The 54838-nt window shown below is 73.1% G+C and carries 54 protein-coding genes (2 of these 54 only partly in view); 31 read left to right on the top strand and 23 right to left on the bottom strand.

Translation table 11 applies throughout. From position 1 onward, the window contains the following. The 3 genes from pyrE to ACFYU9_RS21730 all read left to right on the top strand — a co-directional run. Positions 1–493: the 3' portion of an orotate phosphoribosyltransferase gene (gene pyrE, locus ACFYU9_RS21740; protein ID WP_389211107.1), read on the top strand. 56 nt of this gene lie to the left of the window's left edge; only the last 493 of its 549 coding nucleotides appear in the window; its start codon lies beyond the left edge, outside the window; the stop codon is at positions 491–493. A gap of 222 nt (positions 494–715) precedes the next feature. Beyond that, a complete protein-coding gene (fbaA, locus tag ACFYU9_RS21735; protein WP_389211109.1) occupies positions 716–1738 on the top strand; it encodes a class II fructose-bisphosphate aldolase in 1023 nt (340 codons plus the stop codon). Between the two features lie 108 nt (positions 1739–1846). Then, positions 1847–3340, top strand: coding sequence for an MFS transporter (locus ACFYU9_RS21730; protein ID WP_389211111.1), 1494 nt, complete (start codon positions 1847–1849; stop codon positions 3338–3340). Between the two features lie 188 nt (positions 3341–3528). On the opposite strand, the gene ACFYU9_RS21725 is transcribed toward ACFYU9_RS21730, so the two are convergent. Further along, positions 3529–3954 carry a DUF3151 domain-containing protein gene (locus tag ACFYU9_RS21725; RefSeq protein WP_389211112.1) on the bottom strand — a complete coding sequence of 142 codons (426 nt, stop codon included), beginning with the start codon at positions 3952–3954 and terminating at the stop codon, positions 3529–3531. 167 nt (positions 3955–4121) lie between these two features. Between ACFYU9_RS21725 and ACFYU9_RS21720 the strand changes: the two genes are divergently transcribed. The 7 genes from ACFYU9_RS21720 (at position 4122) to ACFYU9_RS21690 (ending at position 11612) form a co-directional block, all read left to right on the top strand. Continuing rightward, the gene (locus tag ACFYU9_RS21720) at positions 4122–4988 is read left to right on the top strand and encodes a DUF3152 domain-containing protein (RefSeq protein ID WP_389345743.1); all 867 of its coding nucleotides are present in this window, start codon (positions 4122–4124) and stop codon (positions 4986–4988) included. 118 nt (positions 4989–5106) lie between these two features. Continuing rightward, positions 5107–5970: a tryptophan 2,3-dioxygenase family protein gene (locus ACFYU9_RS21715; RefSeq protein WP_389211116.1), complete on the top strand. Its 864-nt coding sequence runs from the start codon at positions 5107–5109 to the stop codon at positions 5968–5970. Continuing rightward, positions 5963–7177 carry a kynureninase gene (gene kynU, locus ACFYU9_RS21710; RefSeq protein ID WP_389211118.1) on the top strand — a complete coding sequence of 405 codons (1215 nt, stop codon included), beginning with the start codon at positions 5963–5965 and terminating at the stop codon, positions 7175–7177. The genes ACFYU9_RS21715 and kynU overlap by 8 nt, the downstream gene beginning before the upstream one ends. A 94-nt stretch (positions 7178–7271) precedes the next feature. Further along, positions 7272–8123, top strand: coding sequence for an alpha/beta hydrolase family protein (locus ACFYU9_RS21705; protein ID WP_389345742.1), 852 nt, complete (start codon positions 7272–7274; stop codon positions 8121–8123). A gap of 188 nt (positions 8124–8311) precedes the next feature. Further along, positions 8312–9628: a sensor histidine kinase gene (locus ACFYU9_RS21700; protein ID WP_389345740.1), complete on the top strand. Its 1317-nt coding sequence runs from the start codon at positions 8312–8314 to the stop codon at positions 9626–9628. Further along, positions 9625–10287, top strand: a complete 663-nt coding sequence (locus tag ACFYU9_RS21695) for a response regulator (protein WP_389211123.1) — start codon at positions 9625–9627, stop codon at positions 10285–10287. Before ACFYU9_RS21700 ends, ACFYU9_RS21695 begins: the two co-directional genes overlap by 4 nt. Positions 10288–10379: 92 nt before the next feature. Further along, on the top strand, positions 10380–11612 hold the full coding sequence (locus tag ACFYU9_RS21690) for a cytochrome P450 (RefSeq protein WP_389345739.1): 1233 nt from the start codon (positions 10380–10382) through the stop codon (positions 11610–11612). A 22-nt stretch (positions 11613–11634) separates the two neighbouring features. Here ACFYU9_RS21690 and ACFYU9_RS21685 read toward each other — a convergent pair whose 3' ends face one another. Then, on the bottom strand, positions 11635–13209 hold the full coding sequence (locus tag ACFYU9_RS21685; protein ID WP_389211127.1) for an ABC transporter permease: 1575 nt from the start codon (positions 13207–13209) through the stop codon (positions 11635–11637). After that, positions 13206–14105 carry an ATP-binding cassette domain-containing protein gene (locus ACFYU9_RS21680; protein ID WP_389211129.1) on the bottom strand — a complete coding sequence of 300 codons (900 nt, stop codon included), beginning with the start codon at positions 14103–14105 and terminating at the stop codon, positions 13206–13208. The genes ACFYU9_RS21685 and ACFYU9_RS21680 overlap by 4 nt, the downstream gene beginning before the upstream one ends. Positions 14106–14180: 75 nt before the next feature. On the opposite strand from ACFYU9_RS21680, the gene ACFYU9_RS21675 reads away from it, so the two are divergent. Next, on the top strand, positions 14181–14774 hold the full coding sequence (locus ACFYU9_RS21675) for a GbsR/MarR family transcriptional regulator (RefSeq protein ID WP_389345738.1): 594 nt from the start codon (positions 14181–14183) through the stop codon (positions 14772–14774). Here the strand turns inward: ACFYU9_RS21675 and ACFYU9_RS21670 are convergent. Then, positions 14758–16506, bottom strand: coding sequence for a hypothetical protein (locus ACFYU9_RS21670; protein ID WP_389345737.1), 1749 nt, complete (start codon positions 16504–16506; stop codon positions 14758–14760). The genes ACFYU9_RS21675 and ACFYU9_RS21670 overlap by 17 nt on opposite strands. Positions 16507–16545: 39 nt before the next feature. Then, complete coding sequence (locus ACFYU9_RS21665) at positions 16546–17361, bottom strand: diacylglycerol kinase (RefSeq protein ID WP_389211133.1); 816 nt, start codon at positions 17359–17361, stop codon at positions 16546–16548. Between the two features lie 143 nt (positions 17362–17504). Here ACFYU9_RS21665 and ACFYU9_RS21660 point away from each other — a divergent pair, with 143 nt between their 5' ends. Beyond that, on the top strand, positions 17505–18788 hold the full coding sequence (locus ACFYU9_RS21660) for an adenylosuccinate synthase (protein ID WP_389211135.1): 1284 nt from the start codon (positions 17505–17507) through the stop codon (positions 18786–18788). Positions 18789–18958: 170 nt separating this feature from the next. On the opposite strand, the gene ACFYU9_RS21655 is transcribed toward ACFYU9_RS21660, so the two are convergent. Beyond that, a complete protein-coding gene (locus tag ACFYU9_RS21655; RefSeq protein ID WP_389211138.1) occupies positions 18959–19792 on the bottom strand; it encodes an oxidoreductase in 834 nt (277 codons plus the stop codon). An 87-nt stretch (positions 19793–19879) separates the two neighbouring features. Between ACFYU9_RS21655 and ACFYU9_RS21650 the strand changes: the two genes are divergently transcribed. After that, positions 19880–20782, top strand: coding sequence for a LysR family transcriptional regulator (locus tag ACFYU9_RS21650; protein ID WP_389211140.1), 903 nt, complete (start codon positions 19880–19882; stop codon positions 20780–20782). A gap of 95 nt (positions 20783–20877) precedes the next feature. On the opposite strand, the gene ACFYU9_RS21645 is transcribed toward ACFYU9_RS21650, so the two are convergent. Together ACFYU9_RS21645 and ACFYU9_RS21640 are read right to left on the bottom strand one after the other, a co-directional pair. Further along, positions 20878–22704 carry a serine/threonine-protein kinase gene (locus tag ACFYU9_RS21645; protein ID WP_389345736.1) on the bottom strand — a complete coding sequence of 609 codons (1827 nt, stop codon included), beginning with the start codon at positions 22702–22704 and terminating at the stop codon, positions 20878–20880. Positions 22705–22764: 60 nt separating this feature from the next. Beyond that, on the bottom strand, positions 22765–24246 hold the full coding sequence (locus ACFYU9_RS21640) for a substrate-binding domain-containing protein (protein ID WP_389345735.1): 1482 nt from the start codon (positions 24244–24246) through the stop codon (positions 22765–22767). A gap of 177 nt (positions 24247–24423) precedes the next feature. Between ACFYU9_RS21640 and ACFYU9_RS21635 the strand changes: the two genes are divergently transcribed. After that, a complete protein-coding gene (locus tag ACFYU9_RS21635; RefSeq protein ID WP_389345734.1) occupies positions 24424–25377 on the top strand; it encodes an NADP-dependent oxidoreductase in 954 nt (317 codons plus the stop codon). A gap of 165 nt (positions 25378–25542) precedes the next feature. Here the strand turns inward: ACFYU9_RS21635 and ACFYU9_RS21630 are convergent, their stop codons facing one another. Beyond that, a complete protein-coding gene (locus tag ACFYU9_RS21630) occupies positions 25543–26013 on the bottom strand; it encodes a MarR family transcriptional regulator (RefSeq protein WP_389211148.1) in 471 nt (156 codons plus the stop codon). Positions 26014–26109: 96 nt separating this feature from the next. Here ACFYU9_RS21630 and ACFYU9_RS21625 point away from each other — a divergent pair, with 96 nt between their 5' ends. Further along, a complete protein-coding gene (locus tag ACFYU9_RS21625) occupies positions 26110–26574 on the top strand; it encodes a MarR family winged helix-turn-helix transcriptional regulator (RefSeq protein ID WP_389211150.1) in 465 nt (154 codons plus the stop codon). Positions 26575–26577: 3 nt separating this feature from the next. Here ACFYU9_RS21625 and ACFYU9_RS21620 read toward each other — a convergent pair whose 3' ends face one another. The 3 genes from ACFYU9_RS21620 to ACFYU9_RS21610 are packed head-to-tail and all read right to left on the bottom strand — an operon-like array spanning position 26578 to position 28126. Continuing rightward, positions 26578–27021, bottom strand: coding sequence for a DUF3592 domain-containing protein (locus tag ACFYU9_RS21620; protein ID WP_389345733.1), 444 nt, complete (start codon positions 27019–27021; stop codon positions 26578–26580). After that, positions 27021–27281 carry a DUF397 domain-containing protein gene (locus tag ACFYU9_RS21615; protein ID WP_389345732.1) on the bottom strand — a complete coding sequence of 87 codons (261 nt, stop codon included), beginning with the start codon at positions 27279–27281 and terminating at the stop codon, positions 27021–27023. Before ACFYU9_RS21615 ends, ACFYU9_RS21620 begins: the two co-directional genes overlap by 1 nt. After that, positions 27281–28126 carry a helix-turn-helix domain-containing protein gene (locus tag ACFYU9_RS21610; RefSeq protein WP_389345731.1) on the bottom strand — a complete coding sequence of 282 codons (846 nt, stop codon included), beginning with the start codon at positions 28124–28126 and terminating at the stop codon, positions 27281–27283. Before ACFYU9_RS21610 ends, ACFYU9_RS21615 begins: the two co-directional genes overlap by 1 nt. A gap of 224 nt (positions 28127–28350) precedes the next feature. Between ACFYU9_RS21610 and ACFYU9_RS21605 the strand changes: the two genes are divergently transcribed. The 4 genes from ACFYU9_RS21605 (at position 28351) to ACFYU9_RS21590 (ending at position 31826) form a co-directional block, all read left to right on the top strand. Further along, positions 28351–28686, top strand: a complete 336-nt coding sequence (locus tag ACFYU9_RS21605) for a hypothetical protein (RefSeq protein WP_389211158.1) — start codon at positions 28351–28353, stop codon at positions 28684–28686. A gap of 99 nt (positions 28687–28785) precedes the next feature. Then, positions 28786–30147, top strand: a complete 1362-nt coding sequence (locus tag ACFYU9_RS21600; protein WP_389211160.1) for an aspartate aminotransferase family protein — start codon at positions 28786–28788, stop codon at positions 30145–30147. A gap of 208 nt (positions 30148–30355) precedes the next feature. Beyond that, positions 30356–31063: a GntR family transcriptional regulator gene (locus ACFYU9_RS21595; RefSeq protein WP_389211162.1), complete on the top strand. Its 708-nt coding sequence runs from the start codon at positions 30356–30358 to the stop codon at positions 31061–31063. A gap of 109 nt (positions 31064–31172) precedes the next feature. Continuing rightward, entirely contained in the window at positions 31173–31826 is a 654-nt protein-coding gene (locus ACFYU9_RS21590) for a hypothetical protein (protein ID WP_389211164.1), read from the top strand. A gap of 127 nt (positions 31827–31953) precedes the next feature. Here the strand turns inward: ACFYU9_RS21590 and ACFYU9_RS21585 are convergent, their stop codons facing one another. Further along, positions 31954–32760 (bottom strand): SLATT domain-containing protein, encoded by an 807-nt coding sequence (locus tag ACFYU9_RS21585; protein WP_389345905.1) that lies wholly within the window; start codon positions 32758–32760, stop codon positions 31954–31956. A gap of 261 nt (positions 32761–33021) precedes the next feature. Between ACFYU9_RS21585 and ACFYU9_RS21580 the strand changes: the two genes are divergently transcribed. From ACFYU9_RS21580 to ACFYU9_RS21570, 3 genes are all read left to right on the top strand, one after another. After that, a complete protein-coding gene (locus ACFYU9_RS21580) occupies positions 33022–33363 on the top strand; it encodes a YbaB/EbfC family nucleoid-associated protein (RefSeq protein ID WP_389211166.1) in 342 nt (113 codons plus the stop codon). Positions 33364–33492: 129 nt separating this feature from the next. After that, positions 33493–34092: a recombination mediator RecR gene (gene recR, locus ACFYU9_RS21575; protein ID WP_389211168.1), complete on the top strand. Its 600-nt coding sequence runs from the start codon at positions 33493–33495 to the stop codon at positions 34090–34092. A 50-nt stretch (positions 34093–34142) separates the two neighbouring features. Beyond that, entirely contained in the window at positions 34143–34808 is a 666-nt protein-coding gene (locus tag ACFYU9_RS21570; protein WP_389211170.1) for a DUF5063 domain-containing protein, read from the top strand. A 138-nt stretch (positions 34809–34946) separates the two neighbouring features. Here ACFYU9_RS21570 and ACFYU9_RS21565 read toward each other — a convergent pair whose 3' ends face one another. The 3 genes from ACFYU9_RS21565 to ACFYU9_RS21555 all read right to left on the bottom strand — a co-directional run bounded on the left by ACFYU9_RS21565 (position 34947) and on the right by ACFYU9_RS21555 (position 37596). Beyond that, on the bottom strand, positions 34947–35714 hold the full coding sequence (locus tag ACFYU9_RS21565; protein WP_389345730.1) for an amino acid ABC transporter ATP-binding protein: 768 nt from the start codon (positions 35712–35714) through the stop codon (positions 34947–34949). After that, entirely contained in the window at positions 35711–36556 is an 846-nt protein-coding gene (locus ACFYU9_RS21560; RefSeq protein WP_389211509.1) for an amino acid ABC transporter permease, read from the bottom strand. The genes ACFYU9_RS21565 and ACFYU9_RS21560 overlap by 4 nt, the downstream gene beginning before the upstream one ends. Positions 36557–36708: 152 nt before the next feature. Further along, positions 36709–37596 (bottom strand): ABC transporter substrate-binding protein, encoded by an 888-nt coding sequence (locus ACFYU9_RS21555; protein ID WP_389211175.1) that lies wholly within the window; start codon positions 37594–37596, stop codon positions 36709–36711. Positions 37597–37866: 270 nt separating this feature from the next. Here ACFYU9_RS21555 and ACFYU9_RS21550 point away from each other — a divergent pair, with 270 nt between their 5' ends. The 4 genes from ACFYU9_RS21550 (at position 37867) to ACFYU9_RS21535 (ending at position 42391) form a co-directional block, all read left to right on the top strand. Beyond that, entirely contained in the window at positions 37867–39138 is a 1272-nt protein-coding gene (locus ACFYU9_RS21550) for an aspartate kinase (RefSeq protein WP_389211177.1), read from the top strand. Positions 39139–39154: 16 nt separating this feature from the next. Next, the gene (locus tag ACFYU9_RS21545) at positions 39155–40213 is read left to right on the top strand and encodes an aspartate-semialdehyde dehydrogenase (protein ID WP_389345729.1); all 1059 of its coding nucleotides are present in this window, start codon (positions 39155–39157) and stop codon (positions 40211–40213) included. 262 nt (positions 40214–40475) lie between these two features. Further along, a complete protein-coding gene (locus tag ACFYU9_RS21540) occupies positions 40476–41186 on the top strand; it encodes a SigE family RNA polymerase sigma factor (protein ID WP_389211181.1) in 711 nt (236 codons plus the stop codon). Between the two features lie 68 nt (positions 41187–41254). After that, a complete protein-coding gene (locus tag ACFYU9_RS21535) occupies positions 41255–42391 on the top strand; it encodes a hypothetical protein (protein ID WP_389345728.1) in 1137 nt (378 codons plus the stop codon). A gap of 131 nt (positions 42392–42522) precedes the next feature. Here ACFYU9_RS21535 and ACFYU9_RS21530 read toward each other — a convergent pair whose 3' ends face one another. Beyond that, positions 42523–43269 carry an SURF1 family protein gene (locus ACFYU9_RS21530; protein WP_389345727.1) on the bottom strand — a complete coding sequence of 249 codons (747 nt, stop codon included), beginning with the start codon at positions 43267–43269 and terminating at the stop codon, positions 42523–42525. A gap of 23 nt (positions 43270–43292) precedes the next feature. After that, on the bottom strand, positions 43293–45239 hold the full coding sequence (locus ACFYU9_RS21525; protein ID WP_389345726.1) for a prolyl oligopeptidase family serine peptidase: 1947 nt from the start codon (positions 45237–45239) through the stop codon (positions 43293–43295). Positions 45240–45309: 70 nt separating this feature from the next. Here ACFYU9_RS21525 and ACFYU9_RS21520 point away from each other — a divergent pair, with 70 nt between their 5' ends. Beyond that, positions 45310–46143 carry a class I SAM-dependent methyltransferase gene (locus ACFYU9_RS21520; protein WP_389211189.1) on the top strand — a complete coding sequence of 278 codons (834 nt, stop codon included), beginning with the start codon at positions 45310–45312 and terminating at the stop codon, positions 46141–46143. Here ACFYU9_RS21520 and ACFYU9_RS21515 read toward each other — a convergent pair. After that, the gene (locus tag ACFYU9_RS21515) at positions 46126–46428 is read right to left on the bottom strand and encodes a DUF6191 domain-containing protein (protein WP_389211191.1); all 303 of its coding nucleotides are present in this window, start codon (positions 46426–46428) and stop codon (positions 46126–46128) included. The two genes, ACFYU9_RS21520 and ACFYU9_RS21515, sit on opposite strands and share 18 nt — an antisense overlap. 77 nt (positions 46429–46505) lie before the next feature. Between ACFYU9_RS21515 and ACFYU9_RS21510 the strand changes: the two genes are divergently transcribed. After that, positions 46506–47525 (top strand): YdcF family protein, encoded by a 1020-nt coding sequence (locus ACFYU9_RS21510; RefSeq protein WP_389211193.1) that lies wholly within the window; start codon positions 46506–46508, stop codon positions 47523–47525. Positions 47526–47662: 137 nt separating this feature from the next. Here ACFYU9_RS21510 and ACFYU9_RS21505 read toward each other — a convergent pair whose 3' ends face one another. Next, positions 47663–49489, bottom strand: coding sequence for an alkyl/aryl-sulfatase (locus ACFYU9_RS21505; protein WP_389211195.1), 1827 nt, complete (start codon positions 49487–49489; stop codon positions 47663–47665). Positions 49490–49679: 190 nt separating this feature from the next. Between ACFYU9_RS21505 and ACFYU9_RS21500 the strand changes: the two genes are divergently transcribed. Continuing rightward, positions 49680–49961, top strand: coding sequence for a hypothetical protein (locus ACFYU9_RS21500; RefSeq protein WP_389211196.1), 282 nt, complete (start codon positions 49680–49682; stop codon positions 49959–49961). Positions 49962–50114: 153 nt separating this feature from the next. Here the strand turns inward: ACFYU9_RS21500 and ACFYU9_RS21495 are convergent, their stop codons facing one another. Both ACFYU9_RS21495 and ACFYU9_RS21490 read right to left on the bottom strand, forming a co-directional pair. Continuing rightward, positions 50115–51248: a protein kinase gene (locus ACFYU9_RS21495; protein ID WP_389345725.1), complete on the bottom strand. Its 1134-nt coding sequence runs from the start codon at positions 51246–51248 to the stop codon at positions 50115–50117. 181 nt (positions 51249–51429) lie between these two features. After that, the gene (locus ACFYU9_RS21490) at positions 51430–52527 is read right to left on the bottom strand and encodes an MFS transporter (protein ID WP_389345723.1); all 1098 of its coding nucleotides are present in this window, start codon (positions 52525–52527) and stop codon (positions 51430–51432) included. On the opposite strand from ACFYU9_RS21490, the gene ACFYU9_RS21485 reads away from it, so the two are divergent. Beyond that, entirely contained in the window at positions 52526–52735 is a 210-nt protein-coding gene (locus tag ACFYU9_RS21485; RefSeq protein ID WP_389345722.1) for a hypothetical protein, read from the top strand. The genes ACFYU9_RS21490 and ACFYU9_RS21485 overlap by 2 nt on opposite strands. A 49-nt stretch (positions 52736–52784) precedes the next feature. Here the strand turns inward: ACFYU9_RS21485 and ACFYU9_RS21480 are convergent, their stop codons facing one another. Further along, on the bottom strand, positions 52785–53303 hold the full coding sequence (locus ACFYU9_RS21480) for a class I SAM-dependent methyltransferase (protein ID WP_389211204.1): 519 nt from the start codon (positions 53301–53303) through the stop codon (positions 52785–52787). A 326-nt stretch (positions 53304–53629) separates the two neighbouring features. Between ACFYU9_RS21480 and ACFYU9_RS21475 the strand changes: the two genes are divergently transcribed. Next, a protein-coding gene (locus ACFYU9_RS21475; protein WP_389345721.1) for an alkaline phosphatase crosses the window boundary here: on the top strand, positions 53630–54838 show its 5' portion. Its footprint extends 309 nt past the window's final position; only the first 1209 of its 1518 coding nucleotides appear in the window; the start codon lies at positions 53630–53632; its stop codon lies off the right edge, out of view.

Here is a 54838-nt window from a genome sequence, read left to right as displayed (position 1 = left end):
CGGCAAGGTGACCCTCTCCTCGGGTCTTGAGGCCGACTACTACGTGGACCTTCGCCGGATCACGCTCGACGGCGCGGCCTCCCCGCTCGTCGGCCAGGTCATGCTCGAACTGACCAAGGAGCTGGAGTTCGACGCGGTCGGCGGTCTGACCCTGGGCGCCGACCCGGTCGCCACCGCGATGCTGCACGCCTCCGCCGCGCGCGGCGCCCGCCTGGACGCCTTCGTGGTCCGCAAGGCCGCCAAGGCGCACGGCATGCAGCGCCAGGTGGAGGGCCCGGACATCAAGGGCCGCCGCGTCCTGATCGTCGAGGACACCTCGACCACCGGCGGCTCGCCGCTGACCGCCGTCGAGGCGGCCCGCGCGGCCGGCGCCGAGGTCGTGGCCGTCGCCACGATCGTGGACCGGGCGACGGGCGCGGGCGAGAAGATCGCCGAGACCGCGGGCGTGCCGTACCTGTACGCGTACGCGCTGGACGAGCTGGGCCTGGCGTAACCGCCGCGAAGTCGTGACGTAGCTTCCGGGCCGGTCGCGCATCGGCTCTGACCTGCGGTTTTGCGAGAAGGCGGGGTGTTTCACGTGAAACACCCCGCCTTATCCATGCCGTGCCCGTGGGACCCCGGACCGGAGTCTGGAAGGATGGGGGGCGACGATGACGTCGCCCCCCAGGTCAGGGACAAGCAACGCACCTACCCGCACATCACAAGGAGCGGACGAATGCCCATCGCAACCCCCGAGGTCTACAACGAGATGCTCGACCGGGCGAAGGCAGGCAAGTTCGCCTACCCGGCCATCAACGTCACCTCGTCCCAGACCCTCCACGCCGCCCTGCGCGGCTTCGCGGAGGCCGAGAGCGACGGCATCATCCAGATCTCGACCGGTGGCGCCGAGTTCCTGGGCGGCCAGTACAACAAGGACATGGTCACGGGCGCCGTCGCCCTGGCCGAGTTCGCGCACATCGTCGCGGCGAAGTACGACATCACGGTCGCGCTGCACACGGACCACTGCCCGAAGGACAAGCTGGACGGCTACGTCCGCCCGCTGCTCGACATCTCCGCCGAGCGCGTGGCCCGTGGCGAGAACCCGCTGTTCCAGTCGCACATGTGGGACGGCTCCGCCGAGACCCTGGCCGACAACCTGGCCATCGGCCAGGAGCTGCTCGCCAAGGCCGCCGCCGCCAAGATCATCCTTGAGGTCGAGATCACCCCGACCGGTGGCGAGGAGGACGGCGTCACCCACGAGATCAACGACGAGCTGTACACCTCCGTCGACGACGCCATCCGCACCGCCGAGGCCCTGGGCCTGGGCGAGAAGGGCCGCTACCTGCTGGCCGCGTCCTTCGGCAACGTCCACGGCGTCTACAAGCCGGGCAACGTCGTGCTCCGCCCCGAGCTGCTCAAGGACCTCCAGGCGGGTGTCGCCGAGAAGTTCGGCAAGGTCTCCCCGTTCGACTTCGTCTTCCACGGCGGCTCCGGCTCGACCGCCGAGGAGATCGCCACCGCGCTCGACAACGGCGTGGTGAAGATGAACCTCGACACCGACACCCAGTACGCCTTCACGCGTCCGGTGGCGGACCACATGTTCAAGAACTACGACGGTGTCCTGAAGGTCGACGGCGAGGTCGGCAAGAAGTCCACCTACGACCCGCGCACCTGGGGCAAGCTCGCCGAGGCGGGCATGGCCAAGCGCGTCACCGAGGCGTGCGCGGCGCTGCGCTCGACCGGTACGAAGCTGAAGTAAGCGCCACAGGCGCTGTTCGTCGGGCCCGGCACCACGAGAGTGGTGCCGGGCCCGACGGCGTTTGCCGTCCCGGCTGCGCGGCCGGGCGGATCGCGGGACGATGCAGGCATGGTCAACGCGGAAGGAGCCGCCGCGGCGCCGGGCGCCGGGATCCGGCTCGCCTCCGGGACCGGGCGGTGGGTCGTCTTCACCACCGTGCTCGGCTCGGCGATGGCACTGCTCGACTCCACCGTCGTCAACGTCGCCCTGCCGCACATCGGCGAGGATCTCGGCGCCGACATCGGTGCCCTGCAGTGGACCGTCAACGCCTACATGGTCACGCTCGCCGGGCTGATCCTGCTCGGCGGCTCGCTCGGCGACCGGTACGGGCGGCGGCGGATCTTCGTCATCGGCGTGGTGTGGTTCGCGGCGGCCTCGCTGCTGTGCGGGCTCGCCCCGAGCGCGGGCATCCTCGTCGCCTCCCGAGCCCTCCAGGGTGTCGGCGGCGCCCTGCTCACGCCCGGTTCGCTCGCGCTGATCCAGGCCAGCTTCCACGCCGACGACCGGGCGAAGGCGGTCGGGCTGTGGTCCGGTTTCGGGGGCGTCGGCGCGGCGATCGGGCCGTTCGTGGGCGGCTGGCTGGTCGACGGGCCCGGCTGGCGGTGGGTGTTCCTGCTGAACGTGCCGCTCGCGCTCGTCTGCGTGCCGGTGGCCCTGCGGCACGTCCCCGAGTCCCGCGACACCGCCGCGCACGGCCGCTTCGACGTGCTCGGCGCGGCGCTCGGCGCGCTGGCGCTGGCCCTCGTCACCTACGCGCTGATCGCGCGGGTGTGGTGGGCCGGTGCGGCGGGCCTCGCGACCGGCGCGGGCTTCGTGTGGGTGGAGCGGCACCGCGGCGAGCGGGCCATGGTGCCGCCGTCGATCTTCCGCTCGCGGATGTTCACCTCGGTCAACCTGGTCACCCTGTGCGTGTACGCGGCGTTCAGCGGCTTCTTCTTCCTGGCCGCGCTCCAGCTCCAGGTGGTCTCCGGCTACTCGGCGCTCGCCGCCGGAACGGCCATGCTGCCCACGACCGTGCTGATGCTGCTGCTCTCGGCGAAGTCCGGCGAGCTCGGCGAGAAGACCGGGCCGCGGCTGCCGCTGACGGTCGGGCCGCTGCTGTGCGCCGCCGGGATGCTGCTGATGCTGCGGGTCGGCGAGGCCCCCTCGTACGTCGCGGACGTGCTGCCCGCGATGGTCGTCCTCGGCCTCGGCATGACCACGCTGGTCGCGCCGCTCACGGCCACCGTGCTCGCCTCCGTCGACGTCTCCCGGGCCGGGCTCGCCAGCGGCATCAACAACGCGGCCGCGCGCGCGGCGGGCCTCGTCGCGGTCGCCGCACTGCCGCTGCTCGTGGACATGGGCCCGGAGGCGTACCGCTCGGCGACGGAGTTCGACGCCGCCTTCGACCGGGCGATGCCGATCCTCGCGGGCGTCCTGGTCGCGGGCGCGGTCCTGGCCTGGCTCACCCTGCGCACCCCGGCCGAGGTGCGCCCCGCCGGCTGCCACCCCGAGTGCAAGGTCCACTGCGGGGTGGGCGCGCCACCGCTGGACCCGGGGGCGAAGCGGGGCGAGCGCGCCTGAGCCCTACGCGGGCCGCGCGCGCGGGCGCTCGCCGCCGGCGGCCGTGCCGTCGTGGGCGGTGGCCCGGCCTCGGGCCGGGCCGGGTACCCGCCCGCACCGCTGAACGAACAGGGGTGCGGGCGTCCCCGTGCCGGCCGCTCGCCGCGGCCTGCCGCTAGCCGCTGCCGGCCGCGGGCCGGTGCCAGGTCCTAGCGGTGCAGCTCCGTGTACGCCTCTTCGCTGCTGTCGCGCAGGAACTGCCAGCAGCGCTCCTGCTCGTCCTTCTCCTCGATGTCGCCCGCGGCGCGGGCCAGGGCGGCCAGGCAGCGGAGGAAGCCGCGGTTGGGGCGGTGGGACCACGGGACGGGGCCGTGGCCCTTCCAGCCGGCGCGGCGCAGCGCGTCGAGGCCGCGGTGGTAGCCGGTGCGGGCGTAGGCGTAGGACTCGACGACGCGGCCGGACTCGTAGGCGTCGTCGGCGAGCATGGCCCAGGCGAGGGAGAAGGTGGGGTGCTTGCGGGCGACCTCGACGGGGGCGAGGGACTCCTCGGCGAGAAGACGGTAGGCGTCCTCGTTCTCCGGGAGGAGCGTCGGGCCGGGGCCGCCGAGCAGGTTCTGGTGGGTGTGCGTCGTCATGAGGGCAGTCTGCCACCGGCCTGTCGGATCGCCGTCAGATCCGGCCCCGCCGCCGCTCCGGGCGCGCGGCCGCGCGCGAGGATCTCGGAACCCCCGTCTCCGTTCCGCCGTCCTGAGGGTGGGGACACCTGTTCGAAGGTGTACGTGGGTGGGGCGAGGGGGCTCTGGTGGGGCGACGGCGAGCGGTGCGGCGGCGCGGGTGGCCGTTGCTGTGTCTGGTCCTGGCGGTGCTCGGGTGCGTGGCCGCGGCCGCCCACTACCAGGGCCGGGACACCGCGGCCGCACCCGCCGCCCCGGGCCCGGGGCGCACGACGGCGCCACCGGCCGGCACCACCGCGCCACCGGCCGGGACGACGGCGCCACCGGCCGGGGCGACGGCGCCGACCACGCCGCCGGCGCGGGCCGCGACGCCCGGATCCACGCGCGGGCCCGCTCCGGAGAAGGCGCACGACAAGAAGCCCCGCGTCCCGCGGTCCGGCCCCGGCACCTTCACCACCGCCCGGGCCACCGGCGCCCCCGTCGGCTCCGGCGGCACCCTGCGCCGCTACCGCGTCCAGGTCGAGGACGGCGTCGACGTCTCCGCCCGCGAGGCCGCCGAGGAGATCCAGCGGATCCTGGCGCATCCGCGGGGCTGGGCCGCGCACGGCCGGGGCCGCTTCCAGCTGGTCACCGACCACGCCGACTTCGTCATCCGGATCGCGACCCCGGACACCGCCGACCGGCTCTGCGCGGCCAACGGCATGAACACGCACGGCGAGCTGAACTGCGAGACGTCCGCCGGTGTCGTGGTCAACCTGAAGCGGTGGATGCTGGGCTCGCCGACCTTCGCCGGACCGCCCGCCGAGTACCGGAACCTGATCATCAACCACGAGGTCGGACACGAGCTCGGCATCCGCCGGCACCTCGGCTGCGCGGGGCCCGGGCGGGCCGCGCCGGTGATGATGCAGCAGATCAAGGGCCTGGACGGCTGTCATTCGAACGCGTATCCGTATGACGAAGAGGGGATCTACATCACCGGTCCGGTCGTGTCATGATGCGCTTGGGAGGGCGTGCGACGAAGCGCGCCTCCCGAGGGGACCGGGGCTCCCGTGCCGGATGGGCCGGAGGAGAGGAGCGGACCGCTACCCGGTGTTACGTATCGAGGAGACAGAAATGTCCACCTTCCCCGATGCCCCCGGAGCCGGTGCGGTCGCCGACGCAGTCGCCGACACGCCGAACCTCGACTTCGCGGGCACGACACCGTACGAGGACTACGTCCAGGCGGACGTCCTCACCCACCTCCAGCACCTGCGCTCCGACGATCCGGGCGAGATGGTCTTCCTGGTCACCACCCAGGTCATGGAGCTGTGGTTCACCGTGATCGTCCACGAGTGGGAGACCGCGAGCCACGCCCTGCGCCGGGACGACGTGCCCGTCGCGATGGACGCGCTCAAGCGCTCCGTGCGCGAGCTCGAAGCCCTCAACCACTCGTGGCGGCCGCTCGCCCAGCTCACCCCCGCCCAGTTCAACGCCTACCGCGGCGCGCTCGGCGAGGGCTCCGGCTTCCAGTCGGCGATGTACCGGCGGATGGAGTTCCTGCTCGGCGAGAAGTCGGCGTCCATGCTGGTGCCGCACCGCGGCGCGCCCCGCGTCCACGCCGAGCTGGAGAAGGCGCTCCAGGAGCCCAGCCTGTACGACGAGACGCTGCGGCTGCTCGCCCGGCGCGGGCTGCCCGTGCCGGCCGCGGTCCTCGACCGCGATCCGGCGCTGCGCTACGAGCCCTCCGCGGAGGTCGAGCGGATCTGGGCCGGGATCTACGCCGACGCCGACCAGAACGCCGAACTCGTCCGCCTCGGCGAGGCGCTCAGCGACGTCGCCGAACTGGTCTGGCGATGGCGCAACGACCACCTGGTCGCCACCCGGCGCGCGATGGGCGCGAAGACCGGCACCGGCGGCTCGGCGGGCGTGGCCTGGCTGGAGAAGCGGGCGCAGAAGAACGTGTTCCCCGAGCTGTGGACGGCGCGCAGCCATGTCTGAGATCTCCCGCACCCACGCCGAGCGCGCCCAGGCGCTCGACGCCGCCGACGAGCTGGCCAAGCACCGCGAGAAGTTCGCCCTCGACGACGACGTCGTCTACCTCGACGGCAACTCGCTCGGCGCGCTGCCCGCGCACGTGCCGGCCCGCATGGCCGATGTCATCACCCGCGAGTGGGGCGAGCTGCGCATCCGCTCCTGGGACGAGTCCGGCTGGTGGACCGCGCCCGAGCGGATCGGCGACCGGATCGCCCCGATCGTCGGTGCCGCCGCCGGGCAGATCGTGGTCGGCGACTCGACCAGCGTGAACGTCTTCAAGGCGGTCGTCGCGGGCACGCGGCTGGCCGGCGACGGACGCGACGAGATCCTCGTCGACGCGACGACCTTTCCCACGGACGGGTACATCGCCGAGTCCGCCGCGCGCCTCACGGGTCACCGGATCGTGCCCCTCGACCCGGCCGACATGGCGGGCGCGGTGACCGACCGGACGGCCCTCGCGCTGGTCAACCACGTCGACTACCGCAGCGGCCGGCTCCGGGACCTGCCCGGTCTCACCGCCGCCCTCCACGAGGCGGGCGCGCTCGCCGTCTGGGACCTGTGCCACAGCGCGGGCGCGCTGCCCGTCGGCCTCGACGCGCACGGCGTGGACCTGGCGGTCGGCTGCACGTACAAGTACCTCAACGGCGGCCCCGGCGCGCCCGCGTACCTGTACGTCGCCGAGCGCCACCAGGGTCGCTTCGACTCGCCGCTGCCCGGCTGGAACTCGCACGCCGACCCCTTCGGCATGACCCCGGGCTACCGGGCCGCCGAAGGCGCGCTGCGCGGCCGGGTCGGCACGCCCGACATCCTGTCGATGCTGGCCCTGGAGGCCGCCCTCGACGTGTGGGACGGCGTCGCGGTCGAGGCCGTGCGCGCCAAGTCGCTGGCCCTGACGGACTTCTTCCTGGAGTGCGTGCGGGCCTACGTCCCGGCGGGCCGGGTCGAGTCCGTGACGCCCGCGGCGCACGCGGAGCGGGGCAGTCAGGTCGCGCTGCGCTGCGCCGGGGCGCCGGACGTGATGGCGGAGCTGATCCGCCGCGGAGTGGTCGGCGACCTGCGTCGTCCGGACATCCTGCGGTTCGGTTTCACGCCGCTGTACGTCGGCTTCGCGGACGCCGAGCGGGCGGCGCGGGTGCTCGCCGACGTCCTCTCCTCCGACGACGGCCGATGATCGGTTGATCACCTGATCTGCGGGGGCCGTACTCCTGATACGGTCCCCGCAGGTCAGGCCAATCGGCCTGGTTCCAGGAGAGGTTGGAAGCAGCATGCCGGACCCCGCCGCGCGCGACGCCGCCGAAGAAGCATCGGCCTTCTCGCACCCGGCCGTCGCCCCGGACGCCTCCGCCGCGTACGGCGCGCACCCCGATCAGGTCGTCGACTTCTACGCGCCGCGCGACGGGCGCACGGGCGTGCCGCTCGTCGTCGCCCTGCACGGCGGCGCCTGGCGGGCGGCGTACGACCGGCGGCATCTGACCCCGTTCGTGGACTTCCTCGCCCGGCGCGGCTTCGCCGTGGCCAGCGTCGAGTACCGGCGCGGCGGCGACGGCGAGGGCGTCGCCGGGCGCTGGCCCGACACCTTCGACGACGTGGCCGCGGCGCTCGACGCGGTCGCCGGCCTGGCCGCCGAGCACCTTCCGCAGGCCGATCCGCGCCGTCTCGTCCTCACCGGCCACTCCGCCGGCGGCCACCTCGCCCTGTGGGCCGCCGCCCGGCACGTCCTGCCCGCCGGCTCCCCGTGGCGCCTGCCGGCCCCGCCGGCCCTGCGCGGTGTCGTCGCGCTCGCGCCGATCGCGCACTTCGAGCGGGCGGCCGAGCTGGACGTCTGCGGCGGTGCGACGACCCAACTCCTCGGCGGGGAAGCGGACTTCAAGGCCCGGGCGGCCTTCGCCGACCCGGCCGTGCTGCTCCCCACCGGCATCGCCACGACCGTCGTCCAGGGCCGCGCCGACATCGTCGTCCCGCCGGCCGTGGCGGAGGCGTACGTGGACGCGGCGGCCAGGGCGGGCGAGACCGTCGGCTTCACGCTCCTGGAGGACGTCGGCCACTTCCCGCTGATCGACCCCGTGGCGGACGCGTGCGCGGTGGTGGCGGAGGAGATCGCCCAGCTGGCCTGGTGACGGTGACCGGTGACGCGTGACCGGTGGCGGGTGCCCTGGTGACGAGTGCCGGTGACGGGTGCCCGGTGAAGGGTGGCCTGGTGCCTGGTGCCTGGTGACGGGTGGCCGCGGGTAGTACTCAAGGCGGACCCCGAAGGATCCGCATCCAGCCGGACGACCCGCGCCCGGCCCGCCCGTACGGTGGTCCGGTGACCTCGACGACCCGGACCACCGAAACGAGCCGCAGCCCCGAGCTCCGCCTGACGCTGAAGGCGCTCGGCGGTCTGCGCGCGGACCTCATCACGGACGCCTTCGCCTACCGGCCGCTGCCCCGCATGGACACCGACCGGGGGCTCGTCCGCTTCCTGCCGGAGCGGATACGGAAGCACGCGACCCTGCTTCCGCACGTGGTCGTCGTGTTCATCGCGTTCTGCGTGTTCCTGGTCGGCTACCAGGACTCCTGGGACCTGCTCGCCCCGTTCGCGTTCCTGTACGCGCTCCTGCCGGCCGCGATCGTGCTCCTGACGCTCGTCCGTCCGGTCCTCGCGTTCTGGGTGTCGCTCGTCACCGCGCCCTTCGTCGCCTACCTGGGTCCGTACGACGACGGCTGGCCCTGGGCGCCGAATTCCGTCCTCGCGCACCTCGCCGTCCTCGTCGTCGTCGCCCTGCGCACCCGCCCGCGCACCGCCGCCTGGATGTGGGTGGTCACCGCCGTGTACGCCGTGCTCGCCTCCGGGGTTCGGGGTGCCGCGTACGACAACGACGGGCCGCAGGTCGTCTTCGTCGCCGCGCTGCTCCTGCTCGCCGTCTCGGTCGGCCAGGTCCGCCGCGAGGCGGCCCGCGAGGTCACCGCCCAGCAGTCGGTCACGGCGGTCGAGCGGTCGAAGCGGACCCTGCTCGAAGAGCGCACGACGATCGCCCGCGAGCTGCACGACGTCGTCGCGCACCACATGTCGGTGGTCGCGATCCAGGCCGAGGCCGCCCCGTACCGCGTGGAGAACCCGCCGCCGGAGCTGGAGCAGGCGTTCGTGACGATCCGGGAGAACGCGGTGGCCGCGCTGACCGAGCTGCGCCGCATCCTCGGCGTCGTCCGGGCGGAGGACTACGAGGCGCCCGACGCCCCGCAGCCCACCCTCGCCGATCTGGACGGCCTCGTCGCCAACGTCCGGGAGGCCGGGCTCGACGTGGAGCGGACGGTGACCGGCGCGGTGCGCGAGCTGCCGCAGGGCGTGGAGCTGTCGGCGTACCGGATCGTCCAGGAGGCCCTGTCGAACGTGCTGCGGCACGCACCCGGCGCGCCCGCGAAGGTGGAGGTCTCGTACGTGCTCGGCGGCCTCGGCCTGCGGGTCGCGAACGAACCGGCGCGCGGGCTCGTGAAGCCCTCGCCCGGCGCGGGCCACGGCATCACCGGCATGCGGGAGCGGGTGACGATGCTGAACGGCGAGATGACCGCCGAGCCGACGGACGACGGAGGCTACGAGGTCGCCGTGTACATCCCCGTGCCCCGTGAGGAGCTTCAGCCGTGATCCGCGTCCTGATCGTCGACGACCAGATCATGGTCCGCGAGGGCTTCTCCGTCCTCCTGAACGCCATGCCGGACATCGAGGTCGTCGGCGAGGCCGTCAACGGCCGCGAGGCCGTCGCCCAGGTCGCCGCCCTCCGCCCCGACGTGGTCCTGATGGACATCCGGATGCCGGAGCTGAACGGCATCGACGCCACCCGCGAGATCGTCGCCGCCGACGCCGCGGCGAAGGTGCTCGTCCTGACCACCTTCGACCTGGACGAGTACGTGTACCAGGCGCTGCGCGCCGGCGCCTCCGGCTTCCTCCTCAAGGACGCCTCGGCGCGACAGCTCGCGGAGGGCGTCCGGGTGGTCGCGGCCGGCGAGGCGCTGCTCGCGCCGACCGTGACCAAGCGGCTGATCAACGAGTTCGCGAGGTCGGCGGCGACCGCGCCGCGCCCGCCCGCGATGGCGCAGATCGGCGAGCTGACCGAGCGCGAGACGGAGGTCCTGGTGCTCATCGCGCAGGGCCTGTCGAACCAGGAGATCGCCGACCACCTGATCGTCGCCGAGTCGACGATCAAGACGCATGTGAGCCGGATCCTGGTGAAGCTCGGCCTGCGGGACCGGACGCAGGCGGCCGTCTTCGCGTACGAGGCGCGGTTGGTGCAGGTCGGCGGGTAGAGGCCGGCGGGGATCGGCGGGTAGAAGCCGGCAGGGATCGGCGGATGGAGACCGGCAGGGATCGGCGGGTGGAAACGGGTAGGGAAGGGGGCATGGATTTCGACCCCTGGTCCCCGGAGTTCGTCGCCGATCCCCATCCCGCCTACGCGCGGCTGCGCGCCGCCGGCCGCGCCCACTGGTACGGCCCCACCCGCCAGTGGCTGATCCCGCACCACGAGGACGTGTCGGCGCTGCTCCGGGACCGCCGACTGGGGCGTACGTACACCCACCGCTTCACCCACGAGGAGTTCGGCCGCCCGGCGCCGGACGCCGCCCACGAGCCGTTCCACACGCTCAACGACCACGGGCTGCTCGACCTGGAGGGCGCCGACCACACCCGGATCCGGCGGCTCGTATCCCAGGCGTTCACGCCGCGGACGGTGGAGCGGCTCGCGCCGACCGTACGGCGGCTCGCCGCCGGGCTGGTCGGCGGGCTGGTCGCGGACGGCGGCGGCGATCTGCTCGCGCGGGTCGCCGAGCCGCTGCCGGTGGCGGTGATCGCCGAGATGCTCGGGGTGCCGGACGACGACGAGGAGCGGGCGCGGCTGCGGCCGTGGTCGGCGGACATCTGCGGGATGTTCGAGCTGAATCCGTCGGAGGAGACCGCCCGCCGGGCCGTCCGCGCCTCGGTCGAGTTCTCCGGCTACCTGCGGGAGCTGATCGCCCGGCGGCGCAAGGACCCGGGCGAGGACCTGATCTCGGGCCTGCTCGGCGTCGCCGAGCGGGGGGACGGGGAGCGGGGGGACGGTGAGCGGGGCGGCGCGGCGCTGACCGAGCAGGAGATGATCTCGACCTGCGTGCTGCTCCTCAACGCGGGCCACGAGGCGACCGTGAACACCGCCGTCAACGGCACCTGGACGCTGCTGCGTCACGGCGTCCGCCCGGATCCCGGCCCGCGGGCGCTGGCGACCGCGGTGGAGGAACTCCTGCGCTACGACACCCCGCTGCAGATGTTCGAGCGCTGGGTGCTCGACGACATCGAGCTCGGCGACGTCGTCATCCCGCGCGGAGCCGAGGTCGCCCTGCTCTTCGGCTCCGCCAACCGCGACCCCGCCCGCTTCGGCCCGACCGCCGACCGCCTCGACCTCACCCGCGCCGACAACCCGCACGTCAGCTTCGGCGCCGGCATCCACTACTGCCTCGGCGCCCCGCTCGCCCGCCTCGAACTCACCGCCCTCTTCGGTGAGTTGCTGAGGCAGGCGCCGGGGCTGCGGCTCGCGGCGGAGCCGGTGTGGAAGCCGGGCTATGTGATCCGGGGCTTCGAGGAGCTGCTGGTGGAGGTGTGAACTCCCCGCCGCGGCAAGGCACTCAGCTCTGGATGTCCCTGCGGCGCAGCCCCGCGAGGCCCGCCGCCGTGAGCGCCGCCGCCAGGGCCGTGAGCGCGAGCACCGGGGCCCAGGACATCTCCCCGCCCGGCAGCTTCGGCAGATGCCCGAACGGCGACACGTCGAGTACGGCCTGCGGCAGGTCGAGCGCGGGCCCGATCCAGCCGAGCGCCAGGCACACCCCGGCCACGCCCCACGCGGCCGTCGCGGCCTTCGGGACCGCGCCCCACAGCAGCACCGCCAGGCCCGCGAGCGTCCACACGGCCGGCAGCTGGACGAGCGCGGCGGCCAGGATCGGGCCGGGCTCCTTGCCGTACGACAGCGCGAGCCCGGCCCCGCTCAGCAGCAGCACCAGCGCCGAGCCGGCGAACGTCACCACGAGGTGCCCGGCCGCCCAGCGCAGCCGGCCGACGGGCGCGGCGAGCAGCGGTTCGGCGCGCTGCGAGGTCTCCTCGCCGTGCAGGCGGAGCACCGAGCCGACCGCGAACAGCGCCGCGATCATGCCGAAGAGCCCGACCATGGTGGCGAGGAAGGCGTCGGTGAGGGCGCTCTGGCCGCCCATCCGCTCGAAGATCTCCCGGGCCCGCGCGTTGTCGCCGACGATGTCCGCCGCGCCGTCGACCATCCCGCCGAAGACCAGGCCGCCGGTCAGGAAGCCCAGCGACCAGCCGAGCAGCGTGCCGCGCTGCAGCCGCCAGGCCAGCGCGCCCGCCGTCGCCAGCCGCCCGACGGCCGGCCCGGGCCGGGTGGGCAGGAAGCTCATGCCGACGTCGCGCCGGGCGGTCAGCCCGTACGCCAGGGCCGTCTGGACGAGGACGGCGCCGGCGGTCAGCGCGAGGACCCACCACCGTTCGCCCGCGAAGGCGCGGACGTGCACCGCCCAGCCGACGGGCGAGAGCCAGGTGAGCACGCTGCCCCCGCCCGCCGTGCCGGCGTCGCCCGCCGACCGCAGCACGAAGGCGAGGCCGAGCAGTCCGGCCGTCAGGCCCTTGGCGAGCCGGGCGCTCTCGGTGAGCTGGGCGACGATCGCGGCCGTCGTCGCGAAGACCATGCCGGTGCCGCCGATGGCGAGTCCGAGCGCGAGCGCGCCGGCCGCGCCCTGCCCGGCCAGTCCGGCGACGACGACGAGGGCGACGGCGGTGTTGGCGGTGAGCGCGGCCAGAAGGGCGGCGGTCAGCGGGGCCCGGCGGCCCACCGCACCGGCGGACAGCATCTCCTGACGGCCCGTCTCCTCCTCCTCGCGGGTGTGCCGGACGACGATGATCAGGCTCATCACGCCGGCGAGGACGGCGGCGAAGGTGCCGAACCGCCAGGCGACGAGTCCGCCGAGGGAGTCGTCGAAGACCGGGCCGTAGAGCGAGCGCATCGAGCTGTTCGCGTTCATGGACGCGGCGAGTTCGGCGCGCTGTGCGGCCGTCCCGTACAGGCTCTGGAGCGAGCCCGCGCCGCTCGCCACCAGACCGCCGGTGACCAGGGCCCAGACGGGCAGCATCAGCCGGTCGCGGCGCAGCGCGAGCCGGGTCAGGGAGCCGGTGCCGGCGAGGCTGAGCGTGCTCATGACGCGGCCACCTCGTCCGTGGCGTAGTGGCGGAGGAACAGCTCCTCCAGGGTGGGCGGGGTGCTGGTGAGGCTGCGCACGCCGGACTCGGTGAGCGAGCGCAGGACGGCGTCGAGCTTGTCGGTGTCGACCTGGAGGCGTACCCGGTGCGCCCGCACCTCCAGGCCGTGCACGCCCGGCAGACGGGCCAGTCCGTTGGGCGGGCCCGCGAGTTCGGCGACCACGCTGGTGCGGGTGAGGTGGCGCAGTTCGGCGAGCGAGCCGGACTCGACGGTGCGGCCCTTGCGGATGATGCTGACCCGGTCGCAGAGCTGCTCCACCTCGCTGAGGATGTGCGAGGAGAGCAGGATGGTGCACCCCTGGGCGCGGGCCTCGCCGACGCACTCCTGGAACACCTCCTCCATCAGCGGGTCGAGTCCGGACGTGGGCTCGTCGAGCACGAGCAGGTCGACGTCGGAGGCGAAGGCGGCGACCAGGGCGACCTTCTGCCGGTTGCCCTTGGAGTAGGTGCGGCCCTTCTTCGTCGGGTCCAGCTCGAAGCGCTCGATCAGCTCGGCGCGCCGCGTGCGGTCGAGGCCGCCGCGCAGCCTGCCGTACAGGTCGATGACCTCGCCGCCGGAGAGGTTGCGCCAGAGGGTGACGTCGCCGGGGACGTAGGCGATCCGCCGGTGCAGCTCGACGGCGTCGGCCCACGGGTCGCGGCCGAGCAGGCGCGTGGTGCCGGAGTCGGCGCGCAGCAGACCGAGGAGGACGCGGATGGTGGTGGACTTCCCGGCGCCGTTGGGGCCGAGGAAGCCGTGGACCTCGCCGGTCTCGACGGCGAGGTCGAGGCCGTCCAGTGCGTGCGTGCGGCCGAACGACTTGTGGAGTCCGGCGACGCTGATTGCCTTCGTCATGCTTCAGAACGTACGCTCATTTCACAAACTTGTGAAGTTAAGGAATCGTGGAAAGTGGGTGAGATAGTGGAAGGCATGACAGACGGCATGACAGACGGCGTGACGACGACCCCCGGGGCGGCGGCCGACGGCGAGGCGAAGGCCGGCGACGAGACGACGGCGGGCGACGGGGCGACGGCGGGCGGCGAGGCGACGGCGCGCTTCGTCGAGCGCTTCGCGGCCGCGATGACCGCCGCCGGCATGCAGCGCATGGCGAGCCGTGTCTTCGCCGCCCTGCTCGCCTCCGAGACCGCCTCGATGACCTCGGCCGAGCTCGCCGAGGCGCTCAAGATCAGCCCGGCCGCCGTCTCCGGCGCGATCCGCTACCTCTCCCAGGTCGGGATGGTCAGCCGCGAGCGCGACCCGGGCACCCGCCGCGAGCGCTACGTGCTCCACAACGAGCTCTGGTACGAGACCTTCACCCGCCGCGACCAGGTCCTCACCCGCTGGGAGGCGCTGCTCCGCGAGGGCTCCGCCACCCTCGGCCCGGACACGGCGGCGGGCCGCCGCACCGCCGAGACGGCCGAGTTCTTCGCCTTCCTGCACGGCGAGATCGGCGGGATCATGGACCGCTGGCGGGCCCTCAAGGCGGCGGAGAAGGCCGCCGGGGGGACTACCGCCGGGCGGTGACCGCGGGCGGGACGAGCGGCGCCATCACCTCGGCGAACTCCGGCGTCCCCGCCTCCAGATAGGGCTCCGTCGGCCACAGCGGCCGGCCGTCCACCCACGGGACGACGAGCGGATGCCCGTCGGTGGTCCGGTCCAGCCAGCCCCGCAGCTCCACCTCGCCGACGGACGAGTCCGGGGCGTCCTCCGGCCACACCGGCAGCACGCCCTCGGGCCGGTCCTCCGCGCCGCCGTGCGCCGGGAAGACCACGAGGAGGGACGAGTGGCCGCGGGGCGCGCCGAGGAGCACGTACCGCTTCGGTACGGGCACGGGGGCGACGGCCGCGCGGGCCAGGAGCGGCGCGACACGGCGGCCGTAGGCCAGGAACCGGTAGCCGCCGGTGACGGTCAGGAACAGCGCGCCCACCGCGCCGAGCACGGGCTGGAAACCCGGCTCCCACCACCACATGCCGGCCATCAGGAGGAGCATCAGCAGGCCCCCCGCGAGCGGGTGCAGCCCGGACAGCTCCCGCAGCCCGCGCACCCGCCACCACGGCACGTCGCGCACGTCGGCGCCGGGGCGGCGGCGCTTCGCCCTGGCCTTGGCGTCCGGCGTGCGGCTTCGGGCGTGCGCGGCGAGCACGGCGTACGTGAGCCCGGCGGACGTGCGGCGCGGCCGCGTGTGCATCGCGGCGAGTGCGCCGGACGGCACCGCGACGTGACGCCTGCGGCGGCGCAGCACGAAGCCGACCGTACCGCCGACCAGCCCGACGGGCAGCAGGGCCAGTCCGAGGAGGCCCGCGAAGGCAGTGGTCTCCGCGGCGTCGGAGTCCTCCCGGAGCGGGTTGTACAGCTCGCCCTTCCACGGCCCGTACGAGACGACATAGGCGCTGTCCCAGCCGTCGAGGCTCTTCGGCAGATCCGTCGTGCACCGGTACGCGCCGGTCCGCCGGGTCCCGTCGAACGGGTCCCTCCACGAGACCGTGCAGCCGTGGTCCGGCCGCAATTCGAGCACCGTGAGGTCGATCTGCGGATCGTGCTCCGCCGCCCGATCACCGGCGACGGCGATCCCGATCCCGATCGCGCCCAGCAGCACGACCCACCGCCACGCCCCCAGGCGCCGCCGCCCGGGCCGCCGCGCGGGCGTCCGCGGAGCCCTCTGCGCGGGCACCGTCACCGGCCCCAGCGTCTGCGGCTGTACCGGCACCGGCCGGCCGAGCAGCCCCTCGTCCGCCGCCTGCCGCACCAGCCTCGCCCGTGTGCCCGCCCCGCGCACCGGCGCCGCCCAGACCAGCACCCCGCCGCCCGGCTGGGCGAGCACCCCGCCGCGCGCCGGGTCGCCGCACCACCACAGCACGCCGGAGGCGCCCGGCTGCGCCAGGTGGTGGCGCTGCTGGACCGCCCGCACGGCCAGCGGCCACGCCTCGCCCGTGGCCGGGTCGCTCAGGACGACGGCGGGCCCGCGCATCCCGTACGGCGGGACGACGGCGGGGTGCGCGGACCAGGGCCGGGAGGTCAGCGCGCGGCGCATCCGGCGGGCGGTGACGAGGGTGCCGAGGCCGATGCCGGCGACGATCAGACCGAACATCAGGAAGCCCGCTCCCGCGTCCTGGCTCCACATGCCGTCCGCCGACTCGGCGAAGAGGAACCCGCCGGCGGCGGCCGAGCCCAGCCCGACGGCCGCCCAGCCGCGCGCCCGCGTCCGGTACCGGTCCAGTGCGCCTGCCGTTTGCGGCACGTCGAGCGCGCTCGCCAAGATCCCCACCCCGCCTCGTATCGGCCCCGGCGGCCGAGCCTAGTCCCGGCCCGCCGGCACCGTGAGGCCCCAGGCCCCCTCCCGTACCGTCCAGGTCCGCCGCCGCACCGGCCCCGTGACCTCCGTGTCCGCGCGGTAGCGGAAGTCGGGGCCGGTGACGGTGAGGGTGCGGGCGGTGGTGCGCAGGGCCGGGGCGCCGGCCGGGATCAGGGTCAGCGCGGCCCGGCCGTCCACGGCGCGGGCGGTGAGGCTCTCCACCGGCGTGCCGACGTCGCACAGCAGCTCGCCGTCCGCCTCGATCCGCAGCCGGTGGGTGCGGACCGCGAGGGCAGTCGGGGCCGGGCGGACCAGGGTGCGGACGAGGGAGCGGCAGGTGTCCCAGACGGTGGGCGGCGCGGGCGCGAACTCGCGGGCGGCGGGCACGTCGAGGCGGGCCAGGACGACGCCGTCGCTGTCGTCGACGAGCAGGTCGAGCCGGCGCACCGCCCCGTCGAGGACCGCCCGGGCGGCGGCGACCGTGTCCTGCGGCACGCCGAGCGTGCGGGCGGTCCCCAGCCGGTCGGGCGCGCCGATCGGGACCATCGCGACGGCCGCCGCACCGCCCGTGCCGTCGGGGTGCCGGTCCCGCTGGAGCAGGGTCACGGTGCGCAGCAGCGCGCGGTCGTCGCCGAGGACGACGGGGCGCCGGGAGCCGCGCCGGGCCAGGGCCCGGGAGAATTCCTCCGGACCGTCCGGCAGGCAGATCTTCGCTTCCGCGCCCGCGGACAGCACATCCTTCGCGATCCGTACGGACTCGCCGTCCATTCGGCGGGCGACCGGGTCGACGATGACCAGCAGCTGGTCGTGATCCGACACCTCGGTCCTTCCTCGGGTAGTCTCTTTGTGCAAGAGCCCCTTGCGCTATTGCGCCAGGGGCTTCGTCTATTCCGGGGCACACCGGTGAGGCGGCGTCGGCCCCCTGACCTTGGTCTTGCCCCGCCCGGAAGGGGTGTACGCCTGTGCCCGCACTTGTGCTGCTCGGTGCTCAGTGGGGTGACGAGGGCAAGGGAAAGGCCACCGACCTGCTCGGTGGGTCAGTTGACTACGTGGTGCGTTACCAGGGCGGCAACAATGCCGGCCACACGGTCGTCGTCGGCGACCAGAAGTACGCGCTGCACCTGCTCCCGTCCGGCATCCTCTCCCCGGGATGCACCCCGGTCATCGGAAACGGCGTCGTCGTCGACCCGGCGGTCCTGCTCTCCGAGCTGAGCGGGCTGAACGAGCGCGGCGTCGACACCTCCAAGCTCCTGATCAGCGGCAACGCCCACCTGATCACGCCGTACAACGTCACGCTCGACAAGGTGACGGAACGGTTCCTCGGCAAGCGCAAGATCGGCACCACGGGCCGTGGCATCGGCCCGACGTACGCCGACAAGATCAACCGCGTCGGCATCCGGGTCCAGGACCTGTACGACGAGTCGATCCTCACCCAGAAGGTCGAGGCGGCGCTCGAGGGCAAGAACCAGCTGCTCGCGAAGCTCTACAACCGCCGCGCCATCGAGGCCGAGCAGATCGTCGAGGAGATGCTCCAGTACGCGGAGCAGATCAAGCCGTTCGTCGCGGACACCACGCTGATCCTCAACAACGCGCTCGACGACGACAAGGTCGTGCTCTTCGAGGGCGGCCAGGGCACCCTGCTCGACGTCGACCACGGCACGTACCCCTTCGTCACCTCCTCGAACCCGACCGCCGGCGGTGCCTGCACCGGTGCCGGCGTGGGCCCGACGAAGATCAGCCGCGTCATCGGCATCCTCAAGGCGTACACGACCCGCGTCGGCGCCGGCCCGTTCCCGACCGAGCTCTTCGACGAGGACGGCGAGGCCCTGCGCCGCATCGGCGGCGAGCGCGGCGTCACCACCGGCCGCGACCGCCGCTGCGGCTGGTTCGACGCGGTCATCGCCCGCTACGCGACCCGCGTCAACGGCCTGACCGACTTCTTCCTGACCAAGCTCGACGTGCTCACCGGCTGGGAGCAGATCCCGGTCTGCGTCGCGTACGAGATCGACGGCAAGCGCGTCGAGGAGCTGCCGTACTCGCAGACCGACTTCCACCACGCGAAGCCGGTCTACGAGATGCTGCCGGGCTGGTCCGAGGACATCACCAAGGCCAAGACCTTCGCCGACCTGCCGAAGAACGCGCAGGCGTACGTGAAGGCCCTGGAGGAGATGTCCGGCGCCCCGATCTCCGCGATCGGCGTGGGCCCGGGCCGCACCGAGACGATCGAGATCAACTCGTTCCTCTAAAGGCCGTGCGAAAGGGCCCGCATCCCGGCTTCGGCCGGGGTGCGGGCCCTTTGGTCGTTTCCTGCCCGGCCGGGGTGCGGGCCCTTCGGCCGTTTCCGGCTCGGCCGGGGTGCGGGCCTCTCGGCCGTTTCCGGCCCGGCCAGGGGTGCGGGCCCTTCGGCCGTTTCCGGCTACGCGTCGAACCCGGTGTCCCGGCCGACCTTGTCCCACGCGGTCAGGTCCGCCCGGACCTGGTCCAGGTGGGCGTGGATGGTGTCGATCGAGTCGGCCCCGAGGGCGAGCCGCAGCGGCGTCTCGTCGGCGTTCAGCGCGGCGAGGACGGCCGCCGCGGCCTTCGCCGGGTCGCCGGCCTGGCCGCCGTCGCCGCCCTCGACGAAGGCGCGGGTGGCGCCGACGGTGTCGGCGTAGTCGGCGATCGTGTCCGCGCTGAGGCTCTTGCCGGTGCCGAAGAGCGAGGTGCGGAAGGCGCCCGGCTCGACGATCAGCACGCGGATGCCGAGCGGGCCGACCTCGGCGGCCAGTGCCTCGGACATGCCCTCCAGGGCGAACTTCGTCGCGCTGTACGCGCCGAAGCCGGCCATCGACATCTGCCCGCCGACGCTGCTGAGCTGCACGATCGCGCCGGAGCGGCGGGCCCGCATGTGCGGCAGGACGGCCCGGGTGAGGGCGGCGGGACCGAAGACGTGGACGTCGAAGAGCGAGCGCAGCTCGGCGTCGCCGGTCTCCTCGACCGAGCCGACGTGGGTGCGGCCCGCGTTGTTGACCAGGACGTCGATCCGGCCGTGCCGCTCGGCCACCCCGGCCACCACGCGGTCGATCGCGGCCGCGTCGGTGACGTCGAGGGTGACGGCCTCGACCTGGTCGGGGTGGGCGGCGACCAGCTCGTCCAGGGTCCCGGCGCGGCGTGCGGCGGCGACCACGACGTCCCCGGCGCCGACCGCGGCCTCGGTGAAGGCGCGCCCGAAACCGCTGTTGGCGCCGGTGATCAGCCAGACCTTGCTCATGTTCGTGGATTCCCCTCGTTGGTTGTGCAAGTAGCGTGCGGCCGAAGGGAGTTGTCTGTCCAAGATCCGTCGTGATAGCCCACGGTTATGACCACGGACGTGCACGGCCGCGACCTGCGCTACTTCCTCGCCGTCGCCGAGGAACTCCACTTCACGCACGCCGCCGAGCGCCTGTACGTGTCCCAGCCCGCGCTCAGCAAACAGATCCGGGCCCTGGAACGCCAGCTCGGCGCGCCGCTCTTCGACCGCGACCGGCACGGCGTGCGCCTCACCGAGGTCGGTACGGCCCTGCTGCCGCACGCCCGCGCCGTGCTCGCCGCCTGGGCGGAGGGCGAGGAGGCGGTACGGGCCGCCCGTGCGGCGGCGGACGGCACCCTGGTCGTCGGGATGAGCACCAGCCCGGGCCGCGGCGGCCTGCTGCCCGCGATCCGCTCCCGCTTCACCGAGTCGCACCCGCGCGCCCGGACCCGGCTGCGCCAGGTCGGCTGGGAGGACCCGACGGCCGGGCTCGCGGACGGCAGCAGCGACGTGGCCTTCGTGTGGCTGCCGCTCACCGGCGCCGAACGCTTCCGCTGGGTCGTCGTCGCCACCGAACCCCGCCTCGTCGCCCTCCCGGCCGCGCACCCGCTGGCCGGCCGCGACCGCCTCGCCTTCGCCGACCTCCTCGACGAGCCCTTCCTCGCCCTCCCGGCCACCGGCCCCGAGCTCCGCGACTACTGGCTGGCCGTCGACGCCCGCGCCGGCCGCGCCCCGATCGTCGGCGCCGAGATCGCCAGCGCCGACGAGACGTACGAGGCGCTCGTCGGCGGCCTCGGCATCTGCCTCGTCGCCACCGGCAACGCCCCGCTGCTCGCCCGCGACGGCGTCGTCACCCGCCCCGTCGACGGCATCTCCCCGTCCCGCTTCGCCCTCGCCTGGCGCGCCGACGACACCCGCCCGCTGGTCCAGGACTACGCGCGGGCGGCCGCGCAGGTGGCGGGACCTTCCTAGGCCGGGCTCCGGGGCGGGCCCGCAGGCCGGCTCCGGGGCCGGGGTTCGCAGGCCGGGCTCCGGGGCGGCCTCCGGAGCGGGGCCCGCAGGGCGGGCTACTCGCGGACGAACTCGCCCGGCTCGCTGTCGCCGCCCATGCCGTAGAACTGGAGCAGCTCCCTGCCCTTGTAGTGCACGATCCGGAGGTTGCCGGAGCCCTCCTCCACGCACTCCGGGTCCCAGGTGTCCGGGTCGCGGGTCTGCGGGCCGACGACGAGCAGCCCGCCGGCGCCGCCGACGAGGGCGGTGGCGGTGCAGTCGACGTCGTCGGAGGTGAGGTTGCCGTCCTTGTCGGTGCGCGGATACGACTGCTCGAAGCGGACCAGCGGGGCGCCGGCCGGGCCCTGGGTGACGGTGAGGCGGTAGATCCAGCGGTCGGCCTCGGGCTGGGTCACGGTGGCCGGGTTCTGCTTCCAGGTGCCGAGGAGCGCGGCCGGGACGACGGCCGGCCCGGTCCTGGCGCGCTGGAAGGTGGACGTGGCGACGCCGGAGCTCCATTCGACGACGTCGGCGGAGCGCAGGGTGAGGGTCTGGCGGGCGGCGGGGGTGCAGCGCCGGCCGGGGACACTGGCGGTGATCTCGGCCTCGCCGAGGACGAGTTCGGTGTCGGTGGCGGAGACGAGGGCGGCGCGGCCCATGCACAGCTGCGTTCCGGTGACGTGGGTGTAGACGGCGGTCCTCGCGCCCGCAGCGCCCTGCGTGATCTCGATGCGGCTGGTCTCGCTCGGTGCGTCGGCCGAGCCCTGGAGGACGCCTTCCCAGGCGCCGAGGAAAGCGGCGGGGACGATCCCGGCGCGGGTCTTGGCGCTCTGCTCGCCGCCGCCGGGCTTGCCGTCCTGCCCGTCGTGCGGCCAGGAGGTGTACGCGAGTCCGGCCGCGGCCGCCGCGACGGCGAGGCCGGTCACCGCGGCGAGCAGGGCGCGCCGGGGCCGCCGGGGGCGGCGGGGCGGCGGCGGGGTCGCCGGGGCGGGGTCCTCGGGCGGCGGCGGGCCCTGGTCCTCGGTGTCCAGGAGCCGGGCGGCGTGCCGGCCGAGCCGGGCCAGGACGTCGGCGGGCAGCCACGGGTCGATGACCTGGAGGGTGTCGACGAGCTCGGTGGCGGCGGGGCGCGCCGCCGGGTCCTTGCCGAGGCAGGCCCGGATCAGCCCGGCGAGTTCGGGCGCGAGCCCGGTGAGGTCGGGTTCGTCGTGGGCGATGCGGAACATCGTGGCGTGCACCCCGCTGTCGGCACCGCCGAACGGCGAACGCCCGGTCGCCGCGTACGCGAGCACCGAGCCCAGGCAGAACACGTCGGACGCGGGGGTGAGCTTCTCCCCGCGGACCTGCTCGGGCGACATGAAGCCGGGGGAGCCGACGACCGCGCCGGTGGTGGTCAGGCCGCCGTCGGTGACGGTGTCGAGGGCGCGGGCGATGCCGAAGTCGATGATCTGCGGGCCGTCGACGGTGAGCAGCACGTTGGACGGCTTGAGGTCGCGGTGGACCAGGCCGGCGGCGTGGATGTGGGTGAGGGCCCGGGCGAGCCCGGCGGCGAGGGTGCGCACGCTGGCCGGCGGCAGCGGCCCGTACTCGTCGGCGACGACCGTGCGCAGCGAGGGACCCGGTACGTATCCGACGGCCACCCAGGGCAGTTCGGCCGCGGTGTCGGCGCCGAGCACGGGCGCGGTGCCGGTGCCGCCGACCTTCTCCAGGGCGGCGACCTCGCGGGCGAAGCGCAGCCGGAACTCCTCCTGCGCGGCCAGCTCCGGGTGCACGACCTTCACCGCGACGGCCCGTCCGCCCGCCGAACGGCCCAGGTACACCCGGCCCATGCCGCCGGTGCCGAGCCGTCCGATCAGCCGGAACGGCCCCATGACGACCGGGTCTTGCGTGCTCAAGGGATCCACGAGGTCAGAGCATGCCAGAGCGGGAATCGGCACGGACCCCGTCGGATCGGCGGCGGATCCTCATCCCTCGCCGCAGATCTTCAGGCCCTTGGGGGTGGCGCAGGGCAGGTGGCCGTGGGTGGAGATGATCGCCTGGCCGCCGCCGTGGGTGAGGTAGGTGAGGAAGCTCGAGGTCAGCGAGTCGGCGGGCGGCTGGCCGTAGGTGTAGGCGTACTCGATCTCCCGGTACGGGTAGGGCGAGGTGCCGATCTCGTCGACGTTCGGGCGGCGGCCGTCGATCGCGATGCGGTGCAGGCCCTTGAGGCCGGTGCCGGAGCGCAGTTCGGTGTAGCCGATGGCGCCGGGCAGCGCGGCGACGGTGGTCAGGACCTGCTCGGTGCTGTCGAGCTCGCAGCGCACCACGGGCGCGTCCGGGTCGTCCTTGTGCGCGCAGTCGCGGGAGGAGTTGGCGGGCTCGTTGCGGCCGAGGACGCGGCGCTGGAACACCTCCCGGGTGCCGGAGTTGGCGTCCCGGCTGACCAGGCGGACGGGCAGGTCGGGGCCGCCGAGGGTCTTCCAGTTGGTGATGTCGCCGCGGTAGAGCCGGCGGATGTCGGCGAGCCGGAGGTTCTCCAGGTGGATGCCGTCGTTGAGGACCAGGGTGTAGAGGGAGACGGCGACCATGTTCTCCCGCAGCTGTGGATAGCCGCCGGGCTTGCGGCCGTCGGAGAGGGCGACGAGCGCGGGGGAGCCCTGGGCGGTCTTGGCACCCTTGTCGGCCAGCTCGCGGATGCCGGCGGTGGAGCCGTGCGGGTCGACGACGACGGTGGCGCCGTCGCAGTCCTCCTCGTACTGCTTGGCCAGGTCCTGGACGACGGGCGCGAAGGCGGTGGATCCGGTGACGGTGAGCGTGCCGGTGGTGCAGCCCATGGGCGGCGGGGTGTCGTCGCGGACCACGATGATCGAGGCGAGGGCGATCACGCAGGCGGTCAGGGTGACGGTGACCGCGCGGGCGGCGCGGCTGAACGTCGGCGGCTTGTCGTCGAAGGTCGTGGAGTGGTTGGGGTGGACGTCGCCGTCGCGGATCCCGCCGCTGACGCTGACGGGGCTGCCGACGCCGCCGCCGGTGAGCAGGACGAGCAGTTTGAAGTACTGGCCGCGGTTGAGCGCGACTTTCGGGAGCAGCACCTCGGAGCCGCGGTGGTCGACGGTGGCGGCGCTGAAGGGCGCGTGGGTGAGGGCCACGGCCCGCACGGCGCGGGTGGTGAAGTCGATGGTCAGCCCGTGGGTGTCGAGGTTGTAGTCCTCCCGGCCTATCGAGACGGCGCCGTCGTTCTCGATCCGCAGCAGGACGAGGGTGGCGTCGGCCATGTCCTGCTGCTCGTTGAACAGCCCGAGGCGGGCGTCGTCCCGCTCACCCACCGGGGTGTCCAGCTGCACGCGGTAGCCGATCCGCTTGCGGCGCGGCACCCGGCGCTCGATCAGGAGCACGCCGAAGGTGACGGCCACACCGAGCAGCGCGGTGAGCACGGCGATGACGTTCTCGGGGCTGACCCAGTCCACGGATGCCACCGTACGGACGTGTGTGCGGTTCCGGGCGGGGGCTGGAATCCCGCCACGTGGAGTTCTCCCTTCCGACAGCTCGCCCGAGCGTTCCCCCGTGCCTCCTTCAGCTGTTGCCGGGGGTGGCGGGCATGGGTGTAATGGCGACGAGGGGGCCGCCGCACGAGGAGAAACCCCATGCGTGTCGTCGAAGTGACCGCCTACGGCGGACCCGAGGTCCTGAACATGGCCCGCCGCCCCGAGCCCGAGGCCGGGGACGTGCCCGGACGGGTCAGGGTCCGGCTGAAGGCGGCCGGTGTGGCCGTCGCGGACATGAGGATCCGGGCGGGCTACTACGCCGACGAGCTCGAACCGCTCCGACCCCCGTTCGTCCTCGGCACGGACTTCGCCGGCCGGCTCCTCGACCCGGCGCCCAGCCCGGCGGGCACCCTTCCGGCCGGTACCCGGGTGGCCGGCTTCGTGCCGTGGTTCACCGAGCGGACCGGTGAGGGCACCTACGCGGAGGTCATCCGGGTCGACCCGGACTGGCTGGCGCCGATCTCGGACGACATCGACTTCACCCAGGCGGCCTCCGTCCCCCTCGCCGCCGTCACCGCCCAGCAGGGCCTCGGCGTGCTCGGCCTCGCCGCGGGCTCCACCCTCCTCGTCACCGGCGCCAGCGGTGTCGTGGGCCGCTTCGCGGTCCAGTTCGCCTCCGCGGCCGGCCTGGAGGTCGTGGCCGTCGCCCACGAGGGCGACGAGAGCGAGCTCAAGCTCCTCGGCGCCAAGCACTGCGTCACCCGCGGCGAACCCGTCCACGTCCTGGCCCAGGTCCTGGCGGCCGTCCCCGGCCGCGTCGACGGTGCCTTCGACGGCGCCCTCGTCGGCGCCCCGATCCTCGCCGCCGTCAAGGACAACGGCGTCCTCGTCGCCCTCGCCAAGGATCGCACTCCCGCCCCCGAACGCGGCATCCGCGTCGAGACCGTCTTCGGCCGGCCCGACCCCGCCGAACTCGCCGCCATCTTCAAGATGGTCGCCGACCGCGAGCTCATCACCCGCGTGGCCGACGTCATGCCCCTCGAAGAGGTCGCCGAGGCCCACCGCCGCGCGGAGGCGGGCCGCCGCCCCGGCCGGATCATCCTGATGATCTGAACCGCGTCCGGCCGTCCGGTCTCCCCGGCCGTCCGGTCTCCCCGGCCGTCCGGTCTCCCCGGCCGTCCAGGCCTCTCCGCCGTCCGGTCTCCTCAGCTGTCCGGTCTCCTCAGCCGTCCGGTCTCCAGCCGTCCGGTCTCCCCGGCCGTCAGGTGCTCCCCGCCGTCAGGCCGTCAGCGCCGCGAGCTCCGCGTTGGCCCGCTCGGTCACCAGCGCGAGCACGCGGCCGGCGGCGGCCAGGTCCTCCTCGGCTATGCCGCCCCAGACGCGGGCCGAGATCGGGGCGGTCTCCGCGGCCAGCGTGGCGAGCAGCTCGCGGCCCGCGTCCGTCGGGCGGATGTGCGCCCCGTCCATGACGAGCAGCCCGCGGGTGCGCAGCTCGTCGAGCGTGGCGTGGACCTCGGCCGGGTCGGCCTTGAGGGAGCCCTGGACCTGGGCGACGAGCTCGTCCGGCGTCCGCGGGGTCTCGGCGGTGACGGCGGCGCGCAGGGCGATCTGCTGCTGGAACGTGGTGCCGTACCGGCCGAGGACGTGCTCCAGGACGCCGCGGGCGGCGTAGTGGGCGAGGCCGAGGGCGCGGGCGTCGGCGAGGGGTGCGGTGGTGGTGGCAGCGGTGGCGGTGGCGTTCACGGACATGCTCGTTCACTCCTCTAACGTTCAGGCGACTAACGTTTGTGGCACTAACGACAGTAGATCGTTCGTGCCACTAACGCAAGGGGTAACCTGCACCGCATGAGCGAGACTCCCGAGTCCCCCGAGATGTCCGAGGCCGTCGACGTCCCCGACCGCCTGCGCGGCCTGCCCAGCCGCCTGCTCGCGCTCACCTCGGCGCGAGCCGACCGCGTGGTGAGCGAGCGCCTCGCCGCCGAGGACGCCCGCAAATGGCACTACGCCGCGCTCGCCTCACTCGCCGAGTACGGACCCACCAGCCAGGCCGGTCTCAGCCGCCGCACCGGCATCTACCGCAGCGACCTCGTCGCCGTCATGAACGAGCTGGAGGCCCAGGGCCACGTCGCCCGCACCCCCGACCCCGCCGACCGCCGCCGCAACGTCGTGACGATCACCTCGCAGGGCCGCCAGCACCTCCGGCGCCTCGACAAGATCCTCGCCGACGCCCAGGACGAGCTGATGGCCCCGTTCTCGGTCGCCGAACGCTCGCTGCTCGTCAGCCTGCTGGAGCGGATGCTCGCGCGCTGAGCCTCAGCTGCCGCCGCCGCTGCCGTCGAAGAGTGCGACCAGCAGGCTTCCCAGCGCCACGACCGGGACCCCGAAGCCCGTCAGGTACTTCAGGACCCCGGTCTCCGAGCGGTACTTCGCCAGCACCGTCTTCTCCGTCCCGACCATGGCCCGGTTGGGCCGGCGCGGGTCGTACACCACCCGCGCGACGGAACCGACCGGCTCCGGCTGCGTCACCTGGAGTTCGTAGAAGTCGCCGCTCCGGCCGCCGTCGAGGTCGATCCGGTAGTGCACCCGGTACTTCTTGTTCATCCAGTCGTGGTGATACGACACCGCGTCGCCCTCCACGCCGCGCCGGACCAGCGCGCGCAGCTTCAGGCACAGCGCGATGCCGCCGATCGTGACGAAGAGTGCGAAGCCGCCGACCACGATGAGCAGGGCGCCTATGACGGCGAGGGCTCTGGCCATCAGCCCTGCCAGGCGAGGAACGCGGCCCAGGCCGCGGGGGCGACGGCGAAGGTCGGGCCGTGGTCCTGGAGCTTGGAGTCGCGGAGGTGGACGGTGGTGCGGGGGCAGGTGGCCGGCTCCGCGAAGGCCACTTCGACGCACTCTCCGCCGCCGGCGTTGCTGTACGAGGACTTGCGCCAGTCGAAGGCCACCTCGACGCAGTTGCCGCCACTGTCGCTGCTGTACGAGGACTTGAACCAGCTCAGGGTGGTCTTGCTCATCATCCTTCTCCCGCCAACCGCTCGATGAGCGCCAGTGATTCGCGAGCACTCAGGGCCTGTGCTCGGATCTTCGCATAGCGATGTGCGTAGGTAGTCACCTTGGCCGGCTCGGTGATCAGCACGCTCTCGTCCTGGATCTCCAGGTAGACGATCGGGGAGTGGTCGTCCGTTTCGACCAGGTTCAGCTCGCCCCTCGCGCCCGCGTTCTCGCCGGTCAGGCCGATGTCCAGAGAGAGGACCTGAAGGGTCACGTTCTTGTAGCCGGCGCACTCGGCCAGGTAGCGGTACTGCTCGCGCATGATCTCTTCGCTGCCGAACTTCCGCCGCAACGCGGACTCGTCGAGGATCAGCTCGATATGACGCATCGGCTCCTTGTTGAAGATCGCCTTGCGTCCAATGCGCGCCCGGACCAGCTCCTCGACCCGTTCCGGCGAGGGCGGCGGGTAGCCACCGGCGATCTGCGCCCGCGCGTACGCCTCCGTCTGGAACAAGCCGTGCACGTTGGGCAGCGCGTACAAGTAAAGGCTCAGGGCCTGTTGCTCGATCAGCAGGTAGTCCCGGAACTGTTCCGGCAGCTTCTCCAGCCGCACAGGCAGCCGCATGTCGTCGAAGATGCCCGTGCCCTCACCCAGTACCTCCTCCAACTTCACCAGCATCTCGTCGCTCACCGGGTGGACAAGGCGCTCCAGCGCGCTGATCGCCGCGCCCGAGTACCCCATGAGCGCCCCCTCCTGCTCCTGAGTGAGCCCCTTCAGCAAACGCAACTTTTTCGCCACCAGCGCCACCATCCGTGCCGCCGGACCCACCGATTCCCTGTTTTCGTCTCGCGCCACCGCGATCCCCATTCGGACTCAACCGATCTCAACCGGTCTCAACTGCTCCCCGCCGAATTCGACTGCGCACAAGGCCCGTTGGCGCAGGTCAAAGGGTTGCCGACGCGCCCGCTCAGTCGTGGAAAACGCTAGCGTCGACGCGGGAACATGTCCCCGTGAATGCATCAAAACCAGAGCCGAACACGGCCTCGTGTGATTGGATTCCCCATTCCGGTTTCCAGCTCCGCAAGGCCGGTGTGCAATTCGACGCCATCCGCGTCGACGGCGATCCCGGCCGCCGGCTCGCCGACTGGATGGCCGTGCTCACGGGCGGCGAGCCCGGGCCCGTCGTGATGGAGGAGAACGGGCGGCGCGGCGTCTACTTCCTCCTCCCGGCCGGGACGACGACGCACCGCTCGTGGCCGCGCGGGGTGACGCGGTTCAACGCCGCGCCGGGCCAGGTGAGCTATGTCCCGGTGCCCGCGCTCACGGGCAAGACGTGGCCGCTGACGTGGCGCTTCCCGCCGACCGCGCCCGGCCGCTTCGTACACCCGCTGCTGTTACGGAGCGCGGTCACGGAGCTCATGACGTAACGACGCGGCTCCCCGCCCAGCACTCTGTCTCGTCCGCCCCGGTCTCGGTGGACAAGATGGTCATGGCCCGCCCCACCTGGGCTTCCTTACCCTCGACCCATGACCCCTCATGTCGAACCCGACCCCCAGGCCGGTGCGGCCGTCAAGGCCGCCGACCGCGCGCACGTGTTCCACTCCTGGTCCGCCCAGGGCCTGATCGACCCGCTCGCCGTCGCCGGCGCCGAGGGTTCGTACTTCTGGGACTACGACGGCAACCGCTACCTCGACTTCACCAGCGGCCTCGTCTACACCAACATCGGCTACCAGCACCCGAAGGTCGTCGCCGCGATCCAGGAGCAGGCCGGGAAGCTCGCGACCTTCGCGCCCGCGTTCGCCGTGGACGTGCGCTCGGAGGCCGCGCGGCTCATCGCCGAGCGCACGCCGGGCGACCTGGACAAGATCTTCTTCACCAACGGCGGCGCCGAGGCCGTCGAGAACGCCGTCCGCATGGCCCGGCTGCACACCGGCCGTACGAAGGTGCTCTCCGCCTACCGCTCGTACCATGGCGCCACCTCCACCGCGATCAACCTGACCGGTGACCCGCGCCGCTGGCCGTCCGACACGGCCTCCGCCGGTGTCGTGCACTTCTGGGCGCCGTTCCTCTACCGCTCGCCGTTCTACGCCACCACCGAGGCGGAGGAGTGCCAGCGCGCCCTCGCCCACCTCGAGGACACCATCGCCTTCGAGGGCCCGGCGACCGTCGCCGCGATCATCCTGGAGACCGTCCCGGGCACGGCCGGCATCATGACCCCGCCGCCCGGCTACCTGGCCGGCGTGCGCGAGATCTGCGACAAGTACGGGATCGTCTTCATCCTGGACGAGGTCATGGCGGGCTTCGGCCGCACCGGCAAGTGGTTCGCCGCCGAGCACTTCGACGTCGTGCCGGACCTGATGACCTTCGCCAAGGGCGTGAACTCCGGTTACGTGCCGCTGGGCGGCGTCGCCATCAGCGAGAAGATCGCCGCGACCTTCGAGACCCGTCCGTACCCCGGCGGTCTGACCTACTCCGGGCACCCGCTGGCCTGCGCCGCCGCCGTCGCCACCATCCACGTGATGGAGGACGAGAAGGTCGTCGAGCACGCCGCCCACATCGGCGAGACCGTCCTCGGCCCCGGCCTGCGCGAGCTGGCCGAGCGCCACCCGTCGGTCGGCGAGGTGCGCGGCATGGGTGTCTTCTGGGCGCTCGACCTGGTCAAGAACAAGGAGACGCGCGAGCCGCTCGTCCCGTACAACGCGGCCGGCGAGGCCAACGCGCCGATGGCCGCCTTCGGCGCCGCGGCGAAGAAGCAGGGCCTGTGGCCGTTCATCAACATGAACCGCACCCACGCCGTCCCCGCCTGCAACGTCAGCGAGGCGGAGGCCAAGGAGGGCCTGGCCGCCCTCGACGCGGCGCTGAGCGTCGCCGACGAGCACACGGTCTGACGGACGCGGTATGACGCGCACGGTGCGTCGTAGGCGGTGTACGCGCACGGTGTGGCGCTCACGGTGTGATGCACGCCGTGACGCACACCGTGTGACGTACGCGCCGTGACGCACACCGTGTGACGTTCGTCCGTCATCGAACGGTGATCGGCCCCCTCCCCGCCCTGGACTAGGGTGTCCCGGAACCCGGACGGAGGGGGCCGAACACATGCCCGCGAGCGGAGCTGTCACCCGCAACACCCTGCGACAGCAGATCGCGGACGCGCTGCGTGACGAAGTCCTCGCGGGGCGTCTCCAGCCCGGCCAGGAGTTCACGGTCAAGCAGATCGCCGAGCAGTACGGCGTCTCCGCGACGCCCGTGCGCGAGGCCCTCGTCGACCTCTGCGCGCAGGGACTGCTCGACTCCGACCAGCACCGCGGCTTCCGCGTGCACGAGTTCTCCGTCGACGACTACCGGGGCATGGTCGAGGCCCGCATGCTCGTCGTGGACGGCATCTTCCGCCGGCAGCCGCCCGCCTCGGAGGCGTCCGCCGAACCCGACCTCTCCTACGGGGTCGCGCTCGTGTCGATACGGCGCCGGGGCGAGGCGGCCGCCCGCGCGGCCCGGGCCGGGGACCTCGACATCCTCGTCGGCTACGACATCCGCTACTGGCGCGAGCTGGGCCGGCTCATCGCCGCCAACGACCACATCGCCGACTTCCTGCACCGGCTGCGCGTCCAGGCCTGGGTCTTCTCCGTGCCCTACCTGCGCTCCGACCGCGAGCCGGCCGGCTGGCTGTGGAGCGGGCACGTCGACCTGGTCGACGCGATCACGCGCGGTGACGCGGCCGGCGCGGTGGCGGTCGTACGGGAGTACAACGCGCGCGCCCTGGAGTGGGCGGACCGGCTCGACCGGCGCGGGCGCCCGGCGGGTTGAGAAGGGGTCTCCACGGGCAGGCACCCACCGGGTAGGCGGGGCGGCGCGCCCCTAATACCCTGGCCACCCCTGCGAACGACCCTCGCAACTGACGGAGAGCGAGCCTCCCTTGGCCTGTGACCTGTGGCTGGTCCCCCTCGTCGACGTGCTGTGCCACAGCCCCGACAACCCCTTCGCCCAAGAGATAGCCGTCTTCGACCAGGCCCTGACCGAGGCCGGCATGCCGACCGTGCCCGTCTACGCCTACATGCCGGGGCTCTCCGGCGACGTCGCCCCGGTCGCGGGCTTCGACTACGAGGCCCTGCACTTCCTGCGGCGCGTCTATCTGCTCCAGATGTGCGGGCTGCCCATCGAGCCGGTCGGCGAGCTCGGCGGGGACTACGAGCAGCTCCTGGAGATGTTCGAGGCGACCGCCCAGCAGTCGCACCTGGTGTGGCACTACGACCACGCCGGCGCCTACGTCCCGGTCGACTTCCCCGTACCGCTCTCCAACGACGAGCTCCTGGAGGGCGGCGGTCCGCTCGGCTCCTCGTACGGGCTCCTGCGCGAGCTGGAGTTCGTCGCGCCCGCGATCGGCATCAACCCGGCGAACCCGCCGGCCGCGCCCGCGCCCCCGGACCGGCCCACCAGCCTGGAGGAGCCGGCCGCCCCCGCCCCGTACCAGGACGACAGCCCCTTCGCCCGGGAGCGCCACGTCTGGCTGGGGCTGCACGCGGCGGCGACGCGCAGCCTGGCCCAGGGCTCGATGATCATCCTCAGCTAGGACGGTCGGGCGTACGGGGGCGCGTACGGGTACGGGTACGCGGTACGGGCCTGGGCACGGGTACGGGCACGGGCACGGGTACGGGTACGGGTAGGCGTACGGGGCGGGGGCCCCGTACGTACGACGCTCAGCGCGGCTCCGGCGGGCGCTGGCGCGGCATGTTGGGCCGGGTGCCCGGCGGCAGCGGGAAGCGGCCCGAGGAGTGGCCGGTCTCGGTCCGGGCGCCCGGGGCCGGGCCGACCGACTGGAGGGCCAGCGGCGCCGGGCCGGAACGGAACTCGACCATCCAGTCCGCCGTCTCCGCCCGCACCAGCTCCGTCACGTCCTCCGAGAAGCGGCGCAGGATGCCCAGACAGCGCTCGGCGGCCTCGCTGGCCGTGCCCTCCGTCGGGCCGAGCACCTCGCGCACGCTCTCCGAGGCCCAGTCGAACTGGAGCGCCTGGAGCCGGCGCTGCACGGCCTGGGCCGTGGCCACGTTCCTTATCCAGCCCGAGGTGATGCCGAAGTAGCGGTCGCAGGCGAAGCAGGCGGCGCCGACGAGCAGCGCGAGATAGCCCCAGCCGGCCAGGCCGTCGCCGGCCCCGGCCAGGTCGAGCAGCGGCAGTGCGGCGCCCGCGATCGCGCCGAGGGCCGTGCCGAGGCGCAGCAGGCGGGCGCAGCGGCGCTTCCAGACGCGGTCGGAGAGATACCACTCGGCGGTGCGCAGCGCGTTGGACTCCACCCAGCGGTAGAGCTCGTCGAGGCGCTCGGCGGGCTCGCCCCAGTCGCCCAGCGGGAAGGGCGCCCCGGTCAGGTCCGCGGCCCGCTCCCCGGTCCTGTCGCCGGCCCTGTCCGCGGCCCGGTCTCCGGTCTTGTCGTGGTGCGCGTGCGCGGCCGGACCTCCGGGCTCGCCGGGGTTGCCCGGGCCATCGGGGTTCCCCGGCTGCGGCTGCATGTCCGGCTGCTGGCTCACCGGGGGACTCCTCTGTTCAGCTCAGTGCTCGTGTCCTTCTGTGACGTGCGGTGCACGTGGTGCCTGCCCTTCCTACCGCCGAATGGTGGGCTGTGGGCCCGGAATCCCGGGATTTCCGCCCGCAAGAGGGTGTTGATCAGGTAGAGGAGCCCGCAGTTTCTCACTCGAAAGAGTTGCGTCGGCGTAGGGGTCGACGACCACGTAGGCTCGTTTGCACCAAGTTCTTGAACCTGAGGAGTGACCGTGATCCCCGGTGGTGGCCAGCCCAACATGCAGCAGCTCCTCCAGCAGGCCCAGAAGATGCAGCAGGACCTCGCCCGCGCCCAGGCGGAGCTCGCGGCGACCGAGGTCGACGGGCAGGCGGGCGGTGGCCTGGTCAAGGCCACGGTGACCGGCTCCGGCGAGCTGCGCGGCCTGGTCATCGACCCGAAGGCGGTCGACCCGGAGGACACCGAGACGCTCGCCGACCTGATCGTGGCCGCCGTGAAGGCCGCCAACGACAACGCGCAGCAGCTCCAGCAGGACAAGCTGGGCCCGCTCGCGCAGGGCCTGGGCGGCGGCGGCCTGCCGGGCCTGGGTTTCTGAGACCCGGTCCCGCCGGGCCTGGGTCTTCCGGGCCCCGCCATCCCTCAGGCTCTCCGGCCCGTACATCTTCTGTGGCCGGATTCCAGCCACTACCGTAAGAATCAAGCACTTCCGAGAAGGGCGCCGGCATTGTACGAAGGCGTGGTTCAGGACCTCATCGACGAACTGGGCAGGCTGCCCGGCGTCGGTCCCAAGAGCGCCCAGCGGATCGCCTTCCACATCCTCCAGGCCGAGCCGACCGATGTGCGGCGGCTCGCCCAGGCGCTTCTGGAAGTCAAGGAGAAGGTCCGGTTCTGTGCGGTCTGCGGCAACGTGGCACAGCAGGAGCACTGCAACATCTGCCGTGACCCGCGCCGGGACCAGACCGTCATCTGTGTGGTCGAGGAGCCGAAGGACGTCGTGGCGATCGAGCGGACCCGCGAGTTCCGCGGCCGCTACCACGTGCTCGGCGGCGCGATCAGCCCGATCGAGGGCGTCGGCCCCGACGACCTGCGGATCCGCGAACTGCTCGCGCGGCTCGCGGACGGCACGGTCACCGAGCTGATCCTGGCCACCGACCCGAACCTGGAGGGCGAGGCCACCGCGACGTACCTGGCGCGGATGATCAAGCCCATGGGCCTGAAGGTGACGCGGCTCGCGAGCGGTCTGCCCGTCGGCGGCGACCTGGAGTACGCCGACGAGGTCACCCTGGGGCGTGCCTTCGAGGGGCGGCGACTGCTAGATGTATGACGACGACCGAGTCCGTGCGCACGACGGCGCACTCCCAGGGAGGCTCCTCGATGTCTGACGCCACGCTGCACTCCATCACCCAGGACCCGGACGACTTCGCGGTGCAGATCGCGGACTCGATCGAGAGCTTCATCGTCGCGACGGCGGAGGTCGCCAAGGGCGACGAGCCGGACAGCGCGGTGCCCTTCCTGCTCCTGGAGGTCTCGCAGCTGCTGCTCGCCGGCGGGCGGCTCGGCGCGCACGCGGACATCGTCCCGGACGAGCAGTACGAGCCGGACGCGGGCCCTGACGCGGACGTGGACGACCTGCGCGAGCGCTTCGCGGTCATGCTGGAGCCGGTCGACGTGTTCTCCGAGGTCTTCGACCCGTACGAGCCGCGCAAGGCGCCCGTACCGGCGCGGATCTCCGACAGCCTCGCCGACATCGTCACGGACCTGCGGCACGGCCTCGCCCACTACCGGGCGGGCCGGACCAGCGAGGCGCTGTGGTGGTGGCAGTTCTCGTACTTCTCGAACTGGGGCCCCACCGCCTCCGCCACCCTGCGCGCCCTCCAGTCGCTCGTGGCGCACGTGCGGCTCGACCAGCCGCTCGCCGACCTGGCGGGGCTCGACACGGACGAGGACCTCGCGGACGACGACCTCGCCGAGGAGGCGGGGCGCGTGATGATCGAGGAGATCGCGGGGCCGCTGGGCCTCGGCCGACCGGCCAAGGGCTGAGCGCAGGAGCCGAGCGGGCCGGATCACGGATCCGGCCCGCGTTTCGCGATCCGGGCCTGAAGTGATCCGGGCTTGCCGTCGGCCCGGCTTCACAATGCGGCCCGTCTTCGCCTCGCGGGCCGCTCCGGCGATCCGGCCCTACAGCCGGCCCGCCTCCACGATCCGGCTCAGGAACCGGCGCGTGCGCTCGTGCGCCGGCGCGCCGAAGACCTCGGCCGAGGTGCCGCGCTCCAGGACGACACCGTTCTCCAGGAAGCAGACCTGGTCGGCGACCTCGCGGGCGAAGCCCATCTCGTGCGTGGCGATGACCATCGTCATGCCCTCCTCCTTGAGGTCGCGCACGACGTTCAGGACCTCGCCGACCAGCTCCGGGTCGAGCGCCGCCGTGACCTCGTCGAGCAGCAGCAGGCGCGGCCGGCTCGCCAGCGCGCGGGCGATCGCCACGCGCTGCTGCTGGCCGCCGCTGAGCCGGTCCGGGTACTCGCCCGCCTTCGCGCCGAGCCCGAGCCGGTCGAGCAGCTCCCGCGCCCGGTCCTCGGCCTCGCGGCGCTCGGCCTTGTGGACGCGGCGCGGAGCGAGCGTGATGTTGTCGAGCACGCTCATGTGCGGGAACAGGTTGTACGCCTGGAAGACCACGCCGATCCGGCGCCGCACGGCGTCGGCGTCCGCGCGCGGGTCGGTGATCTCCTCGCCGTCCAGGAAGATCGCGCCGTCGTCGATCTCCTCCAGCAGGTTGGCGCACTTGAGGAGGGTCGACTTGCCGGAGCCGGAGGCGCCGATGAGCACGGTGACGGTGTGCTGCGGGACGGTGAGGTCGACATCGCGCAGGACGACGGTGGCGGCGGAGCCGTGGCCGTAGGTCTTGCGGACCGATTCGAGCCTCAGGACGGCCTGGGTCCCGGTCATACCGTGCCTCCCTGCGACTGACGGCGGTTCATCCGGGCCGTGACCCAGTCAGTGAACCGGGTCATCGGGATCGTCAGGACGACGAAGACGAGGCCCGCGACGACGTACGGCGTGTAGTTGAAGGTCTTGGACGCGAGGATCTGCGCCGCGTACACGGCGTCCACCGCGCCCGCGATCGAGACCAGGCCGGTGTCCTTCTGGAGCGAGACCAGGTCGTTGAGCAGCGGCGGCACCACCCGGCGTACGGCCTGCGGCAGCACCACGTACCGCATCGTCTGCGCGCTCGACAGGCCGAGCGAGCGGGCCGCGGCGCGCTGGCTGGGGTGGACGCTCTCGATGCCGGCCCGGAAGACCTCCGCCATGTAGGCGGAGTACGTGAGGACCAGCGCCGCACCGCCGAGGACGACCGGGTCGGTCGGGACGCCCTGGAGGCGCAGCGCGGGCACGCCGAAGATGACGGCGAGCAGGCAGATGATCAGCGGCAGGCCGCGGAAGAAGTCCACGTAGGCGGTGGCGAGCGCGCGCAGCGGGAAGAGCGCCGGGCCGCGCAGGGTGCGGGCGACGGCGAGCAGCAGGCCGAGGACGAGCGTGACGGCGCCGCAGACGACGAGCAGCCGGAGGTTGAGCCACAGACCGTCGATGACCTGGGGGAACGCCTGGCGGGCGTACTCCGCGTCGAAGAAGGTCTCCTTCGTGCGCGGCCAGCCCGGGGAGCCGGTGATGACGAAGTAGAGCACCGCCAGGGTCGCGGCGGTGCTCAGGGCGGCGACGGCCGTCGCGCGGCGCGTGCGGGAGCGCTTGTAGCGCTCGCGCTCGATCCGCCGCCGCGACGGCCGGTACATCTCGCCCGGGACGTCCTCCTGGGGCGCGTCCTTCGCCGTGGCGGTCTTCGTGACGCCCTCCGGGACGGCCCCGGTGGCGGCGTCCGAGGCGGCGTCCGCGGTGGCCTTCGTGCCGGCCTCCGTGACGGCCTTCGTGACGGGCTGCATGTCGGTCACTTCAGCACCGGCGCGCCCGCCGCCTCCGACAGCCACTGCTTCTCGATGGCGGCGAGGGTGCCGTCCTTGCGCAGCGCGTCCACGGCCTGCGAGACGCAGGAGGTCAGCGCGGAGCCCTTGTCGAGGACCAGGCCGAACTGCTCCTTGGCGCCGCCCGTGGTCTCGAACTGGCCGACGACCTTGGCCTCGGGGACCTCGGCGCCGGTGATGTAGAACGCGGTCGGCAGGTCGACGACGATCGCGTCGACCTGGCCGTTCTTCAGGGCGGCCTTGGCGAGGTCGTTCTTCTGGAAGACGGCGGGCTGCTGCTCCGGCTTGATCTGCTCGTTGATCACGTCGAGGCTGGTCGTGCCGACCTGCGCGCCGAGCTTGGCGCCCTTGAGGTCGGCCAGGCTGGTCGCCTTCGCGGCCTTGGAGTTCTTGAGCGCGATGACGGCCTGGCGGACGTCGTAGTAGCCGGAGGACAGGTCCACGGCCTTGCGGCGGTCCTCGTTGATCGACACCTGGTTGACGTCGAGGTCGAAGCTCTTCTCGCCGGGCGCGAAGGCGTTGTTGAAGGCGACCTTCTGCCAGACCACGTCACCCTTGGCGAAGCCGAGCTTCTGCGCGACCGCGTACGCCACGGCGGACTCGTAGCCCTTGCCGTTGGCCGGGTCGTCGTCCTGGAACCAGGGCGCGTAGGCGGGCGTGTCGGTGCCGACCGTCAGCTTGCCCTTCGCCTTCGTGGCGAGCGCGTCCTTCGCGCAGGACGCGGGGGCGCTGTTGGCCGGCTTGCCGCCGGCCGCCTGCTCCGGGGACTCCTCGGGCTGCGGCGCGCATGCGGACGCGGCGAGGGCGACGAGGACGGAGGCGGTGGCCAGGGTGGCGGTGTGACGTGGGCGCATGGCGGGAGCGTGACACCGGTCCGGGCATCTGTCCAGGTCACGCGCGTGTGGTCTCGCATGGCGGACGTTTGTGACGGTGGTGTTGCGGGTGTGGGATGGGTGGTCGGGAGCGCGCCCGGCGGGGCCGGGGTGCGGCCGCCGTATATCCCAGTGATCACTCCGCGAGCAACGAATCTCATCAGGTGATATCACCGTGGTGTTTTTCCGCTGCTCGTTAAACTGAGCCGACCGCAGCGGCTAGCTGCGGCAACGACTGAGCGAGGAGCGCACGTGGGCCTTGTCGTGCAGAAGTACGGAGGCTCCTCCGTTGCCGATGCCGAGGGCATCAAGCGCGTCGCCAAGCGAATCGTGGAAGCCAAGAAGAACGGCCACCAGGTGGTCGTCGTGGTCTCCGCGATGGGCGACACGACGGACGAGCTGATCGATCTCGCCGGGCAGGTATCCCCGATGCCGGCCGGCCGTGAGTTCGACATGCTGCTGACCGCCGGAGAGCGGATCTCCATGGCCCTGCTGGCCATGGCGATCAAAAACCTGGGCCACGAGGCCCAGTCGTTCACGGGCAGCCAGGCGGGTGTCATCACCGACTCGGTCCACAACAAAGCGCGCATCATCGATGTCACGCCGGGCCGCATCCGCACCGCGCTCGACGAGGGCAACATCGCCATCGTCGCCGGTTTCCAGGGCGTGTCCGCGGACAAGAAGGACATCACCACCCTGGGCCGCGGCGGCTCCGACACGACCGCCGTCGCCCTGGCCGCCGCGCTCGACGCCGAGGTCTGCGAGATCTACACGGACGTCGACGGCGTCTTCACCGCCGACCCGCGCGTGGTGAAGAAGGCGAAGAAGATCGACTGGATCTCCTTCGAGGACATGCTGGAGCTCGCCGCCTCCGGCTCCAAGGTGCTGCTGCACCGGTGCGTCGAGTACGCACGCCGCTACAACATCCCGATCCACGTCCGCTCCTCCTTCTCGGGGCTGCAGGGCACGTGGGTCAGCAACGAACCGACAGGGGATCTGAAGGTGGAGCAGGCCATCATCTCCGGTGTCGCGCACGACACCTCCGAGGCCAAGATCACGGTCGTCGGCGTGCCGGACAAGCCGGGCGAGGCCGCGGCCATCTTCCGCGCCGTCGCGGACGCCGAGATCAACATCGACATGATCGTGCAGAACGTGTCCGCGGCCTCCACCGGGCTCACGGACATCTCCTTCACGCTCCCCAAGGCCGAGGGCCGCAAGGCCATCGACGCCCTGGAGAAGACGAAGGCCACGATCGGCTTCGACTCGCTGCGCTACGACGACCAGATCGGCAAGATCTCCCTGGTCGGCGCCGGCATGAAGACGAACCCGGGCGTCACCGCGGACTTCTTCAAGGCGCTGTCGGATGCGGGCGTCAACATCGAGCTGATCTCCACCTCGGAGATCCGCATCTCGGTCGTCACCCGCGCCGACGACGTCAACGAGGCCGTCCGCGCCGTCCACACCGCCTTCGGTCTGGACAGCGACACGGACGAGGCCGTGGTCTACGGCGGCACCGGCCGCTGACCACCCGGACATCCTGATGAGCGGCAAACCGACGCTCGCGGTCGTGGGAGCGACCGGGGCCGTCGGCGCCGTGCTGCTCCAGACGCTCTCGCACCACGCGGACGTCTGGGGCGAGATCCGGCTCCTCGCCTCCCCCCGCTCGGCCCGCGGCAAGCTGACCGTCCGGGGGGAGGAGACCGAGGTCCGCGCCCTGAGCGAGGAGGGCCTGGAAGGCGTCGGCCTCGCCCTCTTCCTGGTGCCCGACGCCGTCGCGGCGCGCTGGGCGCCCATCGCCGCCGCCAAGGGCGCGGTGGTCGTCGACACCTCGGCGGCCTTCCGGGCCGACCCCGACGTGCCGCTCGTCGTCCCGGAGATCAACGGGGCCGCCGTACGGATGAGGCCGCGCGGCATCGTCGCCAGCCCCGGCTGCTCCACCCTGGCCCTGATCGTCGCCGTGGGCGCCCTGCACGCCGAGTACGGGCTCACCGAGCTCGTCGTCACCGTGCAGCAGGCCGCGAGCGGCGCGGGCCGGGCGGGCACCGCGGCGCTGCGCCACCAGCTGGCCGTCGTCACCGGCGGCGAGCTGGGCACGCACCCCGGCGACGTGCGCCGGGCGGTCGGCGACGCCACCGGCCCCTTCCCGGGCCCGCTCGCCCTCAACGTGCTGCCCTGGTCGGGCGAGCTCGCCGACGGCGGCTGGTCCACGGACGAGCTGGCCGTGCGCGAGGAGAGCCGCAAGATCCTCGGCCTGCCCGGGCTGCGCGTCGCCGCGACCTGCGTCCGGGTCCCGGTGGTGACCGGGCACTCCGTCTCCGTGCACGCCCGCTTCGAGAAGCCCGTCACCGTCGCCCGCGCGCACGAGATCCTCGCCACCTCGCCCGGCGTGGTCCTGTACGACGATCCCGGCGCCGGCGACTTCCCGACGCCCGCCGACGTCGTCGGCACCGACCCCACCTGGGTCGGCCGGGTGCGTCGCTCGCCGGACGACGTCCAGGCCCTGGACCTCTTCGTGTGCGCGGACAACCTGCGCAAGGGCGCCGCGCTCAACGCCGTGCAGATCGCGGAGTCGATCGTGGGGACGATCTCAACTTTGTAGGATCTGTGAACGCCTTGTGAGCAAATCGGCGTCAGCGGGCTCTTGATCAGGTCAGATGTCCTGGACGACGATGCTGTTCCCTCCCCGCTGCAACCAGCGGTCGGGCGGGAGCGTCTTCGCGTGCACCCAGGACCATGTGACGCGGAGCACGCCCAGAGCAGGGCATCGGGGGAGAACGGGTACGCATGAGGGCAAACGACGCACCGTCAAAAGCGGTGGCGTACGCGTACAACCCTGACGGGGGGAAGCGTGTCCAACAGGCGTGGCAGAGGTACTCGACATCGCGGCGGTCATCCCGCTGCGCGGCACCGGGCTGCGACCGCTCGGGCGGCCGCGCCCGGCCGGCGGCATGCCGGTGATCGCGCCCATGCCCCTGAAACCCCGACCCACGCGGTCCACACACCCCGCCGGCCCGGCCACGCCGCCGACCGTGAGCGGTATCCCGGCGCCCCGCGGGGGCGCTGACGACACGATGGCTGCCGGCACCACCGTCGACCACCTCACCGAGACCTACCGCGCCCACTACCGGTCGCTGCTCGGCCTCGCCGCGCTGCTCCTCGACGACACCGCCTCCTGCGAGGACGTCGTGCAGGAGGCGTTCATCCGGGTCCACTCGGCCCGCAACCGGGTCCGCGACCCCGAGAAGACCCTGGCCTATCTGCGCCAGACCGTCGTCAACCTCTCGCGCTCCGCGCTGCGCCGCCGCATCCTCGGCCTCAAGCTGCTCTCGAAGCCGATGCCGGACATGGCGAGCGCCGAGGAGGGCGCGTACGACCAGCTGGAGCGGGACGCGCTGATCAAGGCGATGCGCGGGCTCCAGCGGCGCCAGCGCGAGGTCCTCGTGCTGCGCTACTTCGCGGACATGACGGAGGCCCAGGTCGCCGAGACCCTCGGCATCTCGCTCGGCTCGGTCAAGGCGTACGGCTCCCGCGGCATCGCGGCGCTGCGCGTCGCCATGGAGGCCACGTCATGAGCGGGCGGCAGTACGGGCGGCATGATGGGCGCGACGGTGACCGGGACGACCTGAGTGGATTCGGTTTGGTGAACGAAGCGCCGGAGGGCAACGGCTCGGGCGGTACGAGCGGTCCGGGTGCCCCGGTCGGCGCGGGCGGTACGGGTGCCCCCGTCGGCGCGGACGGCTCGGGCGGTTCGCTCGGTTCGGACGGCTCGGTTGACGAACTCGCGCTGCGGCGGCTGTTCCAGGGCGCCGTGTCCGGGCTCGAACCCTCCGCGGACGCGCTCGACCACCTGCGCCGGGCCGTGCCCGCCCGCCGGGCCCGCAAGCGGCAGGCCGTCGTCGGCATGGCCGCCGCGATCGTCCTCGTCGGCACGGCCGTGCCGGCCCTCGTGCACGTCGCCACGTCGGACGGGATCAGCACCGACAAGGCCGTCAACGCCGGACACGGCGAGCAGGCCCAGGGCGGCACCGGCACCGAGACCGGCATCGAGGGCGGCCAGCAGACCGCCGCCCCGTCCCCCGGCTCCACCGCGCCCAGCCAGGGCGGCGCCGAGGGCACCACGGGGAAGCCGCCCACCGCCACGGCGCCCGGCACGGCCGCCGGCACCGGCGGCAAGCCCACCCCGTCCGTCGCCCCGGACGCCCCGCCGACCTGCCTGGCCGGCCAGCTCGGCGTCGTCTCGGCCCAGGCCGGCGCGCCGGACGGGTCGGGGAAGGTCTACGGCACCTTCCGGATCGCCAACGTCTCGCCGCGCGACTGCGTGGTCGGCGGCGCCGGGAAGGTCGCCTTCGAGGCGCACGGCGCGGCGGACCGGACGAAGATCGCTGTCGTGGAGCACACCGCGGGCGACGCGGCCGCTGGACTGCCCGACCCGGCACAGGAGTCGGCGCGGCTGCTGCTCACCCCGGACAACGCCTACGAGGTGAAGTTCGCCTGGGTGCCCAGCGAGACCTGCCCCACCACCGGCACCACGCCGACGCCGACCCCGACCGACCCGTCGAACGGCGGCGGCTCGACCACCGGCGGCGGCACCACGGGCGGAGCCGGCACGGACCCGTCCGCCAACACGCCCGCCACCCAGATGACGGACGGCACCACGGCCGACGGCAGCGTCGCCGTGACGCACACGGCGGACCCGGGCGGCCCGGCGGCCGAGACGACCATCCCCAACGCCTGCGCGGGCACCATCTACCGGACCGGGGTCCTGGACGCCTCCTGAGGCCCCAGACCTCGGACTCTGGGTGCCAGGCCTCAGCCCCTGGAGCCGGGGCCTGGGTCCCAGACCCTGGATCCCAGGCCCCGGCAGATGCCAGGGCCTGTCCGGCGGATCGGATCAGGGGTGCTCAGGCCCTAGACGATGCCGAGGGCCGCGTCCCGCTGGGCCTCCACCTCGCGGCGGACGAGGCGGAACCACATGAAGGCCACGAAGCCCGCGAAGACGAACCACTCGGCCGTGTAGCCCAGGTTCTGGAACGACTTCATGTCCAGGCTCGTGCCCGCGGCGGCGGCCGCCGGCACCGGCTTGAGCCCGGCGGGGGAGTCGGTGAGCGTGATCCAGGCGTCGTAGACGTCGCCCGGCACCACGTTCACCAGCGCCGCGGCGCTGATCATGCCGAGCTGCCCCGAGGGCAGCCCGCCCGCCGTGCGGACGCCCTTGGTGCCCGGGCCCTCGGACGCCTGGAGGGCGCCGGTGACCGTGACCGGGCCGGCCGGCGGGGCCGGTGCCTCGGCGCCCGCGGGCAGCCAGCCGCGGACCACCGGCAGCGCCTTGCCGCCTTCCGTCTTCAGCAGCGTCAGGACGTACGAACCGGTGCGGCCGTCCAGCTCGCGGTCCGGGACCAGGAACTGCTCCCCGTACCGTCCGGCGGCCCGCGCGAGCCGGCCCGAGGTCTCCTGGTCCACGGGCAGCAGCGAGGCCAGCGGCTCCGCCTTCTGCGTCGCCACCTCGACGGACTGCCGCTCGGCCGCCTCGTGCGAGGCGACGCGGGCCTCGAATCTGCTCAGCTGCCAGGTCCCCATGAACACGCAGAACGGGATGGCGAGGAGGACGAAGACGTTGATCCCCCACCAGCGGGGCGTTCTCAGGAACCGGTACACACCCCCACGGTACGGGGGGCCGCTCAGCCCACCTCCTTCCGGGGTCCGCAAGCCGGGGGCGTCCCCAGGTGCCGTGCCGCGAAGTCGAGATCGAGCGCCACCTGCTTGATCCGCTCGTCCACGACCAGCGAGCCGTGCCCCGCGTCGTACCGGTACACGTCGTGCACCGCGCCCCGGGCGGCCAGCCGGTCCACGTAGTTGTCGATCTGGCGGATCGGGCAGCGCGGATCGTTGACGCCGGCCGTGATGTGCACCGGGGCCCTGACCGCGTCCACGTACGTCAGCGGCGACGAGGCCGCGAAGCGCTCCGGGACCTCCTCCGGCGAACCGCCCAGCAGCGTGCGGTCGAGCGCCTTCAGCGCCTCCATCTCGTCCTCGTACGCCGTCACGTAGTCCGCGACGGGCACGGCGGCCAGGCCGAGTGCCCAGGCGTCCGGCTGGGTGCCGAGGCCGAGCAGGGTGAGATAGCCGCCCCAGGAGCCGCCGGCCAGGACCAGCTTCGCCGGGTCGGCGAGGCCGCTCGCCACCGCCCACTCGCGCACGGCGGCGATGTCCTCCAGCTCGATCAGACCGACCCGGTGCTTCAGCGCGTCCGTCCACTCCCGGCCGTAGCCGGTCGAGCCGCGGTAGTTGACCCGCACCACCGCGTACCCGTGGTCGAGCCAGGCCGCCGGGCCGGAGGCGAAGGCGTCGCTGTCGTGCCAGGCCGGACCGCCGTGCACCTCGAAGACCGTCGGGAACGGGCCCTCGCCCTCCGCCGGACGCTGCACCAGGGCGTGCACCCGGCCGCCCGGACCCTCCACCCACACGTCCTCCACCGGCACCGACGGCGGCGCCTTCGGGCCGGGCGGGTCCAGGACGACCGAGCCGTCCGTGGAGCGGACCACCGGCGGCTGGGCGGCGGAGGACCACAGGTACTCCACGGTGCCGTCCGGGCGGGCCGTCGCGCTCGACACCGTGCCCGCCGGGGTCTCCACCCGGACCAGGGCGCCGGTGGCGATGTCGTACCGCCACAGCTCGCTGCGGGCCTCGAAGCCGTGCACGATCAGCAGGCCCGAGCCGTCCGCGAACCACTCCGCCGACACGTCGCCCGGCAGGTCGAGCCGCAGGTCCGTCTCGGTGCCCGTGGCCACGTCCCACAGCATGGGCTCCCAGCGGCCGCGCCGCTGGTGCCCGACGAGCAGCCGGGTGTCGCCGGCCACCGGCGCGAAGCCCAGGACGGTCAGGCCCAGCTCCTCCGTACCGCCCTTGGTGTCGTCCAGCTCGGCGACCACGGCGCCGCCGGCACCGGAGGCGTCCGCCGCCCGCAGCACCCGGATCGCCGAGTGCATGGCGTCCCCGTGCTCGGTGTGCTCGATGGCGATCAGGGAGCCGTCGTACGACAGGTCACCGACGCCGGCCGACTCCCGGTGCCGGTAGATCTCCACCGGCTCGGCGGCGCCCGGCCGCAGCAGGTGCACCGTCGAGCCGTCCTCGTCCGTGGAACGGCCCACCACGACCGTGCCCTCCCGGCCGAGCGCCAGACCGGCCGGATAGGAGGCGTCGAGCCCCGGCACCGCCGGCTCGTCCGCGCCGCCCGCGAAGGGCTGGCGCATCCACACGCCGAACTCGTCGCCGTCGGTGTCCGCGAACCACCAGATCCACCGGCCGTCCGGGCTGAGCGTGCCGTCCGTCGTCCCGTTCGGCCGGTCGGTCACCTGGCGCTGCGCGCCGGTCGCCCGGTCCCACGCGTACAGCTCGAACGTGCCCGTCGCGTTCGACACGAACAGCGAGCGGTCCGGGGCCTCCTCGGCCCACTCGGGCAGCGAGACCCGCGGCGCGCGGAACCGCTGCTGCCAGGCCGGCGCGTCGGCGAAGTCCGTGCCGTCCGCACCCTGCTTGCTCTCGTCGGTCACGTCGGTCACGTCGGTCACGTCCGTCACGTCGGTCTCGTCGGGTTCGCCAGCGTGCTGGTCAGTGGTCTCGGTCATGAAGCCATGATGCTCCGCGCCGCCGACAAATTGTTCGCCTCGCCCCCAGGCTGTGGATAACCTCGCAGGCATGTACGCACCGACCCCCGACGACTGGCACGAGGCCAACCGCGCCCGCTGGGACGAGCGAGTGCCGATCCACGTGGCCAGCGACTTCTACGGCCTCGACGACTTCCGCGCCGGCAAGGACCCGCTGCGCGACTTCGAACTGGCGGAGGTCGGCGACGTCACCGGCCGCTCGCTCCTCCACCTCCAGTGCCACATCGGCCTCGACACCCTCTCCTGGGCCCGGCACGGCGCCGCGCACGTCGTCGGCCTCGACTTCTCCGAGCCGGCCGTCGAGACCGCCCGCGCGCTCGCCGCCGACCTCGGACTGACGCCCGAGCGGGCCGCGTTCGTTGCCGCCGACGCGTACGACGCCGTGGCGGCCGTGCCGGACTCGGCGTACGACATCGTCTACACCGGCGGCGGCGCGCTGAACTGGCTGCCCGACCTGGACCGTTGGGCCGAGACGGCCGCCGCGCTCGTCGCGCCCGGCGGCTTCCTCTACGTCGCCGAGTTCCATCCGATGGCCGACTCCTTCGACGACGCGACCGCGACCACGGTGATCAACGACTACTTCGTGCGCGAGCCGTGGGTGGACACCTCGTCCGGCACCTACGCCGACCTGGACGCCGCCACCGTCAACAACCGCAGCGTGGAGTGGGTGCACACGGTCGGCGAGGTCGTCACGGCCCTCGCGAAGGCGGGTCTGCGCATCGAGTTCCTGCACGAGCACGACATGACGCTGTTTCCGCGCTTCGAAACGCTCCTGCGGCAGGACGACGGCTACTACCGCTTCCCGGCCGACCGGCCGAGGATCCCGCTGATGTACTCGATCAAGGCGTCACGCCCGGCCCTGTGAGCCGTTCAGCCTGATCACGGCGCGCCCGCCCGCCAGATCCACCGTGGAGTGGTGCGGCGGGGCGCCGTCCTCCTCGTCGTCGCGCAGCAGGAGCGAACTCTGCCGCTGCTTCAGCTCGTTCTGCTTGCCCGGCGAGAACGTGGCGTGCAGCTGCTCGAAGCCGGTCGCGGAGACCTGGCCGCCACGCCTCCCGCGCCCGCTCGCGCGCAGGAGCTGATCACCGAACGCGATCAGCGTCAGCACGATCACCAGTCCCGGCAGCGTCACGAACACGGCGAATCCCATGCCGCCATTGTGACCCGGTCCCGTGAACCGGCGGAAGCCGTCGACCCGTTGTCGGTGGTCCTGTCTACGATTGCGGCATGGAGTTCGCCCTTGTCGTCGCCGCAGTCTTCCTCCTGCTCTTCGGGGCCGGTGTGCTGCGCGACCGGCGCCGCTTCAGCAATGCCGTCCATCTCGGCCTGGCCGTCACCTTCCTCGGCCTCGGCCTGCTCGCCGGCATCGACAAGGCCCCGCCCGGCGTCGGCGTCACGGTGATGGTCGTCGTGCTGCTCGTGCTCTCGCTCGGCCCGGTCGTGCTGGCCGGACTCCTGTGCGCGAACGGCGTGAAGATGGTCCGCAAGGAGGGCCGGCGCCCCGCGAACCTGCTGTCGCTGCTCGCCGGGCTCGGCATGTTCGGCGTGATGGCGCTGATGGCGGTCGCGGTCGTCACGCACTCGGTGACCCTCGGCGTCGTCGTCGGCACCCTCCTGCTCGTCGTCGGCTACGTCTCCTTCCTCTTCCTCTGCTTCATCGGCTACGCCTTCCTCTACGGCCGCATGGGCATCCGCCGCGACGCGGACTACGTCGTCGTGCTCGGCTCCGGCCTGCTCGGCGGCCGCCGGGTGCCGCCGCTGCTCGCCAGCCGCCTCGACCGGGGCCGGCAGGTGTACGAGAAGCTCGCCGCGCTCCGCGAGGTGGACCGGACGCCGGTGCTCATCACCTCCGGCGGCCAGGGCCCCGACGAGCAGTTGCCCGAGTCGCACGCCATGGCCGACTACCTGGTCGAGCGCGGCTTCCCGGCGGACCGGGTCGTGCGCGAGGACCGCTCGCGCACGACCGAGGAGAACATGCTGTTCAGCAAGGCCCTGATGGAGGCGGAGCGGCCCGGCGCCGAGTGCGTGATCGTCACCAACAACTTCCACGCCTTCCGGGCCGCGCTGCTCGCCCGGAAGACGGGCGTGAAGGGCCAGGTGGTGGGCTCGCCCACCGCCGCGTACTTCTGGCCGAGCGCCACGATCCGCGAGTTCGCCGCCGTCTTCCTCCAGTACAAGGCGGTCAACCTGGGCATCTGCGGGGCGCTGATATCCCTGGGCGCCCTGGCCCTGCTCCTCGCGCTCTGACCTCTGCCGCCGGCCTTCGCGCTGTGACCGCTGACCGCTGACGGTTGCCCGTTGCCCGTTGCCCGTTGCCCGTTGCCCGTTGCCCGTTGCCCGTTGCCCGTTGCCCATTGCCCGCTGACCGCTGACCGTCCCGCCCGTCACGGAGTGACGATCGGGAACTGCGGGTCCGGCTTCGTCACGTACGACAACAGGCGGGTGAGCAGCGCCGGGTCGCCCTCCACGACGATGCCGAGGCCGTGCGGGTCCCCGCCCGCGAGCAGGCCGAGCAGCTGCGGCTTGCCGAGGGTGAGGGTGAGCCCGGCCGGGGAATGGGGCGGGGCGGCGAGCGCCCGATGGGTCAGGACGCCGTTGCGCAGGGTCAGCCGGCGCGGCTCGTCGGGGGCGGTGAGCCGCAGGTCGATGGTGATCTCGTCGTGCCACGCGCGCGGTCCGTCGATGCGGACGGCGACCGAGTCGACGAGCATCGGCACGGTCAGCGCCGCCGCCATCTCGGGGTTGGTCATGTCGACGAGTTCGCCGCCGACGCCCTCGCGGAGCTCCTGGGCACCGGTCAGGTAGAAGTTGCGCCAGGTCCCGTTCTCCGAGCCGTGTCCGAGGCGGGTGTAGACGCCCGCGAGGGCCTGCCTGGCCCCGGTGTTCTCCGGGTCGGCGAAGACCACGTGGTTGAGCAGGGTCGCCGCGAAGCGCAGGTCCCCGCCGTCCGCGTACGCCCGCGCCTTGGCGACCGCCTCGGCCGGGCCGCCGGCCACGTCCACGTACCGCTGCGCGAGTTCGACCGGGGGGTGCTCCCACAGGTGCGCCGGGTTCCCGTCGTACCAGCCGAGATAGCGCTGGTAGACGGCCTTGGCGTTGTGGCTGAGCGAGCCGTAGTAGCCGCGCGCGTGCCAGCGCTTCTCCAGGGCGGGCGGCAGCTGGAGCCGCTCGGCGATCTCGGGCCCGGTGAGGCCCTCGTTGAGCAGCCGCAGCGTCTGGTCGTGCAGGTACGCGTAGAGGTCGCGCTGCTCGGAGAGGAAGGCCACCACGTTGTCGTGGCCCCAGGTGGGCCAGTGGTGGGAGGCGAAGCCGACGTCGTACCGGCCGTGGAAGTACTCGATCGCCTCGTCCAGGTAGCGCGCCCAGATCCGGGCGTCGCGGACGACCGCGCCGCGCAGCGTGAGCACGTTGTGCAGGTTGTGGGTGGCGTTCTCGGCCAGGCACAGGGCGCGGTGGTCGGGGAAGAGGAAGTTCATCTCGGCCGGTGCCTCGGTGCCCGGGGTGAGCTGGAAGACCATCCGGACGCCGTCGACGGTCTCCTCCTGCCCGGTCCGGGTGATGTCCACGGTCGGCGGGATCAGGCTGATGGTGCCGGAGGAGGCGGTGGCGCCCAGACCCACGCCGATCTGCCCGTCCGGTCCCTTGGGGATGTTGTTGCCGTACATGTAGCTCGCCCGCCGGACCATCGCGTTGCCCGCGTACACGTTCTCGCTGACCGCGTGCTCCAGGAAACCGGCCGGCGCGAGGATCGGCACGCCGTCCTCGGTGCCGTGCGGCAGCACGCCGCGGGCGCCGCCGAAGTGGTCACCGTGCGAGTGGGTGTAGACCAGGCCGGTGACGGGCCGGTCGCCACGGTGCTCACGGTAGAGCCCGAGGGCGGCCGCGGCGGTCTCCGTGGAGATCAGCGGGTCGATGACGACGATGCCGCGCTCGCCCTCGACGACCGTCATGTTGGAGATGTCCAGGCCGCGCACCTGGTAGATGCCCTCCGTGACCTCGTAGAGCCCCTGCCGGACACAGAGCTCGGACTGGCGCCACAGGCTGGGGTGGGCGGTGTCGGGGCACTCGGCCTTGAGGAAGGCGTAGGCGTCGTTGTCCCAGACCACCCGGCCGTCGGCAGCGGTGACGACGCCGGGGACCAGGGCGCCGAGGAAGCCGCGGTCGGCGTCGTCGGAGTCGGTGGTGTCCTCGAAGGAGGGCAGTGTGGTCATGCCGGCACTCCGTTTCGCGGTGTCGCGCGCGTGAGCCCGCCGCTGTCGCGCGTGGGCCCGTCCGGGCTCGTCCGGACGGCGTACCGGTCCATCGGACCATCGGGGACGTACCACCGCATGTCGGATTCGGTCGGCCGTCCTACGCTGGAGGAGGCCGACACGTGCGGCCGATACGTGCGGAGGCGACGTCATGAGAGCTCGGCACCACTTCCACATCGACTACCGGGGCCACTCGGTGAGCGCCACCGTGCAGACCGGACACCACCCGGTCGTCGAGATCCTCGTGGACGGCAAGGAGACGGGCCACGCCACGACCCGGAACGACCGCCCGGTCACCCTGCACGTCGAGCTGCCGACCGACCCGCCGACGCCGGTCACCGTCCGCGCGACCCCGGGCCCGGGAGTGCCGCGCTGCATGCTGCTCGGCCCGGAGGAGCAGGATCCGCACGTGATGGCGCCGCGCATCTACTGAGGCGCGCGAAGCCCGGCCGGAGAGCCCGGTCAGAGCCCGGCTCGCGAGCCCGGTGAGGGCCCGGTCAGGGCCCGTTCCTCTGCGCGCCGAGCCCGGTCAGAGCCCGGCCCCGGCGCGCCGAGCCTGAGCCCGGTCCCGGCCGGCCGAGCCCGGTCAGCTGAGCCAGGCCATCCCGATCAGCAGGAAGACGACGAAGGCGATGGCCCCGGCGACGGCCGCGGTACGGCGCGGGCGGCGCCGGGAGATCGCCGCGATCGGGTTCTCGGCGGGCGGGGCCGCACGCCGCGAGCGCGGGCCGGGCGACGCGGGGACGGGCGCGGGGGCGGACCGAGGCGGTGCGGAGTGCGGGGGGTGGTGCGGGGCGTGGTGTGGGGCGTGCTGCGGCGCGCGGCCCGGCCCGGGGTGCGACACCGGGCGCGGCGCGGAGTGCGGCACGGGCTGGGGGTCGGGTACGGCCTGCGGCAGCGGCTGCGGCTGGTCGCGCCACGCCCCGGAGGCGAACCAGTCGGCGATCGCCTGGGCCTGCGGCCGCTGCTCGGGCTGCTTGGCGAGCAGCGTGAGCAGGAAGTCCTCGAAGGCCACCGGGATCGGCACGCCGAACTGCCGCGGCGGCGCCGGCGGGGTGTCGATGTGCTGGTAGAGCAGCGCGGTCGCGGTGTCGGCGCGGAACGGCGGCTGCCCGGTGAGCAGTTGGTAGAGCACGCAGCCGAGCGAGTAGACGTCCGAGGCGGGCGAGGCGGGCTGCCCAAGGGCCCGCTCGGGCGCCAGATACAGCCCCGTGCCGACGATCTGGCCGGTGGTGGTGAGCGCGGCCGACGGGTCGTCGACGAAGCGCGCGATGCCGAAGTCGGCCAGCTTGACCGTCCCGTGGGAGTCCATCAGCAGGTTGCCCGGCTTGATGTCCCGGTGCACCACGCCCTGCCGGTGCGCCGCCGAGAGCCCGGCGGCCGCGTGCGCGGCCACGGTCGCGACCTGCTCGGCCGAGTACACCGTGGAGTGGGACCGGTCCCCGGCGAGGCTGTCGCCGTCCACCAACTCCATGACGAGGTAGAGCTTTCCGTCCCACGTGCCGAAGTCGAAGACGCCGACGACGTGCGGGTGGCTCAGCCGCGCCGCGGTCTGCGCCTCCATGCGGAAGCGGTCTGCCGCCGACGGGTCGTGCTCGTGACCCAGCATCAGCTTGACGGCCACGTCTCGCCCGAGCACCTCGTCGGTCGCCCGCCAGACCTCGCCCATGCCGCCACGGCCGACACACACCTGGAGCCGATATCGGTCCGCGACCAGCACCTGAGACCCACCCTTCTCTTGACGACTCATCGTAGAGCGGGTTCACCTCGGCGTTGCCTCAAGCCCCGGACTCGCGGGCCCTGGACGCTCCTGCGCGGGCTCCCGGGCCCGGGACTCTCGGGCCCGGGACTCTCGGGCCCGGGACTCCCGGGCCCAGGACCATCCCGCCCGGCCCGCCCCCTCAGACCCCGCGCTTGGGGAAGCCGTGGGTGCGCGCGCCGACGACCACCAGCAGCACCGGCACCAGGAGCAGCAGCACGCTCCACGGGAAGGCCGCCGGGCCGAGGGTGCCGAGGAGGACGCCGCCGGTCACGCCGCCGCCCGCCATCAGCGTGTTCCAGACGGTGACGAGCAGGGCCTGGGCCCGGTCGCCGCCCGCGTCCGTGACGGCCGTCTGCACCAGGGTGGCGAGCCCGCCCCAGCCGAGGCCCCACAGCACCATGGAGGCGTACACGACGGCCGGGCGGTCGGCGAAGGGGATCAGGAGCGCGGCGGCGAGCAGGAACAAGGCCGCGCTGGCGATGGTGAGTTCGCGCAGCCTGCGGTCGATCAGGGCGCCGGTGACGAGGATGCTCACCATCGACGCCAGGCCGAACACCAGGAGCACCAGCTCGCGTTCGCCGCCCATGCCGTACGCGTCGAGGAACGAGGCGATGTACGTGTAGAAGGTGTTGTGCGCCAGGACGTAGGCCGCGACGACGAACAGGACGGCGGCGACGCCGGGCAGCCGGACCGCCCGCAGCACCGGCTCGCGCCGGCCCGGCTGCCGGCCCGGGTGGTCCGGGACCGAGACGAGGATCCACACCAGCAGGAGCACCGACACCACGGTGACGAGTCCGAAGGTCGCCCGCCAGCCGATCAGCGAGCCGAGGAAGGTGCCCGCGGGGATGCCGAGCGAGAGGGCGAGCGGGATGCCCGCCATGGCGATGGCGATCGCCCGGCCGGCGAGGTGGGGCGGGGCGAGCCGGCGGGCGTAGACGACGAGTTCGGCCCAGACGGCGGCCGAGGCGACCCCGGCGACCAGCCGGAACGCCATGGTCAGCGGATAGCTGGCGGAGACGGCGGTGACCGTGTTGGCGACGGTGAACACCGCCACGGCCGTCACGAGCAGCCGCTTGCGGCGCCAGCCCCCGGTGACGACGGCCAGCGGCACGGCGGCGAGCCCGGAGGCGAGCGCGTACACGGTCAGCGCCTGGCCTGCCGCCGACTCGCTGACGGACAGGCCGCGGGCCATCTCGGGCAGGACACCGGCGGGCAGCGCCTCCGTGAGGATCACCATGAAGGCGGCGGTGGCGAGGGCCAGGAGGGGCGAGAGGGGGAGTCTCCGCTCCGCCTCGCCAGGACGCATCGCGGATGAAGCGGATGACACGGACGAAGAAGAAGAAGACGAGGTCGAGGACGAGGTCGAGGACGAGACCGAGGACGCGGTCGAGGACGAAGTGGAGGATGAGGCCGTGGTTGCCATGCCCGACATCGTCAAAGACTGACATTGATGTGAAGGTCAAGCGGGGACGAAAAGCGGGGCCGCGCCGCAGGTCAGACCGGCATCCGCGCGCTGACGCAGACGGCGTACGGGGAGGCGGTGGTACGGGTCGCGAAGCCGTACGCCGTGAGCGCGGCCGCCGTCCGGGCGGCGACCTGCGCCGACCGGTCGGCCGGCCCCTGGCCGTACCCGAAGAACAGGTGCAGCGCCCCGCCCGGCACCAGGACGCGCTCCAGGACGGCCAGCTCGCGGTCCGGTGACCGGGTCCACAGGACGTTGACGTTGAAGGCGAACGCCGCGTCGAACTCGTGCCGTTCGGCCAGGTCGAGCAGGGGCAGCGTGCGGACCTCCGCCCGCCCGGCGGCGATCCGCGCGGCGAGCCGGCGGCGCGCGAGCGCGGTGGCCCTGGCCGAGCGGTCGATCGCCACGATGTGCCCGCTGCCGCCGGAGAGCCGCTCGCACACGAGCGCGGCGGCCGCGCCGCTGCCGCAGCCTATCTCCAGGACGCGGTCGTCGGGCCCGAGGTCGAGGACCGTCAGCGCCCAGGCGAAACGCGGGGGGATGGCAGCCATACGGCCACCTTACGGCGGCCGCCGGCCGGGTGACCCGCGCGCGGAGCGCCGGCGCCCTCACCGAGGAGCGGCGCGCTGGCGCGTCTTACGAGGCGACTGAGGAACGGAGTGCCGTCGCTCTCGCCGAGGAGCAGTGCTCTGGCGCCTCTTACGCGACGACCGAGGAAATGACCGACAGGCTCGGCGTGTTCCCCTGCACGACACCCTGGCATCGCGGACTGTTCACGGCCCGCTCCTAGCGTCCCCATTACCCGGCTCTTCCGGGTGCGTCGCGCCCGGCACACGACGGGGTCGGGGAGTGACGCCCAGCGTCTAGGAGTATCCGCATGCGCAGATCCGTCAGGATCCTGACGGTCGTCGCCACGACCGGCGCCCTCGCCGCCGGCAGCGCCGTGGCGGCCAACTCGGCGCCCCAGCACGGGGGCCACGGCACCGAGATACGCAACGTCATCTACCTCCTCGGCGACGGCATGGGCCGCACCCATGTCACCGCCGCCCGCGAGCGCTTCTACGGTGCCACCGGCAAGCTCAACATGGAGCGGCTGCCGAACTACGGCGCCGTCGCCACGTACGCCGTCGAGAAGGACAGCGACCAGCCCTCGCTGGTCACCGACTCCGCGAGCTCCGCCACCGCTTGGTCCTCCGGCGTGAAGACCTACAACGCGGCCATCGGCGTCGACGCCTACGAGAACAAGGTCGCGACCCTGATGGAGCAGGCCCACCAGGCCGGCTTCGCCACGGGCAACGTCTCCACCGCCGAGGTCACTGACGCGACCCCGGCCGCCGAGTTCAGCCACGCACTGCTGCGCGGCTGCCAGGGCCCGGTCTACTCGGACGCCTCCTGCCTGCCCAAGAAGGCCGACGGCACCTACGAGAACAAGCCGGCCGACCAGACCCTGATCACGCCGATCGCCGAGCAGATCGCCCGCAACGGCACCGCCGACGTCATCCTCGGCGGCGGCCTGGCCCGCTTCGAGCCGGACGACCAGAAGGCGCTGCAGGCCCAGGGCTACCAGGTGCTCGGCAGCTTCGGCGACCCGGCGCTGCCGGCGCAGACCGCCGCCACCCAGAAGGTCGCCACCAAGGACGACCTGGCGAACGTCAAGCGCGGCAAGGTCGTCGGCCTCTTCAACCGCGGCAACCTGACCATCGAGAACGCCAAGGCCAAGCTGCCCGCCGACGCTCCGCAGAAGCAGGAGCCGACGCTCGCGGAGATGACCAAGAAGTCCCTCTCGCTGCTCGACGGCCGCTCCAAGAAGGGCTTCCTGCTCCAGGTCGAGGGCGCGCAGATCGACAAGCGTTCGCACGCCAACGACGCCGCGCAGGCCCTCGACGAGATCAAGGCGTTCGACGACGCCGTGAAGACCGCGGTCGACTTCGCCAGGAAGGACGGCCACACCCTGGTCGTCGTGACGGCGGACCACGAGTGCGCCGGCTTCAACATCATCGAGAAGGGCACCTTCACCAACGCCGAGGCGGCCGCCCCGCCGGCCAACACGGACGCGGGCAACCCGGCGAACAACTCCACGCCGTCG

It is taken from the genome of Streptomyces sp. NPDC004327, assembly GCF_042873935.1.
Classification (GTDB): domain Bacteria; phylum Actinomycetota; class Actinomycetes; order Streptomycetales; family Streptomycetaceae; genus Streptomyces.
The sequence above is the reverse complement of the archived record's forward strand: the minus strand, read 5'-3'. Positions and strand labels throughout refer to the sequence as shown.

Excerpts from the sequence above, each read along its gene's own strand:
- ACFYU9_RS21615 (WP_389345732.1), bottom strand. The coding sequence starts at position 27,281 with ATGAGCAAGACCACCCTGAGCTGGTTCAAGTCCTCGTACAGCAGCGAC.
- ACFYU9_RS21570 (WP_389211170.1), top strand. The coding sequence starts at position 34,143 with ATGTCTGACGCCACGCTGCACTCCATCACCCAGGACCCGGACGACTTC.
- ACFYU9_RS21595 (WP_389211162.1), top strand. The coding sequence starts at position 30,356 with ATGCCCGCGAGCGGAGCTGTCACCCGCAACACCCTGCGACAGCAGATC.
- ACFYU9_RS21525 (WP_389345726.1), bottom strand. The coding sequence starts at position 45,239 with ATGACCGAGACCACTGACCAGCACGCTGGCGAACCCGACGAGACCGAC.
- ACFYU9_RS21555 (WP_389211175.1), bottom strand. The coding sequence starts at position 37,596 with ATGCGCCCACGTCACACCGCCACCCTGGCCACCGCCTCCGTCCTCGTC.
- ACFYU9_RS21730 (WP_389211111.1), top strand. The coding sequence starts at position 1,847 with ATGGTCAACGCGGAAGGAGCCGCCGCGGCGCCGGGCGCCGGGATCCGG.
- ACFYU9_RS21690 (WP_389345739.1), top strand. The coding sequence starts at position 10,380 with ATGGATTTCGACCCCTGGTCCCCGGAGTTCGTCGCCGATCCCCATCCC.
- ACFYU9_RS21520 (WP_389211189.1), top strand. The coding sequence starts at position 45,310 with ATGTACGCACCGACCCCCGACGACTGGCACGAGGCCAACCGCGCCCGC.
- ACFYU9_RS21725 (WP_389211112.1), bottom strand. The coding sequence starts at position 3,954 with ATGACGACGCACACCCACCAGAACCTGCTCGGCGGCCCCGGCCCGACG.
- ACFYU9_RS21675 (WP_389345738.1), top strand. The coding sequence starts at position 14,181 with ATGACAGACGGCATGACAGACGGCGTGACGACGACCCCCGGGGCGGCG.
- ACFYU9_RS21635 (WP_389345734.1), top strand. The coding sequence starts at position 24,424 with ATGCGTGTCGTCGAAGTGACCGCCTACGGCGGACCCGAGGTCCTGAAC.
- ACFYU9_RS21630 (WP_389211148.1), bottom strand. The coding sequence starts at position 26,013 with ATGTCCGTGAACGCCACCGCCACCGCTGCCACCACCACCGCACCCCTC.
- kynU (WP_389211118.1), top strand. The coding sequence starts at position 5,963 with ATGTCTGAGATCTCCCGCACCCACGCCGAGCGCGCCCAGGCGCTCGAC.
- ACFYU9_RS21650 (WP_389211140.1), top strand. The coding sequence starts at position 19,880 with ATGACCACGGACGTGCACGGCCGCGACCTGCGCTACTTCCTCGCCGTC.
- fbaA (WP_389211109.1), top strand. The coding sequence starts at position 716 with ATGCCCATCGCAACCCCCGAGGTCTACAACGAGATGCTCGACCGGGCG.
- ACFYU9_RS21510 (WP_389211193.1), top strand. The coding sequence starts at position 46,506 with ATGGAGTTCGCCCTTGTCGTCGCCGCAGTCTTCCTCCTGCTCTTCGGG.
- ACFYU9_RS21715 (WP_389211116.1), top strand. The coding sequence starts at position 5,107 with ATGTCCACCTTCCCCGATGCCCCCGGAGCCGGTGCGGTCGCCGACGCA.
- ACFYU9_RS21545 (WP_389345729.1), top strand. The coding sequence starts at position 39,155 with ATGAGCGGCAAACCGACGCTCGCGGTCGTGGGAGCGACCGGGGCCGTC.
- ACFYU9_RS21705 (WP_389345742.1), top strand. The coding sequence starts at position 7,272 with ATGCCGGACCCCGCCGCGCGCGACGCCGCCGAAGAAGCATCGGCCTTC.
- ACFYU9_RS21565 (WP_389345730.1), bottom strand. The coding sequence starts at position 35,714 with ATGACCGGGACCCAGGCCGTCCTGAGGCTCGAATCGGTCCGCAAGACC.
- ACFYU9_RS21515 (WP_389211191.1), bottom strand. The coding sequence starts at position 46,428 with ATGGGATTCGCCGTGTTCGTGACGCTGCCGGGACTGGTGATCGTGCTG.
- ACFYU9_RS21485 (WP_389345722.1), top strand. The coding sequence starts at position 52,526 with ATGAAGGCGGCGGTGGCGAGGGCCAGGAGGGGCGAGAGGGGGAGTCTC.
- ACFYU9_RS21625 (WP_389211150.1), top strand. The coding sequence starts at position 26,110 with ATGAGCGAGACTCCCGAGTCCCCCGAGATGTCCGAGGCCGTCGACGTC.
- ACFYU9_RS21500 (WP_389211196.1), top strand. The coding sequence starts at position 49,680 with ATGAGAGCTCGGCACCACTTCCACATCGACTACCGGGGCCACTCGGTG.
- ACFYU9_RS21620 (WP_389345733.1), bottom strand. The coding sequence starts at position 27,021 with ATGGCCAGAGCCCTCGCCGTCATAGGCGCCCTGCTCATCGTGGTCGGC.
- ACFYU9_RS21505 (WP_389211195.1), bottom strand. The coding sequence starts at position 49,489 with ATGACCACACTGCCCTCCTTCGAGGACACCACCGACTCCGACGACGCC.
- ACFYU9_RS21600 (WP_389211160.1), top strand. The coding sequence starts at position 28,786 with ATGACCCCTCATGTCGAACCCGACCCCCAGGCCGGTGCGGCCGTCAAG.
- ACFYU9_RS21610 (WP_389345731.1), bottom strand. The coding sequence starts at position 28,126 with ATGGGGATCGCGGTGGCGCGAGACGAAAACAGGGAATCGGTGGGTCCG.
- ACFYU9_RS21585 (WP_389345905.1), bottom strand. The coding sequence starts at position 32,760 with ATGCAGCCGCAGCCGGGGAACCCCGATGGCCCGGGCAACCCCGGCGAG.
- ACFYU9_RS21680 (WP_389211129.1), bottom strand. The coding sequence starts at position 14,105 with ATGACGAAGGCAATCAGCGTCGCCGGACTCCACAAGTCGTTCGGCCGC.
- ACFYU9_RS21490 (WP_389345723.1), bottom strand. The coding sequence starts at position 52,527 with ATGGTGATCCTCACGGAGGCGCTGCCCGCCGGTGTCCTGCCCGAGATG.
- ACFYU9_RS21560 (WP_389211509.1), bottom strand. The coding sequence starts at position 36,556 with ATGTACCGGCCGTCGCGGCGGCGGATCGAGCGCGAGCGCTACAAGCGC.
- ACFYU9_RS21685 (WP_389211127.1), bottom strand. The coding sequence starts at position 13,209 with ATGAGCACGCTCAGCCTCGCCGGCACCGGCTCCCTGACCCGGCTCGCG.
- ACFYU9_RS21655 (WP_389211138.1), bottom strand. The coding sequence starts at position 19,792 with ATGAGCAAGGTCTGGCTGATCACCGGCGCCAACAGCGGTTTCGGGCGC.
- ACFYU9_RS21480 (WP_389211204.1), bottom strand. The coding sequence starts at position 53,303 with ATGGCTGCCATCCCCCCGCGTTTCGCCTGGGCGCTGACGGTCCTCGAC.